Here is a 57671-nt window from a genome sequence, read left to right on the forward strand (position 1 = left end):
CCCCTCGGTTCTGCCCCCCCCAACTCTCACGACAATGCTGCATCCTGACGATTTCCCCGGATCAAGATCACATTACTCGCCACATCCCCGATCACCAGTAAAACATGTAAAAATCAACGGTGGAAACAGCATAGGTTGCGATTTCTGGTGTGTATCCCGCCATTTATATGCGGATGCGACCAAATTACACCATATATAACTCCACTCAATTAGAATGATTAAAAAATCAAGGTCTATTCTTTCGCCTGGAGGGTTTCAGCGCAAAAAGAACTGATGCCGCCGCTATCTGCCACGAATATATTCTGTGACGCATTCTGACCTTTTTTGATAATTATCAAATCGACAACCGTGTCCCGGAGAAACAGTAGAGTTAACCATTTACAAAATCCAAATTTTACAGCCATGCAAACGGTGTTAAGACTGTTGCGTGTTGGCTCTACCTAAACGCTTATCGTAACGCGGACGCATACAACCATCGCGAATGCGAAAAAGACTGTTTGACGTTGGCCGCTGGACTAAAAATACCCTAAATTTTACAGGGATGCGGCAATGGAGAGAGTACAAACCTGGATCTGCGACGGATGCGGAGAAAAGCGTTCGGATGTGCCGACAGATGTGTGGAAATCTTTGACTGTCTCGATAACCAGGCATAGCGGAAAATCCCTTTTCAACGGCACGGTTAATCTCTGTCCTACTTGCCAGAATAAGCTTCTCCATCAGATCAAATTGAACAAGCTGTTCGATTTCCCGCGACGTGACTCGATCGATTGATCCGTTTCGCGCCTCAGGCCTTTTGCGCACGATTCGCAGGCGGGCCCTGCGCGGCAGACGGTCATGTAAAGGTCGGAAGCGGAAACGTCGTGACGGCCTGCCTTTGGCCGCCTGCGACCGCGTCCCACGCGGATCGAGCGAACCGGTCTGAAGAGTTCCGCGCATATCTCGGGACGTGACCCGACCGGCCGCTTGCACATTCTTTCGCTGCTCCGGTTCGGGCAGGTCCAGGAAGATTTCGCATTTGGGGCGCGTTTCGTTTCGACGCGGCGATTTTCACGGTCTCTTACGAAAGAGAAGCCCAACTAGGGCGATTACCTGTCAACCCCAGGCAGCAGCGCTCGGAATTTTTTCTCCTCACATCTGACGATTCTGCAAAAGGACAGGTGCTTCTTGAAAGACGAGCAACTCTGACTTGTGCGCTCCTGTGGGTCCGATGCTGTTTGGTCAGGTGATTCACGTGCGGCGGAGTGGGAACAAGTAAGTCGCCACGTGTAGGTGCTCGACCTCGGCGCTGTTTCGAGGGGAATTTGCATGCGGAATTCAATTTCGCTGCGCGACGTCGTGCGCCATTCGCACAACATCGCGGAGATCGCATATGGTCAGGGGCGCGCACGTTTAACGCAATGGGCTGAAACTCGAACACATCGATTATTCGCGGCAGGAGCAAAAGGTGGAAGCCGAAGGGAGCGGCTTTCGAGCGAGCCTAGCGCGGCGCAACCAAGGAGGCTCCCGACTCTCGGTTTGTTGATGCTGGCGCTCATCGGCAGTGCCGCGCTTCCGTTCGATGCATCGGCAGATCCCGGAACACCTGGCGTTCCGCAGGCTCCCGTTGCGATCTATTCGGATAACTTCCAGAACCGGCCAGGCCCCACCCCGATCGTAAAGCTGAACGCCTACAGCAGCACTTCCGGCCAGACATATTCGGCAAGTCCGAACTGGCTCACGAACTGCAATGGCTGGATCGCGTCTGCCAATCAGTCGACGACCGCCGCCGGCCCGGCCGGCGCCACGGAATGCACGAATACAGCGACCTGGAATACGGTGCAGCGTCTTTCGTGGGCGCTCGGACTTCATGCAGGCCAGACGCAGGCTGCTGCACAGGGCAATTTTGCGGTTTCGGCGATGACCGCAGGCAATCCCGGTGCCGGCCTCGTCGAGTTCCAGACGGCGACGAATATTGCGTTCCCGACTAGCAATCGTTTTCTGACCTTCAGTGTGGATGTCGCGGCGGTCAATTGCCAGGTATCTCCACCGCAGCTGCAATTCTCACTCGTAAACGAGTCCGGTACCGCTACCCCGGCAGGCACCCAGATCAACGGTTGCTCCAGTGGGACGACACAAACGCCGCCAGCGCTCGGCGGCGCGTCTGCGACGACAATTACCACGGGGACTTACACGTCTAACGGCGCGGTGCTGATCAGCGGTGCCTCGTTCGGCATCCGCATGGTCAACAATAACGGCAGCGGAACCGGCAATGACCACGCCTTCGACAACATCAGGGTTCTCGATGCAACGCCGCAGCTCGACAAGTCATTTTCGCCGACCACCATTTCGAGTGGCGGCACATCCACGCTAACCTTCACGATTACCAATACGAGTGAGCGCGGGGCGAAGAACGGCTGGTCGTTCACTGATGCCCTTCCCGCCAACCTGACGGTGGCGTCAGGCGCCGCGACTACGACCTGCCCCGCAGGTGTGGTTAACGCGCCCGCTGGGGGAGGCACGATCACCGTTTCCGGCAACCTCACCTCCGGTATGGCGGCCTGCACAGCAACCATTCCGGTAACATCGGTAACTGCGGGCACATATACCAACGACGCATCCAATATAACGACTGCAATCGGGGTGACGCCGCCCGGCAGCGCGACGCTGACGGTCGAAGGCGACCCGAAGGTAAGCGTCAAGAAAGAACTGATCGGCGAAAGCATCACGGCCAACAACGTCGCCGAACCTGGCGAGGTGCTGACCTATCGGGTGACGGTCACCCATACCGGCGGCCCGGCTTTCGACAATTTCGAGTTCATCGAAAACATTCCGAACGGCGCGACCATGACGCGGGTGAGCGGCGCCAACGGGTTCAGCGGTCCGGTCGCGGGTTCATCGACCGTTCTGCTCACGGTGCCGCAGGTTCCGGTGGGCGGGCAGGCAGTCGTGGAGGTCGACCTGACGGTCGCCGCGCCCATTCCACTCGGTATTACGCAAATCCGCAATATGGTGAGCGGCGGCGACGTGCCGCCGGATTGTGCGCAGTGCTCGGTGACGACGCCGACGCCGCCCTATACGCCGGTTTCCCCGCCCACCGTTTCCTGCTCGACGTCAGGTGCCTATTTCAACACCGCCTATAACGGCGCAAGCGGCATGAAGACGAGCGGCACGGACGACTACTGGGAAGTGGCGTTGACGCGCACCGCTGTGACCGGCGCGCCGCCCGCCGGCCTGACTTGGGGCCGTGCGACGGTTGCCGCCAATCCACCAGCCAGTTACATCAAGTCGCCCTTCGGCAATGCGAACTGGATTTCCCACTCCGCCAATACTTTGCATCCGGTGCAAACGGGCAACTACGACATCTTCTATCGATACCAGTTTAATCTGGATTCGGCGGTCGATCCGTCGAGCCTCGACCTGCAGATGACCTTCTATGCGGACAATTCCGTTTATCAGGTCTGGGTGAATGGTCAGGCCCAGGGCATTCGATCAAACTACGGGACAGACCCGTATTTCTATGCCGGCTTTACTGCTGCGGGCGGAGCTGCCGGCTCCCTGCGTAACAACTGGCGGACCGGGTTCAACGAAGTCATCGTTCAAGTGAAGTCGGGACCGGGCGCCCAAGCCTTCATGGCGCAGATCAACACGCCCGCGATCTGCCAGCCGAAGATCACGCTGCGCAAGGAGGTGGTGAACGACAATGGCGGCACGGCGACGGTGGCGGACTTCACGCTACGCGCCATAGGCCAGGCTCCGCTCACCAATGTCGTCGAAGGCCCGATGGGCGACACGGCGATCACCAATGCATCGATCCCGGCCGGCACCTACACCCTCGGCGAAGATGCGGTGGCCGGCTATGTCGGTCGCCCCTACAGCTGCGCGGTCGATGGCGGCGCGGCGGTGGAAGGCAACGCGCTGACGCTGGCAAACGGCCAGAACGCGATCTGCACGATCGTCAACGACGACCAGAACCCCCAGCTGACGATCGACAAGACCGGCACGCTTAACGATGTCGATGGCGACGGGCTCATCGATCCGGGCGAGACGATCAGCTACTCCTTCCGGGTTGAGAACACCGGCAATGTGACGCTGACCGGCGTGACGGTCGACGATCCGCTGCTCACCAATGCCGGTATCTCCGTGTCCCCAGGTCCGCAGACGCTGGCGCCAGGCGGAACGGTTACCTTCACGGCGACCTATACGCCGACGCAGGCCGATATCGATGCCGGACAGGTCTCGAACACGGCGACCGGCACCGGCACGCCGCCCTCCGGTCCTCCGATCGACAGCCCGCCCGATACGGTCGTGGTGCCGCCTGACCAGACGCCCGGACTGACGATCGACAAGATCGGCACGCTGAATGACGCCGATGGCGACGGTCTCATCGATCTCGGCGAGACGATCAGCTACTCGTTCCGGGTCCAGAACACCGGCGCGGTGACGCTGACCGGCGTGACGGTCAATGACCCGCTGCTCGCCAATGCCGGGATCTCCGTGTCCCCAGGCCCACAGATTTTGGCGCCCGGCGGAACGGCGACGTTTACGGCAACCTATACGCCGACCCAGGCCGATATCGATGCTGGGCAGGTGTCGAACACGGCGACCGGCACCGGCACGCCACCATCAGGCCCGCCGATTGACAGCCCGCCCGACACGGTCGTCGTGCCGCCCGATCAGACGCCCGGACTGACGATCGACAAGACCGGTACGCTCAATGATTCCGATGGCGACGGGCTTATCGATCTCGGCGAGACGATCAGCTACTCGTTCCTGGTGCACAACACCGGCGCGGTGACGATGACCGGCGTGACGGTCAACGACCCGCTGCTTGCCAATGCAGGTATTGCAGTCACGCCCGGACCACAGACGCTCGGCCCCGGCGGCAGTGTCACCTTCACCGCGACCTATACGCCGACGCAGGCCGATATCGATGCGGGTCGTGTCGAGAACACGGCAACCGGTACCGGCACGCCACCGTCAGGCCCGCCGATCGACAGCCCGCCCGACACGGTCGTGGTGCCGCCCGATCAGACGCCTGGACTGACGATCGACAAGACCGGGACGCTGAACGATGGCGATGGCGATGGCCTTATCGATCTCGGCGAGACGATCAGCTACTCGTTCCTGGTGCGCAACACCGGCGCGGTGACAATGACCGGCGTGACGGTCAACGACCCGCTGCTTCAGAACGCTGGTGTGTCCGTGTCCCCTGGACCACAGACGCTGGCGCCTGGCGGAACCGCGACGTTCACGGCGACCTATACGCCGACGCAGGCCGATATCGACGCGGGTCGCGTCGAGAACACCGCGACCGGCACCGGCACTCCGCCGTCAGGTCCGCCGATCGACAGCCCGCCCGACACCGTGGTGGTGCCGCCTGACCAGGCGACGGCCCTTACCATCGACAAGACCGGCACGCTGAACGATGCCGATGGTGACGGGCTTATCGATCTCGGCGAGACGATCAGCTACTCGTTCCTGGTGCGCAACACCGGTTCGGTGACGCTGACCAACGTGACCGTGAACGATCCTCTACTTCAGAACGCCGGCGTCGCCTTGGATCAGGGGCCTCAGACGCTGGCGCCGGGTGCGAGCTTCACCTTTACCGCGACCTACACGCCGACGCAGGCCGATATCGATGCGGGTCGCGTCGAGAATACGGCGACCGGCACCGGCACGCCGCCGTCAGGCCCGCCGATTGACAGCCCGCCGGACACGGTCGTCGTGCCGCCGGATCAGGCGACAGGGATGACGATCGACAAGACCGGCACGCTCAACGATGCCGACGGCGACGGTCTCATCGATCTCGGCGAGACAATCAGCTACTCGTTCCTGGTGCGCAACACCGGCGCGGTGACCCTGAGCGGCGTGACGGTCAACGACCCGCTGCTCCAGAATGCCGGTATTGCGCTCGATCAGGGGCCGCAGACGCTGGCGCCGGGTGCGACCTTCACCTTCACGGCGACCTACACGCCGACCCAGGCCGATATCGATGCGGGTCAGGTGTCGAACACGGCGACCGGCACCGGCACGCCGCCGTCAGGCCCGCCGATCGACAGCCCGCCGGACACGGTCGTAGTGCCGCCTGACCAGACGCCTGGGCTGACGATCGACAAGACCGGCACGCTGAACGATTCCGATGGCGACGGGCTCATCGATCTCGGCGAGACGATCAGCTACTCGTTCCTGGTGCGCAACACCGGCGCGGTGACGATGACCGGCGTGACGGTCGACGATCCGCTGCTCACCAATGCCGGTATCTCCGTGTCCCCAGGTCCGCAGACGCTGGCGCCCGGCGGAACGGCGACGTTCACGGCGACCTATACGCCGACGCAGGCCGATATCGATGCGGGTCAGGTGTCGAACACGGCGACCGGCACCGGCACGCCGCCCTCCGGTCCGCCGATCGACAGCCCGCCCGATACGGTCGTGGTGCCGCCTGACCAGACGCCCGGACTGACGATCGACAAGATCGGCACGCTGAATGACGCCGATGGCGACGGGCTCATCGATCTCGGCGAGACGATCAGCTACTCGTTCCGAGTCCAGAACACCGGCGCGGTGACGCTGACCGGCGTGACGGTCAATGACCCGCTGCTCGCCAATGCCGGGATCTCCGTGTCCCCAGGCCCACAGATTTTGGCGCCCGGCGGAACGGCGACGTTTACGGCAACCTATACGCCGACCCAGGCCGATATCGATGCTGGGCAGGTGTCGAACACGGCGACCGGCACCGGCACGCCACCATCAGGCCCGCCGATTGACAGCCCGCCCGACACGGTCGTCGTGCCGCCCGATCAGACGCCCGGACTAACGATCGACAAGACCGGTACGCTCAATGATTCCGATGGCGACGGGCTTATCGATCTCGGCGAGACGATCAGCTACTCGTTCCTGGTGCGCAACACCGGCGCTGTGACGCTGACCGGCGTGACGGTCAACGATCCGCTGCTTCAGAATGCCGGGATTGCGGTCACGCCCGGACCACAGACGCTCGGCCCCGGCGGCAGTGTCACCTTCACCGCGACCTATACGCCGACCCAGGCCGATATCGATGCGGGTCGTGTCGAGAACACGGCAGCCGGTACCGGCACGCCACCCTCCGGCCCGCCAATCGACAGCCCGCCCGACACGGTCGTGGTGCCGCCCGATCAGACGCCTGGACTGACGATCGACAAGACCGGCACGCTTAACGATGCCGATGGCGATGGGCTCATCGATCTCGGCGAGACGATCAGCTACTCCTTCCTGGTACGCAACACCGGCGCTGTGACGCTGACCGGCGTAACGGTCAACGACCCGCTGCTTCAGAATGCCGGGATTGCGGTCACGCCCGGACCACAGACCCTCGGTCCTGGCGGCAGTGTCACCTTCACCGCGACGTATACGCCGACGCAGGCCGACATCGATGCCGGGCGGGTGTCGAACACGGCGACCGGCACCGGCACGCCACCGTCAGGCCCGCCGATCGACAGCCCGCCCGACACGGTCGTGGTGCCGCCGGATCAGGCGACAGGGATGACGATCGACAAGACCGGCACGCTGAACGACGCCGACGGTGACGGCTTGCTCGATCCGGGAGAAACGATCACCTACAGCTTCGTGGTCAGGAACACCGGCGCGCTGACGCTCACCAACGTCACCGTCAAAGATCCGCTGCTTCAAAACGCCGGGGTGGCGGTGACCCCTGGCCCGCAAACGCTGGCGCCCGGCGGCAGCGTCACCTTCACCGCGACCTATACGCCGACCCAGGCCGACATCGACGCGGGTCGTGTCGAGAACACGGCGACCGGTACGGGTACACCGCCGTCAGGCCCGCCCGTCGACAGCCCGCCGGATACCGTGACGGTTCCGCCTGATCAGGCGTCCGGATTGACGATCGACAAGACCGGCACGCTGAACGATGCCGACGGCGATGGTCTGCTCGATCCGGGAGAAACGATCACCTACAGCTTCGTGGTCAGGAACACCGGCGCGGTAACTCTCACCAACGTCACCGTCAACGATCCGCTGCTTCAAAACGCAGGGGTGTCGGTGACCCCCGGACCACAGACCCTCGGTCCCGGCGGGACAGCAACCTTCACGGCGATCTATCAGCCGACGCAGGCGGAGATCGATGCCGGCCAGGTGGAGAACACGGCGACCGGTACCGGCACGCCGCCCTCCGGTCCGCCGATCGACAGCCCGCCGGACACCGTGACGGTGCCCCCGCAGCCGGCCAGCCTCAGGCTCCTGAAAAGCGGGCAGTTCAAAGATGTCGACGGCAACGGACATGCAAGCCCAGGCGACACGCTGATCTACACCTTCACCGTTACCAATGACGGCGGGCAGACGGTCACGAATGTCTGGCCGGTGGATGCGGGGCCGACCTTCAATGGACGCCCCGCCGGCGGAACGCTCTCCAGATTCTCGCCGGAGCCGGTCACGCTCGCTCCAGGAGAGCAGGCGGCTTTCTCGGCCACCTACACTCTGACCGAGCAAGACATAGCCAACGGAGCAGGTGTTCCCGATGGTATCGACAATTCGGCGACCGCGGCAGGCCGGACAAATTCCGGCGATGTGTCCTCGGACGAATCGAAATCCATCATCTCCCTGCCGGCCGTGGAGCCGAGCGACATCACCGTTACCAAAGTCGCCGACCTGCGGTTCATCCGCCGCGGCGAGCAGGCGCCCTTCACCATCCGCGTTTCGAATAACACCAGCGCGCGGGTAACGGGGCTCACCGTCGTCGACACGATGCCGGCCGGATTCCGCTTCGTGGAGGGCACGGCAACGGTCGACGGCGTCAAGGTGACGCCGCAGGTCGCGGGCCGGCAGATACGCTTTCCGGATATCTCGGTCGACGGCAGATCCGTGGTCGAGATCAGACTGAGGCTGCTCGCCTTGAGCACCGCAGGACCAGGCAAGCATGTCAATCTCGCCCATGCGGAAGATCCGGCGGGTAACCGGATTTCCAGTCAGGCCCGCGCTGTCGTCGAAATCATCGTCGAGCCGGTCTTCGATTGCGGCGACATCATCGGCAAGGTCTTCGACGACAAAAACCGCAATGGCTATCAGGACCAGGGCGAACCGGGGCTGCCCGGCGTCCGGGTCGCCACTGTCAAGGGTTGGTTGATCACCACGGACGAGTATGGCCGCTTCCATGTGGCCTGCGCCGACCTGCCGGACGCGCGGATCGGAACGAACTTCATCATGAAGCTCGATACCCGGACGCTGCCGACGGGATATCGCGTGACGACGGAAAACCCGCGTGTCGTGCGGCTCACCGCCGGCAAGATGACGGAACTCGACTTCGGCGCCTCCATCGGGCGCGTGGTGCGCCTCGACCTCAGCGACGACGCCTTCCAGCCGAATGATGTGGAGCTCGATCAGCGCTGGGCTGAGGGTATCGAGCAGCTTATCGACGTGCTGGCGCAAGAGCAGTCGGTGTTGAGGCTGACCTACCTCGATCACGCCAACGATCCGGAGCTGCCGGAGGCTCGTGTCCAACACATCAAGGAGCTGATCGCGGAGAGATGGCGACAACGCAAACGATCCTACCCCCTGGAAATTGAAACACGTGTGGAGGCGGGACAATGAAGAGCGTTGTGACGAACACGAGGTTTGCCGCGGGCAAGTTGCGTCTGATGCTGCTGACAGGCACGGCGATCGCGGGGCTGATGGCAGCCCTGCCTGATGCGGCTGCTCAGGAAGCTGGCAAAGGCGGCAGGATTGCAGCCGACAGCACCGTCCGATCGCTGCCGGTCGGGGCCAACACCGAAATGGAAACACCGGCCGACAAGCCGGCCATTCCTTTCATGATCAGCGTCGATGGCGAGACGGTTGACAAGAGTGCCGACGCTGAGGCGACCAAGAGCTCAGGCGCCGGCAGTGAACGATCATCCTCCCCCAAGCCAGTTCGGGGCGAAAAGCTCCCCGGCGAGCCAAAGCTGGTCCGGCCGGTCGACCGACAGCGCCAGACGGATATCGATCTTTCCGCCGTCGACATTCAGGTCAAGTTCGATGGCTTGGAGGCGGGCACGTTGCTCAATGTCTCGACGGTGCCCATCAAGCGCACCTACAAGCCGGGCGAGGAGGTGCGCTTCCTGGCCACGTCCAACTATCCGGCCTTCATCGAACGAGCAGAGATCCGCATCTTTGATCGCAAGAGCAGGGACGGGCAAAAGCCCGTTGCCACCGTGCCGGTGGCCGTCAACGGCGAAGCCGGCTGGATCATGCCGGAGGCTGAGCAATCGGAATTCGCCTACGTGCTGCGCGTCTACGACGACAAGGGCCGCTTCGACGAGACGGTGCCGTTGACGATCGCCCGTACCAATCGCGACCTGAAACCGGACCCTCAACAGTCAAAGGCGGTGGCACCCGGCATGGGAGAGGACCGTACCGCAATCAGAAACATTCCCGTTGCCGGCGGAGCAGTGACCGTGCGCGGCGAGCATGTGCCGCCCGGTTACGCGGTTCAGGTCTTCAACGAAACCATCCCTGTCGATCCAAAACAGAGCTTCGTCGTGCAGCGCATCCTGCCGCCGGGCGATCATTCGGTCGGCGTGGCCGTCAAGGGAGCATCGAAAGCAGGCGGGCTGTCGTTCAAGCGCGACGTCAATATCCCGGACAATGACTGGTTTTACGTAGCACTCGCCGATCTTACCGTCGGCAAGCGTACCGGCGACGCCCATATCGAAGACGTCCGCCCCGGTGAATACGACAAGGTCTATTCCAAGGGCAGGCTCGCCTTTTATCTGAAGGGCAAGATCAAGGGCAAATATCTGCTGACGGCGGCTGGCGACACCGGCGAAGACGATATCAATGAACTTTTCCGCAATCTGGACGGTCAGGATCCGCGGCAGATCCTGCGCCGCCTCGACCCGGACGACTACTATCCGGTCTATGGCGACGACTCCACTTTCGTCGAGGATGCGCCGACCAAGGGTAAGTTCTATGTGCGCCTGGAGCGTGGCGACAGTCATGTGATGTGGGGCAATTACAAGACGCAGATTACTGGCACGGAGTTCCTGCCGTCGGACCGGGCGCTGTATGGTGCATCGGGCGTCTACCGCTCGCAGGAGACGACCTCCTTCGGTGAGCGCCGCACCGAGGCCGCGGCTTATGCCGCTCAGCCTGACACGCTGCCGCAGCGCGAGGAGTTCCTGGGTACCGGGGGCTCGGCCTATTTCCTGAAGCGGCAGGACATCGTCGAAGGGTCCGAGACGGTGCGCGTCGAAGTGCGTGATCCGGTGACGGGCAGGGTCATCGAGCGCCGTTCGCTCGTTTATGGCGACGATTACACCTTCGACTACATGCAGGGTGTCATCATCCTTCGTCGATCGGTCTCCTCCATGACCGGCACCAGCGATCCGGTACGCAACAGCGCGCTCGGCGGCGGCAAGATCTATCTCACGGTGCAGTACGAGTTCGAGCCGGTTGCCGGCGATATCGATGGTTATGTTTACGGCGGTCGCGCTCAGCAGTGGATTAACGACAAGGTGCGCGTCGGCGTCACAGGCACGAACGACAGCACGGAACTGGCCGAGCAGAAAGCCTATGGTGCCGATATCACGGTCAGGCACTCCGAAAACACATATCTCAAGGCTGAGGTCGCCCACTCGAAAGGGCGGGGTTTCGATTTATCTCAATCGTCTGACGGCGGGCTTACCTGGGGTTCCGACGAACCCTACTACTATGGAGATCCGAACGACGACGAGGGATCGGCTTATCGGATCGAGGGCCAGGCCGATCTCGAGGAGCTCGGAGCCGGAACAGAAGGCAAGATCGGCGGATATTACGAGAGGAAGGAGGCGGGGTTCTCGACTCCTTTTGACGATGTGTCAGTCAACCAGCGCATCTGGGGAGCACATGCCGATCTCGATCTCACCAAGCAGACTGCGCTGAAGCTGACCTATGACGACCTGAGCGACGATCGTGGCCAGGTGCGCCGCGATGGTTCGGGCAGCGTCAGTTACGCATTCGATCAGCATTGGAAACTGTCGCTCGGCCTCACCTATACCGATCTGATGTCGCCGCTTGCCATTCAGGCCGGAAAATCCGGATATGACGGTTCACGCCTGGATACGGGCGTGCGGCTTGATTACCGGATCGACGAAGACCGGCTCGTTTATGCCTTCGCGCAAGGGACCCTGGACCGCGCCGGCGACATCGATCGCAACGACCGGGCAGGTGTAGGTGCGCAATACCGGCTCACCGACACGATCGGATTGGAAGGCGAGGCCTCCTACGGTACCCACGGCGTGGGAGGGCTTGCAGGCGTCACCTATGACCCGAACGCCGACAGCCACTCCTATCTCGGCTATAAGCTCGATCCCGATCGTGCCTTTGATCTCTACAATACTCGTGAGTTGATCGGCGACGACAAAGGAACGGTCGTTTTCGGCACGCGCCGCAAGATGAGCGAGTTGCTGTCAGCCTATAGCGAGAGCAATTACGACATGTTCGGCGAGCGCAATTCGCTCACTCAGACCTACGGCGTCGTCTATACGCCCGACGCACTGTGGACCATTGACGGCGGCCTCGATGTCGGCCAGGTCCGTGACGATACCGTCAATCCCGTCACCAGCGCCCAGTATGAGGACTTCGATCGTTACGCACCGTCGCTCGCGCTCAGCTATAAGGATGAGGAGAGAGGCATCAATGGCCGCGTGCGCGGTGAGGTGCGCGTCGAGCGCTCCGACGAGCACACCCGCGATCAGAACACTTATCTGTTCGCCGGTGGCCTTTCCTGGAAGACCGACCCCGACTGGCGGCTGATCACCCACTTCGATACCGTGCTTTCCGACAGCCGAGGGTCGGAGACGTTCTTTGCCGACACCGATTACGTCGAGGCATCCGTCGGGTTTGCCTACAGACCGGTCGACAATGACCGCCTCAACGCGCTTTTCAAATATACCTGGCTCTACGACATGCCGGGCAATAATCAGCTGATCAGCGGCGCCACCGGCGATGAGTTCGCGCCGGCACAGCGCAGCCACATCCTTTCGATCGACGCGAATTACGATCTGATGCCGTGGCTGACGATCGGCGGCAAATACGGCGTTCGCCTCGGCGAAGTCCGCTACCGCACCAATGACGGCGGTTCGAGCTTCGAGGACGAGTGGCAGAAGTCATCCGCTCATCTCGGCATCATCCGCGCCGACCTGCACGTCATCAAGAGCTGGGATATCCTTCTGGAGGGCCGCGTCATGTACATGCCGGAGGCGGAAACGACCGACTACGGAACACTCGCTGCCGTCTACCGCCACGTCGGCGACAACTTTAAGGTCGGCGTCGGCTACAACTTTGGCAATTTCTCCGATGATCTGCGCGATCTGTCGCTCAACGACAGGGGTGTCTTCCTCAATGCCGTCGGAAAGTTCTGAGCCCAATCCCTTCCCGTTTGCGGCGGGAAGGGATTGCTTTGAGTTCTGTCTAAGGTCGTGATGGCGATGACGGATGAAAATGCCTGAACGTGCCGGGGCTCGAGCCACAAGCACGTCTTTCGCAACGGCAGACACCGCGCTCGGGCAATCTTCGCTCCACCGCTCACAGCATTGCGATCATGCTCGCTGCGTCGCCGGAATTCAGCTTTGCGTTCGCGGAGAGAAGCCTTATTTCGTTGACGAAACCAACCATGTGAAGGTCCGCGGACAATCCCCGCCTCTCGTTGACGTGGTCTCACAGGTGGACAAGATCGACGTCCTCGTTAACAATGCCCGCATCGTGATTTCGGCAGCGCGGACGAATCCTCAGTCTTTGCATCAACCACTGCCCAGAATAGCGTACCAGAGTTAGCACACAACGCCTGAACTACGGTTGTTCTTGCCTCGCGCCCCAGCTGCGGAAGGCCCGGTTCGATAAATTAAGGTTATGCCTCCACTCGTTGATTTCGTGGGAGCCGCGACTTGTTTCGTGATGGTCGCCGGTTCAAATCTTTTCAACTGTCGCCTGAAGGCAACTTGCCTCAGCTTCTGCTCTCATAGGCCGGGCATTGCCTCGCAGCAAACCGTAGCCTATATGTAGGCATGTTCCTACATGGAGGCTGCTATGAGCGTTACAAGTTTATCTAGCCGGGAGTTGAACCACGACGTGAGTAGGGCAAAGAAGGCTGCCAATAAAGGACCTGTAGTTATCACAGATCGCGGGAAGCCGTCCCATGTGTTGATGACCTATAGCGAGTTCGAGCGCCTGACCGGCAAGCCCCGCAATCTGGTCGAAGCTCTTTCAATGCCCGGTTTGTCAACCATCGATTTCGATCCACCTCGAGCCGAAATTGCACCTCGCGGAATCGATCTGTCTTGAAGTATCTGCTGGATACAAACGTCATCTCCGAGCTGCGGAAAGTCGGAGACGGTAAAGCTGATCCGAATGTGATGAAGTGGGTCGGTGCTCAAGGCTCCAGCGACTTATTCATATCCGCGATTACGATTCTGGAACTTGAGCGCGGGATATTAGGTATCCAACGTCGAGACGCTTCCCAAGGCTCTCGCCTGCGGGCATGGATGGATAGTCGTGTCCGCCCGGAGTTCGCGGAGCGAATTCTTCCAATTGATGACGCGATAGCAACGCGTTGTGCCCACTTACATATTCCAGATCGCCGCAACGAAGCCGATGCCTTGATAGCGGCGACCGCGCTGGTTCATGGTTTAACTGTGGTCACACGGAATGTCCGAGATTTCGATGGTACCGGAGTGATCGTCGTCGATCCATGGTGCGAATGATGGTGGACGCGTGGGCACTCGCGAACGGATGCCTTTTTCGGAAACTCCGGGGATCGCCTCAGCAACTTTGCCAGGATCGTAAGGGTCGAAGGTTAGTTTCCATTCAAGGCGGCCATTTGAAGATCGGCGTTCCACGCCAGCGAGAGCGCCTTATCGCGGCGATGTGCGATGTTGAGAATGAACCTAGTCGAGGTGCGCTTCGAACCCGGGAGAGCGATTTGACAAACTTTGCCAAGTTCGGCTAATCTTCTCGTCCTATGGAGACTCGAATGGCTACGATGAACGTATCTCTTCCGGACCCGATGAAAGATTGGGTCGAGGCGCAAGCAAAGACCGGGCGATATTCCAATGCCAGCGACTATGTGCGCGACCTGATCCGGAGGGACCAAGTTCGCAGTGATAAGATTGCCGCCATGCAACGCTTCGTTGATGACGGTCTTAAAAGTGGTGTTGGTAGCCGGTCGAAGGACGAACTTTTTGCCGCGGCAGTCGCGCGTGGGGAAACGACGCGCGGCAGCAGGTAATGCGCTTTAGCCTTTCAGTCGAAGCGGAAGAGGATATCATTACAATCGCCGAACAAGGTGTGCGCATGTTCGGTTCCGCACAGGCTAGGCGGTATCATGATGAACTGTTTGCGGTGCTTGATCTCATTGCCGCGAATGGCGCGTGAGCGAGAAGAGATTTCGCCGCCAGTTAGAATTCATCCGTTCAAAGCCCATCTCATTGTCTACCGGATCGAGGAAAACGGAGCAATTTTCGTGATCCGAATACGGCATGGGCATGAAGACTGGGCGGGCGATCCCGTTTAGGCGCTCGCCCAGTGAATGAACAAGCACAGTCGCATGATGGGCATTTAAGGCTGGGAGTGTGACGCGTGTCCACATCATCTGGCATTCCCTAAATCGCCATTATCCATGCTTTTATTTGCGGGATCTGCTGTTCGATCCCCATCAACTGCACGCACACGTCTAGTGACCGGTCTGGGGTTTTGCTCGAGCAGAGGTAGATAGGGCGGATCGACGTCTTCTTCGAAATAGCAGATCCCCTCCACGCGACATCGGATGTCGCGGCGCTGGCCACATACCCACATATGTGTTAATGTGGGCTTTCTCAGTTCAGGAGCACGTTAGATGAGCCGATTGACGATCGACATAACGGACCAACAACATCAAAGCCTAAAGGCGCTGGCCGCTTTGCAGGGCAAGACAATCAAGCAGTATGCACTTGAGCGCCTCTTTCCCGGTGACACAGATGGAGAACGAGCCTGGGAGGAGTTGAAGACGTTGATGAACACGCGCGTCAATGAGGGGCTCACCGGAAAACTGTCGACCAAAACCGTAGGTGAGATCCTCGACGAGGAGATTGCCGAGGGTCGTGCTTGACGGCCTACATTCTTACCGCGGAGGCGGAATCGGATCTACGTTCGGTAATCCGCTACACACGTGCGCAATGGAGTGCCGCCCAGGTGCGCCGCTACGTCTCGGCTTTGGAGCGAGGTATCGCAAACCTTGCCGAGGGCAAAGGTCCTTTCAAGGATATGAGCGCGCTTTATCCGGCTTTACGAATGGCGCGATGCCAACATCACTACGTCTTTTCTCTGCCTCGAGAGGATGCGCCCGCCCTCATCGTGGCGATTCTTCATGAACGAATGGATCTCATGAAGCGTTTGGTTGATCGTCTGAACGAATGATGTTTGGACGGAGGCGAGATTCCTGACCGCAAGACCGATAAATCATTGTTATCGCGCGGTCAAAAAGGGGGTCGCAAGTTCTGATCCCTTCAAGAGCTGCATTATTTCCGTTGTTAAAAGCTGGTGGGCTTGGGAATGCGATGGCCTCTCGCCTACCTCATACTGCTATCTAGCATGCCACCGACTTTTGGTTTGTTGTTTCAATTGGCCGCCACGTGAATTTCAATTGGTCAAGAGTTGACTTTCAATTGGTCATCGCCGTAGTTTCAAACGGTCACCAATGGAATGAAGCTATGGCGCTGTATCCAAGGCTCGTTGAGCAACGCGTTGCCGACGCCATGTCAGACACGCGAGTCGTTCTGATCGTAGGTCCCCGACAATCAGGCAAAACGACGTTGGCCAGGAAGATGGCCAACGAGGGGATGGAGTATTACACGCTGGACAATGGGACGACCCTGGAGGCAGCGCGACAGGATCCAGTTGGCTTTGTAAGGGGTGTTGACCGCGCCATTATCGATGAAATTCAGCGCGCTCCCGAGCTGTTGTTGGCGATCAAGGAGAGTGTGGACACCGACCAGCGCCCAGGGCGTTTCCTCCTGACCGGTTCAGCCAATCTTATGACGCTGCCACGCGTGGCAGACTCGCTCGCAGGGCGCATGGAGGTCGTTCGATTGCTGCCGCTTGCGCAAAGCGAGATCAGAAGGGCCGGCAGCAGCTTCCTGCGTGACGCCTTTCAAAACGAAGCAAAGGCCGGAGAACCAATCGTCGGAGACGACCTGATGGCTGCGGTTCTGGCCGGTGGATATCCCGAGGCTTTGGGCCGCAAAACCTTGAGCCGCAGACAGGACTGGTATGCGGATTACATTCAGGCGATCGTTCAACGCGACGTTCGCGATATCGCGCAAATCGAGCAGATTGCTCAAATGCCGCGACTGCTACGCATTCTGGCAGAGCATTCGGGCCAGCTCGTGAACTATTCCGGGATCGGGGCTGCCATCGGGATGAACCACATCACGACGCAAAAATATGTCGGAATCTTCGAGAGCCTGTTCCTCGCTCGAACCGTGCAACCTTGGTTTTCCAACAAACTGAAACGCCTGACCAAGACGCCGAAAATACATTTCCTCGATTCTGGTCTTCTCGCATCCCTTCGCGACCTGTCTCTTGAGCGCCTCCGCGACGACAGGGGCCAGTTCGGGGCGTTACTGGAGACTTTCGTTTTTGGGGAGATCCTCAAACTCGCCAGCGGTGGGCAAACCCGCTTCGAGTTTTCGCACTTTCGGGACAAGCAGCAGAACGAAGTCGATATCGTCATCGAAGATAGAAGAGGGCGGATCGTCGGTATTGAGATAAAAGCGGCAGCAACCGTCTCGAATTCCGATTTTTCGGGGTTGCGAATTTTGGCCGAAGCATCCGGAGAAAAGTTTGTTTCGGGTATCGTCTTGTACGACCATGACAGAGTGATCCCTTTCGGGGAACGTTTGTCCGCTGTTCCAATATCGGCATTGTGGCGTTAGCGCGTGAGAATTTCGCTCAGTCTCCAGACTCGAGCATTTTTGAAACTTCGAGGGTTTCGATAACAAATTGGCCTTAGGTTCGAATCCGTTCAACTGCAGAAAGGCTGGTGGCCTTGACGGACCTCAGATCGAACATTCTGCTCCCATCAAGGAGGCGACCGCTCCCCGACTGGATCATCAAGATCGTCAATGGCCGCCCGAACAGCCAGATCGACGAGCTGTTGGCCTGGCCCCGCGCCGGCAATCCAGAAACCAAGCGACTGGATAGCACCACTTTTCGGCTCCTCTGGATTTACCCGACAGTAGAAAAAGTCGCCGCGCGTAGATTGCGAACCAAGGAAAAATTACTTGAAATTGAAATCGCAACCTCTAGTTTAGATATTAATAACAAGTTAGTTCTTATTGCAACCCATTGTAACGAAAAACGCCGTGTAGCATATCTATCAAGGGCACGGTTCGCTTGGCAGTGCCTCTTCAAACTGCGGGTGACCAGCGTGAAATTTGGATCCCTTCCCCACCGCAAAATTTTGGTTTTGGTTTTCCTGTTTTTTGGAGTGATCTGGGCCGCATTCGGTATCCGTCTGAGCCTCAACTACGCCGGAGTTTGCACGGCTCGTCTAGAGATTTGGCGGTGGCGCCGCGTTCAAACCGATGAGCTCTTTGCCGTTCTTCATGAGCGAGGAACCGCAAATGCAGGGATTCGAACCGAATACACATTGGCAGACCCTCTCACGGTGCCGGGAGACGCCTATCTGCCCGCCTCTTTTCTCGATGCGATCAGCGGACGTGCGGGCGATCTGATCAAGTACCACCATCCGTGGCTAGATAACGATCAATATCTCATATCATCAGGCTATTTCTATGCGCCAAACTGTATCCAAAATTGGAAACCGCCTGAGTAAACTTTAACGAAGGAGAGATGGCATGTCCTCGCCAACATCAAAAGAAATAACCGATCTCTATCTCTACGGGACCGCTTCGGTGCCGGATTTAATCAATGAATCTATTATTCGCGAAAGTACATTGGCCTCACCAGTCTCGGTGTCCGTCGATTTTTGTCGACAGGCGTTGGCAAGGACGATCTTCATCCGGGGATGCCTGTGGAGGTATTTATCAGCACCGGCGACCGAACGTTTTTCGACTACCTGATCAAGCCGTTGATTGATTCCACGAACCATGCGTTTGTCGAGGATTAAGTTTGATAACATTTGAACGCTGCCGCATCGAGCCACTGCTTCGCCGGTCGCCAAGGCCCCTCGACCATGCGTCGGCAGTTCGAGTTGGTTTAACTGCAGCCGCATGTCGAATGACGGGGTCGGTGGTTCTATTCCCATCAAAAGCACGACTGTTATGATCAGTCGGACGCCAGCCGTCACGTTTCATACCTGCTTCGGCTTTCGTCCCGCTCGCATTGGTTTCGGCAGATCGTCGGTGAGAGGCTCGCAGAAAAATTCAGAGATATCCGCAGCCAGAGCGAGGGCTAGTCTATCCAGCAGATCGACCGAAGCGTTGTGCTTTCCCCTTTCCAGATCACTGATAACGGTTCGGTCCACCTGAGCATCGACAGCAAGATTCTCCTGGGTGATGTTCCGCAGGGAGCGAAGGTTTCGCAGATTCCAAGCTATGCGCGCGCGAGTGTCCATAGCCCATGGCCACCATCTTGCATTGCATTAATCCATGGGATATATCCGACATATTATTAGATCGCCGCAGCACCTGCGTCGCTATGGAACTGTCCGCAAGGGCAGGGTGGGTCGAACGTATGGAACTACGCCAGCTATCCTACTTCGTTGCGGTGGCAGAGGAGCTGCATTTCGGCAGAGCCGCAGCCAAGGTGAGCATTACCCAGCCTGGCCTGTCAGATGCGATCCTGGCACTGGAGAAGGAACTCGGCGTGCAGCTGTTCATCCGCTCGACCCGGCGGGTGGAACTGACAAGGGCAGGGGCGGTGTTCTATGAGCGGTCGGTGCGGATCCTGAGTGAAGTCGACCTGTCGAGGGAGATCGCCCGCTCGGTTGCCGGGAGGTCGGCGCGGAAGATTGCGATCGGTACCGTCTATCCGGCCACCATCGGCGTGCTGCCGTCCTTCCTGTCGCGCATTGGCCGCAAATATCCCGATATCCGCATGCATATCGAAAGCGGCACCACCGATGACATCATCCGCCATATCGAGGCAGGCCGCATCAATCTCGGCTTCATCAGGCCGGTGGAGAATATCGGCTCCTTGCGCTTCTTCTCGATTGCCCATGAGCGCTATCTGCTGGCGGTGGCCAAGGAGAGCCCGCTGTCTTGCAAGAGCGAGATCGATCTCGAGGATCTGCGCTCGGAGAAGATCATCTCCTTTTCCCGCCAGAACCTCTCCTACAGCGAGCGCTATTTCGCCGAAAAGTTCGAGGAGCACGATCTGACCGACAATGTCGCCTACACCTGTGACGACACCTTCTCACTGGTGTCGCTGGTCTCGGCCGGCCTTGGCATCGGCTTCGTGCCGGAATGGACGCAGGATCTGCCGAACCGCGGGTTTGAGCTTAAGAAGGTGAGGGGCGTCGATTTCAAGATCGGGCTCGGTGTCGCGTGGAACAGGGAGGATCCGACCGCCGGCCGTGACGACATCATCGATATCGCGCGATCGCTGGTGCGGCCGGGAAGGTGAGGGGAGGAGAGGGCAGGAGAGAGGGCCGGACGTCTGTCATCGGGCGCGCCACCAGGGGCGACGTCGACCGGGGGAAGCGGAACACTCGGTCGCGGGGCAGTCGGTCCCGCGTCGGCCACCCCGCCGCTCCTGCGGCTGCCCTTCTTCGCGCCCTCGTATGACGCGAATTCCCGCTTTCCCGTAGCTGTGGTGCGGTCGCTGAACGCTCCGATATGCTTCATTGTTTGTCAGTCGATCCTGTCGGATCGAGCGATGGGTATGCGTGCAAGCGGGGATGGAGCGTGGAGCGACCAGCGTTGGCCTCTTAAGAAGCGAGGAATCGAAGAACGATCCGCAGGATTACTCTCGCCTTGGAATCGAGCCAGCGCCTACCGATCTTCATCCTCGTCAGGAGGAATCGGCGCCTACATCGCGTCGATATGACAAACCTCATGGAGATGGAAGCACATGGGGCTTGGTGCGCTTGGCGTGGTCGGCATCGGTGGAATGCAATCGGCGTGACCTTCGCCGACTCGGCATGTTATTCTTGGGCGCTAGCAGTGGCATTGAGTGGGGGCATCTAACGCCCATGCAGGGCCTTCAGCCTGTCGTGATGTTCCTCGGCACGTCGCGATGCCTCGCGCGGGTTTTCTTCCCATCCCTGCTGAGGCATGATGCGCTCGCGAATCCAGGAGGCGAAGCCGCCGTTCCAGCGCCACAAGCCGATCTTGTCTGACGTTGTCGTGTCCAGTCGGATGCGACCGACGATGTCATCGCCATCGTAGCCGGTGAAATCTTGGCGGCCTTCTCCGGGCCACGTTTCCCGCCATTTATATTTGGGCTCGTATGTCATTTTGATGCTGGCGCCGACCCTCATTCTTCGGCCTAGACGCGCGGACTGAGCAGCCGGAAGACCGAAGCCCTCGCTGCTCATAAAATCGCTTGCCCGCTCCTCTCTGCATAAATCGCCTCGCTCTATGTTGGCATTGCAGGGCTTCCGCAAATTCTACTTTCGATTGCACGGCCTCGCCATCGGACCATGGTCCCGGGCGCCTCCGACTGAAGTCCGTGGCGGGAACGGTCAACGCAACCAGTCGTTGGTTTGACAGCAGGTCGCGTCGGCCGGTCTGGTCCAACAATCGATGGAGGAAATTTCCCATGTTCAAGGCAACCAGCATCGCGTTCGCGGCTGCCCTTCTCGCAAGCACGGCATTCGCCCAGTCATCCAGCACGGTCGGTACAGGAGGTTCATCAGCGGGCGGCGGAACTTCGAGCAGCACCGTTGGTACTGGTGGAAGCTCCGCCGGGGGCGATTGCACCGCAGGCGCGACCAACTGTCCGTCTGGCAGCGCGTCGACCGTTGGCACCGGTGGTTCTTCAGCAGGTGGCGGCACCTCCAGCAGCACGGTCGGAACAGGCGGTTCGGCGGCTGGTTCCGGTGATGCAGGCTCGGCCTCGTCTGTGGGTACCGGGGGGTCATCGGCAGGAGGCGGGAAGAGCAGTAGCACAGTGGGAACCGGCGCAAGCCAGGCAGGCTCTTCTCATGAGAACAACGGGAAAAAGGGCTGTGCGCCCGGACAGGTGAAGAAGAACGGCTCGACGCAGTCCTGTTAACCGTTACGGCCGGCGTTTCAAGACGTCGGCCATTTTCATCCGGAGATCAAACAATGTCCAACGCTACGAAAGCACTCATATATGGGGCGGCTCTTCTTCTTGCAGCGCAAGCGGGGGCAGAGGAGATTTAACTTGATGATGGATCGACCTGCACCGTGATCGAGGGGAAGTCTGCTTCTGGCGACATGTCCACCACAGTGACGGCAGGAAACGGCAAGGTTACATCATCGACGGCGACCGGAACCGGATCATCAACGGCGTCTTCGTCGTCGGCATCGAGCTCCTCGGCAGGCTCGGGAAGCATCGACAGTTCCTCGATGGCTAGCATCACGCGACCGGACGGAACCGTCATCACAAAGCGCTCCGATGGCACCTGCTCCATCACCAAGCCCAAGAAATAGGAGAGACCAATGAAGGAGATCAAACTTATCGGCGCGATAACCTTCGCGCTCTTGTCAGCACCAGCCATTGTCTCGGCACAGGAATGTACAGCTGCCGGCACCGTCGGCACGGGAGGAAGCGCCGCTGCGGGTGGCACGTCTGCAAGCTCTGTCGGAACTGCAGGTACCTGTAAGACCGATGACGGAACGACCTCGTCTATCGGCTCTGCTGGAAGCGCTGCGACGGTCGACGGCAAGGCAACGAGCAAGACGCATATCAACGACAACGGCGAAAACTTGAAGGCTCAGACCAAGGCCCAGGCGGTCGACCAGGGCACGTTCAGCAAATCGAGGACGAAGACGAGCACCGACGGGGATTCACTGCAGAGCTCGACGCGCACGATGTCGCATGTACCTGGACAGAAGCCCGTCAAGAGCACCACCGAACAGAAAATCATTCTTCCCCAGCAGTAACTTCGGAGGAAATTGTCGCGAAAAACCTTCATTTGAACCGTCGACGCGGTCGTGGCGGCGGTCAGACTTTTCCGGAATCTGGAACCAGGCCGGAATTTTCCTTCTATGCTACAGTCTATGCTTGGAATGTGCGGCCGGGAATTGAAGCCTTTACCCACTAAGGCCGGGCGTGCGGTCCACCTATGTTAGCTAGGAATTACCTGGTAACCCGTTTCAAGAAAGAGGCCTCGCAACAGTAGTGCGGCTCGGCGGAGCAAGATCTGCAGATCAGCCCTCGAAATGTCCAACTGGCTGGCGATTTAGCTAGAGCAACCTCGTCTTTCTGGACCTGAAATCCGTCTCGAGTCCGCCGGTCTCACGTGCGGAAGCCCATTATCGCGCTCTCTCCAGAGGTGACATTGAACTGCGCCAGCTATGCTATTTCGTTGCGGTGGCCAAGGAGCTGCATTCGGCAGGGCCGCAGCCAAGGTGAGTATCACCCAGTCTGGCCTGTCAGATGCGATCCTGGCATTGGAGAAGGAACTCGGTGTGCAGCTCTTCATCCGCTCCACCCGGCGGGTGGAACTGACAAGGGCAGGGGCGGCGTTCTATGAGCGGTCGGTCAGGATCCTGAGTGAGGTCTCTATCAAGGGAGATCGCCCGCTCAGTTGGTGGGAGGTCGGCGCGCAGGATTGCGATCGGCACCGTCTCGCCAAGCAATCTTATGAGTTTACGCCGTAGAAGGAGACCCTTCCTGGTTGGGAATCCACTACATCGCGCTGTCACGCGACTAATCCGGCGATGCGCGGAACAAGCCACAGCATCGCGGCGGCACCGATCATGTAGGCGCCCACCTGACGCGCTCGTGCAGGTGGGACGTTCACCAGCGTGCTTGCCACTTTGAGCAAGAGCGAAGCCGCAGCGATGAAGATCAATTGTCCGGCCTCGACGCCGAGGTTGAACGTCAGCAGGCTCAGTGGCAGGTCGGACTGCGGCAGTCCGATTTCCTTCAGCGCACCGGCAAAGCCGAAACCATGCAGCAACCCGAATGCGAAGGCCACGACCCACGGGAGACTTTCGGAAAGCCGTTTTTCACCCGGCTTCATTCGGGTGAGTTCGCTCGCAACGAAAGCAATGCTGAGAGCAATTGTCGCCTCGACCGGCTTTTGCGGCAGACTGAAATAGCCGAGCGAGGCTCCAGCCAAGGTGATGCTATGGGCAATCGTGAAGGCGGTGATGGTCTTGATCAGCATTCCGCGCTCTCTAATGAGCAGAAAAAGGGCGAGAACGAAGAGCAAGTGATCGACGCCCGAGAGAATGTGGTCGACACCGAGCAGGAAGTAAGTTCGAGCCACATCAAGGCTGCTTTTTGCGCCCGCGATAGTGAAAGAGGGCGCGTCCGGCATGACGCGAATGACCTCGGTGTCTCCGCTTTGATATTCAATGCGAACGAGGGCTTCCGTCATCGTCGATCTGAGCCCCTCAATGGTGATCTGGCCGCCTTTCAGTCCGCCTGCACAGGCAACGGTCCAGCGCTCCAGATAAGCGCCGCCATCGATCGATCTCACTCGTTCGGCTTTTTCGATGCAAGGCTTCGGCAATGTTGCATCGAGACTGAGGCGCATGTTGCCCTGCGCCGGCACTTTCCAGATGACCGCAAACTCGTCGCGTGTCGTCTCGCGCAGGTCGAGATAAGCAGGCCTGATTTCGTGAGCCATGCCTGAGGTGGCCAGGAATAGCGGGACAAGCACCGCCAGCAATGCGCCAGACCGCATCATCGGTCGGCTTCCGCGCTGACAGGGAATTCGATACTCACCATATAATGCTTGAGCAGCTCGGCAAATCGCTCGTCTTCCAGATCCTTCCGCTTGGCATTTGTCCATTCGCGCGCGACGGCGTCCCGCACTTCACCGAGCGCCGGCACTCGGCCGGGCATGCGCTTGGACACCCGGATCAGATGGAGCCCGAAACTGCTGGCGATCGGCCCCGTCCATTGATCCAGGGGGGCCTTGTCGAGTTTCTCGGTGAATTCGGCGCCGAAGGTTTCCCCGATCGCGGTCTTGCTCGAAAGCGGCAGGTCGGGCGGAAGCAGCGTGGGGTCACCCAAGAAGCCGCGATCGGCGGCGGGATTGGCCTGCAGCGCTTCGAGGACGGAAGCCGCGTCCCGAGCGGTCCTTTCTCCGTGCCGTTGAGGGTTGAAAAACACTTGCTGGAAGGCAAACATCGGATCAATTTCGAAGGTGGCTGCATTGGTCTGCAGATAGGCGCCGAGTTCTGAATCGGTCGGAGTGAGAACCTCCGCGGCAGCGGCATCGAGGAATTCCATTTTCTGACGCAGGCGGCGACGAACGACCGTGTCGTCCCTGTCGAGACCGAGCGCCAGCGCTTCGCGCACCAGCACTTCTTCCTTCACATAGTCGTCGATCAGGGCCTTTAATTCGTCCGAGGTCGGCGGGCGCTGCCAGGTCTTGGTGAATAGAGTGGCCATCTGCTCGATCTTCGGCGCCGTTACAATGATGCCGTCTGGTCTGCTTTCTCCATAGCCGCCCAAGAGCCTGTAAACGAGGAAGATCGCCAAGGCGAGCAGCAGGAAATGAACCAGCGGCTCCCTCAGCACGCGGTGAAAGAAAATCGTGCCCATACGGTGGCCGGACGACGGGCCGGCCGATTCAGCCGCCTGCATCGCCATCACGGTGTGTACCAGATCGGCGAGGTGTAGGCGCGCTCGGTCACAGTCATCCGCGTTCCCTCGAGCGGCTTCGTTCCATATCTTCTGGCGTCATAGGCAGTCCACCGAGGCGTCGGTATTTCGATGACGCGCCCGTAGTAGAAGGCCCTTTGCTTTGGATCGAAGCTGGGATCCTTCCAAACTGCGATCAGTTCCGGAGCGCCGATCGTGTTGGTCCACGTCGCGTTCTCAACGTTCACGGTGCTGCCGACCGACGGCAGCTTGCCATCGGCGCCTGGCTTCCGGTCCCCACTCCAGGCGACGTCGTACACTTGCTCGTGCGTCTCGCCCTTATCGTCCAGCCAGCCCTTGACGATCTGGTAGCGGTCCAGATTGGCCCCGATCGGGTCCCGCAGCGCTGCGACGAGGAACGACGGCGTCTTTCCCTCCGGCGCTGCCTTGAGGTCGCCGCCCATGGGAACGCCTTTGGCGTAGCCGATCGCGCCGGGGTTACGGCTCTCGGCATCGGCGGGTTCGAAATCCCAGCCGCCGAAGAAGCGTACGGCCATGCGCGATCCCGTCGTGGCATAGGTCTCCTTGCGTTGCATGGCGTCCCATATCGACTCGCGCGTGTTTTCGACCGCCCAGACAGCCGCATATCCTGACGCGCCGACCTCCCAGTCCATTACCGTGATGCCGGTCTTGTCGTCCTTGACGAAAGTTGCCGTCAGGCGCTCGGCGCTCGGCTCCTGCGGCGTGGTCTTGCCGAAGAAATTATCCTCCTCCATGGCCGAAAGGCCTGTATGTGCATCCGAGCTGCCGACCAATCCGAACTTGTAAGGGTTCGTTCCGAGCTCGGCTTCGAGTTTGAGGCCGTTCTTCAATGCAGACCGTGCATATTCGAACTCGAGCATAGCAGGCGTCTTGCGTTCGCTGGCATCGAGATTGCCGAAATCCCAGATCTCGAAATCAGCAAACTCGTCGTTCGGCGACAGGAACGGGTGTGCCTCTCCGGTCCCCTTCGTCTGAGTCGTTTCGTAGAGGCGTTCCCACCTGGAGCGCTGCTCGACATAGGTCTTGTCGACCGGCTTGCCGGTAAAGGATTCGATCAGCGGGAACATGCGCCCGTTGGAGAGATTGCCGTTGTGCGCAATCGCTAGCACGTTGCCGCCGGTCTTGTCCTCATAGGCTTGCATCCAGTGCCATAGGTCGCGCGGATTGTCGCTGCCCAATGGTTTCAGCGTGGTATAGGGTACGACCTGAGCGGCCTTGTCGGCATTGTCGCGGAAGATGACGTTGCGATGGAGGTTGTTCCCTGCCGTATTCGACGTCCACTCATAGCCGATGAAGGCCGTGAACCGCCCCGGATCGTTATATTCCTCGGCAGCCGCTATCGTGTCCTGCCACGCATTCTTGTAGGCGCGCGTGTCCGGCCCGTAGATCATGCTCTGGGGAAGCGTTCCCTTGCCGAAGCTGAAAATGATTTGAAGCGCGGCTGTCGCGCCCTGGCCCGACTTGATCATATCGTACCAGGTTTTGGCCTGCGGATCGGCAATCACTTCCGGCTTGCCTGCGAACAGATCTGGGAACATGCCCATATTGTCGGAGTGATCGGCTACCACCAGAAAATCGAGCGGCCGTGACAGCTTGGCAGGCTGGCCGCTCGATGCCATGACCTCTTCGCCACGGGCAAAGCGGTAAGCGTCGCGTGGCGTCAACCTCGCGCCGAACGCGCCGGCGTCGAAGGAGGCTCCGGTATGCAAATGCGTGTCGCCAAAAAGCGGGCGGGTCGGAAAATTTCGTCCCGCATAGGGCGAGTAGAAAGGTTTATTGGCGAATACCCTTCCAGCCGCCCCGCTGTCCAGAGTGCCGATATCGGTGGCCTGCTGAGCCACGGTCGGCAAAGCAGAGCCCAGGCTTAAGAGCCCGGCAATTAATAGTTTCCCAGTTGTCGCTTTCATGGCTTTCCCCCTCCACTATGCGAACATTACACCATCGCGGCGGCTCGTTTCTTGATCAGCATCAATGACCGGAGCCCCTGTCCCGGCTGAAATTCACCTTGAATGTCTTCCGACGGCCGGTCCGACTGGGCTCTCTTTACGGGCGTTCAGTCGTTCTATGAAACTTGCTGGTGCGACTCTTGCGCCTCGGGTAATATCAATGGCGAAGGGCCGAGGAGAAACAAGAAGAGCAGATTTGCTTCGACAATTACGATCAATCCGGATGAAACCGGTGATCATTGCAAGAGTTGAGGGAAAGTCCTGTAAGTACTGGAGGGGGAAGATGAAACGAAGAACTGCGATTGCCGTGACGTTCGTTTGGGGACTTCTATTCGGCGGTGGAGCAATGGCCGCGGACTTCAATTCGCCGATGACGCCTGCAACTCATCAAACTGAAACTGAATCGGGATGGACGTTCACATTCGCGCCCTACTTCTGGGCGGCAGGACTATCCGGCGATGTCGCGCAATTTGGATTGCCGACAGTCGATGTCGATATGAGCTTCAGCGATATTTTTGAGCATCTCGACTTCGGCGCCATGGCAATTGGGGAGGCCCGCTACGACCGCTACAGCATTTTCGGCGACATCATATACACCAAAATTTCCGGTTCCGCCGGTACGCCCAGAGGGATCGTTGCCTCCGAGGTAGAGGTTTCAACGGAGACATTCGCCGGCCTGCTCGGCGTGGGTTACTCGATCATCGATGACAACACATCGCGACTTGATGTCGTCGGAGCGGCAAGGGTCTGGTCTGTCGACACCGATATTTCGTTCAGCGGTGGCGTTCTGGATGGCGTGACGCGAAGCGATGGCGCGACATGGGTGGACGCGATGGCCGGCTTTCGTGGAAACTACTCCATAACGCCCGAAATCTACCTGACCGGATGGGGTTTGATTGGCGCCGGCCAGGCCGACCTCGATTGGGACGTGGCCGCTGCGATCGGCTACCGTTTCAATGATACCGTATCGGCTGTCGTCGGCTACCGGGCCCTGGGCGTCGATTTCAGCGATGACGGCTTCGTATTCGATGTCGTGCAACAGGGCCCGATCCTGGGATTGGTTATGCATTTTTGACTTCTTCAGAAGCCGATTGAAACACCCTGTCTAACGATGAGAGTCACCTCTGGCACCGGTGCACGGGAGTGGCTCGGCAATCCTCACTTCAACGCGGTATCCGTCTCCAAACTGGTCCATGCCTCGCGCGGCGACGTTATGTCGACGATTGCCCAGACACGTTGTTCTTCGACACCGAGAGCGGAGACTTTGACCGGGCTCGGGATTGCTCGCAGACTTCAACGCTGCGCGTGCTTGCTCCAGAACGTGAGTAGCGGCGTGCGAGCGGCCTTCGGCCGCGTTAGCCGGCCTTTGTGCAGACAGGTATAAAAACTGATCTCGATCCAATTGTGCGGTCGGCGCCACATTCCGTTCAACAAGCTGTTTGGTGCGCTCGAGATTTACGCTCGCTTGGAACATCAGAACCTTGGCGTTCTCGTAAAGTGATCCAGCCTCTGTGCCGATCCACTGGCGATTACAGCGGTCGCCGTTGGATGAACGCTGTGCCCCTCAAAACGAGCTGACCGGAAGGCTGGCAGAGGGCAAGGTGCAATTACAGGCGATGAACCGTGGGACATAACCCCGACGCGAGTGAAGCTACTGTCCCCATTGCGCACAAGCGCGTAAACTTGATTTAGCTCCTCGTTTCGCGGATCTCATCAAGGCCAGCGGCCATATGCTTCGCGTGAACGCCGGATATGACCGCTCCGTTCCAATGTTCAAATTGGCTGATGAGCTCTTGCCACGCGAGCCGTTCCCCATATGGGGGCAAGGTCAGCCTGATTGCCACACAAATCTTCATGCTCTCCATGGTCGGATGTTCGCGGCGGCGAAGATCTTGGCGCGACTGGCAACACAATCTAGCAACCATTAGCTCGCCACGAGAGAAGGGTACCTTCGTCCCAAGGCGATTACAGGAAGCATTGAAGCAACGCCGCAAGCCTCATGCTATAGGTATGGACAACAACATGATCGGCGTCATTGTAGGTCTGGGTGCGGTTGTAGTGCAGAGAATAGGTGCCCAGGCACCTGCCGTCCGAGCCGATCAGCGGGCTGGAGACGATAGAGCGGATTCCCTCCTGGCGGGCGTAGTCCTTAAAGGAAGTGAGGTCTTCGTCCTCCTCGACATCGTGGACGAAGACCGGCTTCTGCAGTGCTAGGGCCTGCAGGCTGACTGTGCCATCACCTTCCACCACGTCTGCAAACCGATCGACGAAGTCAGCGTTGAAATTTGTCTGCGCAAAGAGTGACAGGCAATACTTCCGTTCGTTCCAGATCCGCAAGCTTCCGCGATCGGCGTGATTGGCGCTGACCGCGTGGTCGAGGGTTAGCTCCGCGTCCTCACCGAGATAGAGGGGTACTTCGATCTGGGGGCAGGTGATGTGCCAAAGGTGCTCTAGCCTTGCGAGCTCCAGGCGGGCATCTTCGATCAGTTCGCGCAGGTGCGCTCTACGGATCACATCTCCTTCATCCGCAAGTTGTGCTTGGTACCGCAAAAGGTTTTGCCGAAGAATAAAGCGGCGCATGTTATTCTACCGGAGCTGAGTGAGTATTGGCATCAGCGTGCCTCAAAAGTCCGAGGGACCATGACATGCGCGAGATGAAACTAGTAATTTTACGATGACTCTGTGCTCGGACACTGTCAACTAGAGACGAGCTTGGCAATGAGACAGCGATAGTTGGGGATGTCAGGCAGTAACTGGACATTGCTTCACCCGATGGTAACAGAAACGTCGATTGGGTCATTTGCCTAGATCCAAACACGCCTGGTTGTCGACATGAGCAGCGCAGCCTAGAGCAAACGCTTAATTCGTCCCACATATTCTGCGGTGGCTTTACTGACGAACACACCCGCACCTGCAGGCGTCATCAGTTGCTCTTCACCCTCCCAGCCTCCATTGACAGACCTCATCCAGTCATGATCTCGTACTGAGACGATCCGCAAGTACCATCTGCGGGCTTTTCTCGTTGCGAGTTCGACGTCGGCTCGTTGCGGCGCGGCTTTTCCATGCGCTCCAGCGCTGCTAGAGCACCTCAGTCGAAAGAAGGCGAGTTCGGCGATTGAAGATTGGCTGCCGAAGCCAATCCCGCTGAGGCCGACGCAATGCCTGTCGCAATGGCGTTACACGTCACGACTCTCGCGCTGCTGAAGCCGACGAACCATGGAGAAACGATCAACCAAACTCCGATCATGCCCTATACCATTCCAGGCGGCTCCTCGGCTCAATGAGTGATACTAAGGAGAGTGCCAAGACGACCCGGCATGTAGTGCGATGACCATTCGACGCTCGCGGCCACCATGAACGGCCCTTCCGTCGATATCAGCGACGGCGTCGCCAAAATATACAGACCGACGATCTGGGCTACGCACTACGGCCAGCGAAACCCATTCATTTTATTATCCTTCCCCTGAAAGCAGCTGTAGCCGAATTGAGGACGGCAGCGAAACGGACGGAGGCAGGGGACCGGGATGTTGATGATCCCGGTGATAGTCGCTCAATGACTAATCCGGTGGTCTCCCCCTCGCGCCACCGCACCCAAACCCCGTTCAGCAACGGCACGGTGACCTAAACGGTAAACATGACCACCGACATCGCTGCACGCCCTATGCTCGCTTCGGAAGGCTAACGGCGCATTGCTCTGGATCAATGCAAGGCAAACCAGAAATCCATGAACATTCGGCGTCGATCGCTACCACCGTCCTTGCGGTCGCAGTTGTGGAAACAAGAGGTGTCAGAGGAGATGCGCAGTTGACGCCTTGCGGCCATGGCGGCATTCCTCGCTTTTTGCGTTGCACGATCGGGCTTACCAGCCCCCTTCGGCTCCTCGTCGTCTCGCGTTGAGTTGTCCGCTTCAGAGTGGGCGGAGCGACATTGTCCGCGGTGCGAGGACCGTGCTACGATTCCGCAAACTTCTCCTGTGGTCGCTCGCAGCTTTCCTCGGATTCTGCCACCAGTCGTAAAATGCAAGGCGTAGGATCCGTCGTAAGCATGGTTCCATCAGAACGACGATGTTCTGCCGAAACTCAGTCGCGCTCTTCACCTCGATGCTGGGACTGCTCAATGCGATCTTACAAGGCTCGGATACTTGCGGGAGGCTTTCCGATCGCCTGCTGCACGACTGCGGCCCTGCTTGCGTTTGATGACTACGAAAGCCCGCTCCATCTTATCGGGAAGCCTTGCCCGGATCGATCCCCCGTCGAGCAGGGATTTGCTTTACTATTCGACTTCTCGTCCGAAGATGAGCGCGAGGCGGCCAATCTTCGCTCGTAATGACCGAGATCACCGTTGCGGTTACCCGCGACCTCGTGTTCGGTTGCTCATGTTTATCTCTCTTTTGATGCTCATCAAGGTAAGACTCAGATGATATGTTAGACTGTTATTATGCATCCGATTTTGTGGCGTTCAGCCAAGGCCTGTTTCAAAAACGCCGAGTTTCATAAGGTCATCGCTCATGTCGTTGAAATTGATCAGTGGAATGATGAAGTCATCCGGTGAGGAAGCGCTGCTTTTGATGGAGGCTGCAGGCACGGAACAAATCGTCCTTGTCAGTAAAGAGGCGCTCATGGCAGTTGCGGAGCCCCCGCGCTGCGACGAGAGTCGTCTGCAGGAAAATATCGACGTCTTCAGCAAAATCGCTGACGCCAAATTTGCTGCCGGAAGCGCGGAGCCGGATGGTCGCATCAGGATCACGGCGGCCGATATCGGAGCCTGGCTTAATTCGTGAAAAGCGGCAACCTGATCGCCAGAAGCACGGCTGAGCCGGCAAAAACCAAAATCACCAGCCGCTGTTGCCGCCGCGTGGCCGGTGCTCGCCGATGGCTTTCCCATTCGCGCTTCAGGGAAGTGGTTTAGCTACGAGACGTCATTCGACATCACGCCGTCACCCTTCCATCAAGTTGGCTTCAGTCTCCCCAAACTGGTCAAGCGCGTCTTCAAGGTAATCCGGCAGTAGCGGCATGCCTAGCAGATAGGAGGCCGTGCGCTTGTCATGGGCGCCAGCGGCCTGTTGGCGAAGTTCATCCCATCGGCGGCATCTCCATCGCCACCCCGAGCCAGGCAAGAGCTACGAGGTCGATCTGTTCATCCTCGTTTAGTGCCTGCCCAGATCGCATTGCGCAATTCTCGTTCTACCGAGTCGTCGATATGCTCTTCAAGGACTTCGATCATCTTGTCGTCCGTTGGATTGGAGCCCGGATCTGGCTCGGTCGTGACGTCCTGACGTCGAACTCTCTTGCCTTGAGAATGAGGTAGCGCGCACTTTCTCAGGCGAAATGCCTGGCTTTCATTCTTTGCCAACGCCAGTCATCGGTAGCCTTCTTGTGGGCTTGAGGGGTTGGGATATTTTGATCCTGATGGGGCATCACGTTTTGCGCTGGATCAAATCTTGGACCTTCATGAGGTGGTCTGATGTCCGTGCATGATGAAGGTCCGGCGGCCCCAGGAGGTACTGCTCACGCCCAATGGGACGGCCGAAGGTTAGCACGCCTCCCCTGGTCCTCGAATGGCAAAAGAGCCGGCAAACTCATCATGTCGGAGAATGGAGTGGTTTCTGATTGCGTGGCGCCAGGCTCGACGTCAACTACCCCGCCTGCAATCTTGCCCAGCATGCTGGGCAGAAGATGGGGTGGTCAGAAATCGTCTATCAGCTTCCTGACGGCGGCGAGGATTACCATGACAGCAACGCGAATACTCGGGGCTTCGACTGATTGATTTTTCGCTCGAGCTGAACTCCCGCCATGACTGTATGGCGGGAGGAAGTGCGGCGCTTATTAGGCATGATGGCCGCTGACAGCCCGCAGCAATTCTTCAGCAAGCGGCCGACTGCCGCAATGCGTAATGTCGCCGATAGCAAGCATACCAACGATCTTATCGTCTGCATTCATGACAGGCAGGCGCCGGATCTTGTGCTTTTCCATCATCCGCACTGCTTCCTCAATCCGATCCGACATGTGGCAGAATGTGGCGCCTGGCGACATGACCTCTCGCGCCGTAACCTCGGAAGCATCATGACCGTCGGCAAGGACCCGCACGGTGAGATCGCGGTCCGTGATCATCCCGATCATGCGACCGTTCTCTGTGACTGGAACAGCTCCGATATCCTGCTTTTTCATCAATTTGGCGACCTCGCTGACACGCGTGGTCGGCAAAACAGATTGAACCTGCTTATGCATCGCTTCTGATACATGCATGATATGTCCTCCTGGCCAAACAGAATGTAGCTGTCAAAGTTTCCAGGAACGGGTCAGCAACCGCATTGATCAGGGTCAATGCAGTTGCACGGATTCGGTCCGCTTCCACAACGTCAAACTAGGTCGACCACACGAGTGCAGTCTCTTTCCATCCCACGAACTTGACGGAGATCAATGCAACAAAGCCGTCGTCGTGTTGTCCTGCTTGGGTGACGATCTCCGCAGGATCACAAGGATGAGCATGTGGCCTGCGGACTTGAACCTGGGGAGGCGGCTCGATGCCGCTGATGTCCTTACCGCCGTCACTCGACCGAGTGCCGCAGTCGATGCGGTGGGGGCGGGACCAGATGTCGCCGGCGGCATTCTTCCAGCGCCGCCTTCGTCCTGCAGGCGACAGGGCAATAATAAGGTCGGCGTTAGAAAGGAGCGGACGGTGTTCTTCAATGACCGAATCGACGCGGGCAGGAAGCTCGCTCAAGCTCTTGAAAAATACAAGAATGACCATGTCGTCGTGCTTGCGCTTCCGCGTGGAGGCGTTCCGGTAGCTGTCGAGATAGCGAGACACCTTAATGCCCCGCTTGACCTGCTTCTGGTACGAAAAATCGGCCTTCCGATGTATCCGGAGCTCGCGATGGGAGCGATCGTCGATGGATCGGAGGCAATCGTCGTCCGCAACGAGCACGTTCTGCGCCTCGCAGATGTGCCGGAATCCTCGTTCGAGAACGCGCAGCGCCGTGAATGGGAGGAGATTGAACGTCGTCGTCGTCGGTATCTTGGCGCCAGCCCCCGTCAGGAAGTATTCGGGCGCATCGTGATAATCGTCGATGACGGCATTGCTACAGGTGCGACAATGACGGCGGCCATTCGCGCGTTGAGGCAACGCAAACCGAGTAAGATCGTCGTGGCAGTGCCTGTAGCGCCCCTTGAAGAGCTCGCGCAATTGAACCAGGTGGCTGATGAGATTGTCTGCCTGTACACGCCTGCTTTCTTTGAGGCTATAGGTGCCCATTATCGGGATTTTCGGCAGCTGAGCGACGATGATGTCGTCGCGCTGATCAAGTCCGTCCCGGCTATGCCATGATTCCCGTTCTGCGTCACGCCTCGGCCCGAGCAGCCTGTCCTTCCCAGACGCTCGCGTCATGAGCATTCGGTGCGGTCGCTTCTGATAGAAGGCTGCCCAGGGCCGCGGTGTCGGATTGCCGATAGCCGAGGGTGGTCGTTGCACCGCGTTCATGAGGTCATCGCAAGAACGCCGCTCTGTCAGGTACGTGCCGCAGCATTCCTTGCTGCAGGGGAACAGGTGACGTCAGACTTCATTTTTGCGTCTTTACCGGAGGCAATAGCCATGACCATCGAGGAACTGAATGCAGAAGACTGCTTCAATGTGCTTCAACAGGCAAGGACCGGGGTGCTGGCATGCAGTCACCATGACAGGCCCTACGCAGTGCCTATTCAAATCGCATGTGACGAACGAAGGATCTATGCATTTTCGTTGGAGGGCAAGAAAGTCGAAATCATGCGTGCCAATCCCCAAGTTTGTCTGCTCGTGCAGGAAAAGAAGGGACCGAGAGACTGGTACTCTGTCGTCGCCTGCGGGCGGTTTGAAGAACTTCGCGATGAGGACGGCGTCGCCGGGGAGATGCATCGCGCCTGGAGTCTGCTGCAGAGGAAGAGCGAGTGGTGGGAACCCGGCGCCATCCGGCCCGAGGGCTGTGGAGAACGCCCATATAAGCCTGTCTTCTTCGGGATTTGGGTCGAAGAAATCTCAGGCAGACATGGCAAGCAGATCGAATGACCTCGCAGGTTCAGGTGTCGCCGCTCATCCACCCGCTTGACGCAGATCAATGTCTTAAAGCAACTTTCTGGTCTTAGTTTCTCTCATGGCTGGCGCCCACTTAGACCATTATCGGGCGTAACGAGATACACCATTAGCGCGCAGCCTCAAGCCGCTACCAGGCTGCTTCGGCAGAAGGCGCGGCTTCGCGCGACACCGGCAAACGGCGAGAACGCATCTCACATGTCATCACGCGATCCTCGCCTTTGCTTTTTCGCGTCCACTCATGAAAGGAGAAAGTCATGGACGATCTGACGCTGAGACAGAACATCCTCGATGAACTGGAATTCGAACCGAGTATTGATGCTGCCAATATTGGCGTAGCCGTTGATGACGGCGTCGTGACATTGACCGGCCACGTCAGTTCCTATCTTGAAAAGGAAACCGCAGAAGGGGTCGTGAGGCGGGTAAAAGGGGTACGCGCCATTGCGGAGGAGATTGGCGTGCGGATTGCCGGTACCTACGAAACCGAAGACGAGGACATCGCCCGCCGTGCCGCCAATACGATCGATTGGAAGGTTTCCATTCCAAGGCAGGCAGTCCAGGTCAAGGTCGAGAATGGATGGCTTACGTTGACGGGCGAGGTCGAGTGGCAATACCAGAAGGCTGCGGCTTACGATGCCATTCGCGATCTTGCCGGGGTTGTCGGCATTTCCAATAAAATCAAGATAACTCCCCGCCTTCGAGCAGGTGACGTGAAGAAGCGCATCGAAGATGCCTTCAAACGCGATGCCGTACTTCAATCTCAAGCCATCCAGGTAGAGGTTTCGGGAAGCAGCGTCACACTCAAGGGCAAGGTTCATAGCTGGTCGACGCGACGTGCCGCCGAGCATGCCGCATGGTCGGCGCCAGGCGTCCGCAATCTCAACGATCAGATTGCAGTCGGGTAGTACCGCGATCGCGGCCCTCTATTCCGCCGTCGAGCTGCCGGAGACCTTTCTCCACCACGCTTGCGGGGCGAGTTCCTGATGTCCTGCCGCCCTCCCGGCGGCGGGACTTGTCAGGCGATTACGCATTGAAGTTGCTGTGATCCAGCCACGGTTCCAGCCGCGCATGTGATCGGTCGCTAACCGCGACTGCGATCGTCAATCGTCGACCGTTGCAACGGTAGGTCCGGCTGGCCCCGGATCATTGGTTTCAGCAGCAAAATGCTGAAGACCGTGGCGATCATCAGTAACACTACGATCAGGACAAGATGGTCGACGATCAACCAGCGCAGCCAGCGCCCCGCTTGCTCGGAATTTGTCATTGGACGTTCTCCAGAGGCAGGAATGCAGGTCCTGGTGAATGTATCGATCGCTCGTCCGTCCCTGCCTCGCGAAGAAAAGATTATCGCGACTCGCGTGACGCAGCATTGCGCGAAGTCAAAAGCGAGCCGGTCCTTAAAGCAAACCAATTGTTGATGTTGGTCAACGCGGCTGCCCGAGCTCTATGCCTATCATCGCCAACAAGCCGAAAGCATTTGCGTTTGGTTTTATTTGGGAGATGGAAGATGGTGCATAAACAGGTTCTTTTTCATTCCGAAGCCAGAGGGAAGGTTCTTCAGGGGGCGAGCAAGCTCGCAGATGCGGTTCGCATCACTCTTGGGCCGCGATCGAAGTCGGTTCTGATCGAGAAGAAGTGGGGCGCGCCCATCGTGTGTAATGACGGCGTGACGATCGCCAAGGAATTCGATCTCAAGGACGCTGAGGAAAATCTGGGCGCCCGCATGCTGCGAGCCGCCGCGGAAAAGACAGGCGAGGTTGTCGGCGACGGAACGAGCACGTCGACACTATTGGCACATGCGATCTTGGCGGACGGCCATCGTAACGTCGTAGCTGGCGCAAGCGCCATCGATATCAAACGCGGCCTTGATCGCGCCGTTCTACGTGCTGTCGAGGCGTTGCGATCGATATCGAAACCAGTGACTTCCGATAAGGAAAGGCAGCAGGTCGCCTCTATTTCCGCCCATAATGATGAGGCGATCGGCAAGCTGGTCGCCGAGGCCATGGCAAAGGTCGGCAAGGAAGGCGTCATCACCGTCGAGGAGTCCAAGACGATGGAGACACGTCTCGACGTGGTCGAGGGGACACAGTTCGATCGCGGTTATATCTCAGCCTATTTTGCAACCGATGCCGAGAAGATGGAGTGCGTCCTGGAGGACGCAAGGGTGCTGATCTTTGACCGAAAGATCTCCGCATTGGGCGATCTTGTCGCATTACTTGAGCAGATTGCCAAATCAGGCAAGCCATTGCTCGTGATCGCCGAGGACGTGGAAGGTGAAGCGCTTGCAACCCTCATCGTCAATCAACTGCGCGGCACATTCCGCAACTGCGCCGTCAAGGCTCCGGGCTTCGGCGACCGTCGCAAAGCCATGCTGCAGGATTTGGCGATCCTGACCGGGGCGCAGCTCATTTCCGAGGATCTCGGTTTCAAGCTCGACAAAGTGACGGTGGACCAACTTGGCACAGCGTCGCGTATCGTCGTCGATAAGGACACGACGACAATTGTCGGTGGCGGCGGGTCCCAACAGGCGATCAAAGGGCGGGCTGAGCAAATCCGCAAGGAAATCGAGACGACGACAAGCGACTACGATAAGGAAAAGCTGCAGGAGCGGCTTGCCAAATTGTCGGGTGGTGTAGCGGTCATCCGCGTCGGTGCACTTGCCGAAGCCGAGGTGAAGGCCAAGAAGGAAGCTCTCGACGATGCGATCAATGCCACAAAAGCCGCGGTCGATGAAGGCATCGTTCCTGGCGGGGGGCTGGCATTGCTTCGCTGCGTAAGGGCGGTCGTCGGAGAGGAAGACCTCTGCGAAGGCGACGAGCGCACCGGTGTACAAATCCTCAAACGCGCCCTCGAAGTACCGGCCAGGCAGATCGCCGAGAATTCGGCGGTCGACGGCGGCGTCGTCGTCGCCAAGATGCTGGAATCGGACGGCGCGATTGGTTTCGATGCGGCCCGCAATCGTTACGTCGATCTTCTTGAGGAGGGGATCATCGATCCGACCAAAGTGGTGCGGGTCGCATTGGAAAATGCGGTTTCAGTTGCCAGCATACTGCTCCTGTCGGAGGCGACGATGACCGAAATTCCGGAGCCCGTCCAGCAACCGGCTTCCCCGCGTATGGAGATCTAGAACGGGTAAGCAACGCGCCCTGTCAGCTGATTTCAGGAAATTGCCAGGGCAGCACCGCGCAGCGCGAGATTTGTCGCCGTGACGAGATAAACCGGGACGTTGCGGGTAAAGCCGTCGGGACCGCCGGCGGCCGAAAAGGATTCGACGAAAGCCTCGCTCCTCAGGATTTCGCGCAATTCGATTGCCAGGCTCCCGCTGAGATAGATCCCGCCTTCTGCGCCATATGCCGCGGCAAGATCACCGGCAAAGCGTGCGAGCCAATTTGCGAAATGCCGAAGCGCATCATGCGCGATTGGATCTGGCTCTGCAGACAAGGCAGCCCGAGCAATATCGAATGCGCTCCAACTCGGGGCATCAAGACCGGAACGAAGTCGTAATGCATCGTAAAGAGCCGTCAGTCCCGTCGATGTGAGCACTCTCTTCAGCGCAATCCTGCCAGTGCCATGCCGCATCGCCTGGGCGAGCAAGAGTTCCTCGTCGCTATCGGCGCCGAACGACATCTCGCCGGCGCGGCCGCGCAAAACAGTCCATCCCTGCTGGTTTGGAGCGACCATGGCGGCTTCGAGATCCCGGTCGAGCAATACGACACCCTTCGGGCCGCTTTGCGGGGATGGGCCGGTAAGCTTTTCGAACTCATGCAAAGGCAGCGTAGGCACGCAGGAGCTGACCGCATCGATGTCGCGCATCAGCCTGACGATGGGAATGGCGAAGGCGTTCTGCAATTCTTTTGCGGAAAACGTCCACGAGAGATGGGAAGTGCGCGCCTGGTTGTCAGCGACGTCACCGGCCACGGCCAGACTGATCTTGCCTGGCTGCCCGGGCAGCGATTTGAAATAAGCATCGAGCGCAAGCTCTATCGAGTCGAAATCGCTCGTTTTGAAATTGACGTAGTGATCGATCACCAATTCATCGATATCGGCCACGGCAAAGCGCAAGTGGCCTGCACCGATCTCGCCAACGACGGCGTGACGGTCTGACAACATCTGCATGGCTCCACCTCATATGTTTGCTCATTGTTATTAATCTGGCGCATCTGGCGAGACCCGACCTTGATCCTCATCAAAGCCGCACAAAAGGATCTCCAATAGAGTTGATGCGACTGGATTTCGACACTCGTATTGCAAGGAGCGTCTCATGAACGGCACGACGGAGCAGATCGTTTGGTTCGAAAACGTGCGGCGCGACAACGTCGCTGAAGTCGGAGGCAAGAACGCGTCGCTCGGAGAGTTGATCCAGAACCTGACGCCGAAGGGGATTGCGGTTCCACCGGGTTTTGCCACGACCTCCGCTGCCTACTGGCACTATCTTGACTCCAACGATATCAAAGGTCGCATCGCCTCCTTAATCGCCGAGTGGCAGGCAGGCAAGGCAGGTCTGGCCGAGACCGGCACTGCGATCCGTACACTTTTTCTGCACGCAGATTGGCCCGATGAGCTGTCGGACGCCGTCCGAAAGGCCTATGCCGAGCTTTCAGCGCGCGTCGGAAGCGGCAACCTCGCAGTGGCGGTGCGTTCCAGCGCAACGGCGGAAGACCTTGCGGATGCGAGTTTTGCCGGACAGCAGGAGACGTTCCTCAACGTCAGGGACGAGAAGGCTCTTTTGAATGCCTGCCGCCAATGTTACGCCTCGCTTTTCACCGACAGAGCGATCGCTTATCGGCAGGCAAAAGGCTTTGATCACCTGAAGGTCGCCTTGTCGATCGGCGTCCAGCAGATGGTCCGCTCCGACCTTGGCAGTTCCGGTGTGATGTTTTCCATTGATACGGAGACAGGCTTTGACAAAGTCGTAGTGATCAATGCCGCCTGGGGGCTTGGCGAGAATGTCGTCAAGGGCACTGTGGATCCAGACGAGTATCAGGTTTTCAAGCCGCTGCTGAAGAACACGTCGTTGCGCCCCATCATCGCGCGCAAACGCGGTGGCAAGGAAAAGAAGATGGTCTACGGGTCGACATGCGAACCGACCCGCAACGTGCCGACGTCCAAGTTCGAACGCGCATCCTTCGTACTTGATGACGACGCCGTCGTCACTCTGGCGCGTTGGGCTGTACTCATCGAAGATCATTACGGCTGCCCGATGGACATCGAGTGGGCCAGAGACGGCGAGACCGGCAAATTTTTCATTGTCCAGGCCCGTCCGGAAACGGTGCAGTCTGCCCGCAAATTGAGCGAACTCAAAAACTATGTCGTCAAACGCAAGGGCAACATGCTTCTTGCCGGGCTGGCAATCGGCGACGCCGTCTTGTCCGGCCGCGTCTGTCTGATCGAGACAACCAAGGACATCGACACGTTCGTCGACGGATCTATATTGGTAACGGCAACGACGGACCCAGACTGGATGCCCGTTATGAAGCGGGCAGCGGCAATCGTTACCGACCACGGCGGGCGCACGTCGCACGCGGCAATCGTCAGTCGCGAACTCGGCCTGCCGGCGGTCGTCGGAACCGGTAACGCGACGCAAATACTCCATACAGGCGGGGAAATAACCGTTTCCTGCGCAGAAGGCGACGAGGGTTTCATCTATGATGGCTCCGCAGACTATGAGGTCGAAACGGTCGACGTCACAGAGCTGCCGACGACCCGCACCGAGATCATGTTGAACCTCGCCAATCCCGCGGCCGCTTTTCGATGGTGGCGGCTTCCTTGTGACGGTATCGGGCTTGCCCGCATGGAATTCGTCATCGGCAATGCCATCCGCATCCACCCGATGGCGTTAGCCCATCTCGACAGCCTGAAGGATGCAGACGCCAAACATCAGATCGAGGAACTGACGGCAGGCTACGACGTCAAGGCAGACTTTTTCGTTGATCATCTCGCCTGCGGCCTGGCGCGCCTTGCTGCTGTTGTCTATCCGAAGCCTGCGATCGTCCGGCTCAGCGACTTCAAGACGAATGAATATGCCAAGCTCGTCGGCGGTCGGGAATTCGAGCCGAGCGAGGAAAATCCGATGCTCGGCTTCAGAGGTGCCTCCCGCTATTACTCACCGCGCTACCGTGACGGCTTTGCCCTGGAATGCCGCGCCATCGGCAAGTTAAGAGGCGAACTCGGCTTTGATAATGTCATCGTCATGGTACCGTTTTGCCGCTCGGTGGAAGAGGCTCAAAAGGTCCTGAAGGTGATGGCAGAGAATGGCCTTGCGCGCGGTCAAGACGGGCTGAAGGTCTATGTGATGTGCGAAATTCCCTCCAACGTTATACTGGCAAAGGAATTCGCTGACCATTTCGATGGATTTTCCATCGGCTCGAATGATCTCACGCAACTCACCCTCGGCGTCGATCGCGATGCGGGCGAACTTTCCGACCTTTTTGACGAACAGGACCCGGCCGTGAAGTGGATGATCTCGCATGTCATCGCCGAAGCGGGCAGGTCCGGCGCCAAGATCGGCATTTGCGGTCAGGCGCCAAGCGATCATCCTGACTTCGCAAGCTTTCTGGTCGACTGCGGCATCGACAGCATCTCCGTCAGCCCTGATAGTTTCGTGACGGTCAAGAGGAAGGTTGCGGAGGCGGAACAACGGAAGGATGAAGCGGGGATGTCGCAGCACACTGCTTGATTTGGAGAGAAGCGAGGCACGCCACCATGCCTTACATCGACAACAGCGACTTGCCTGCCTCGGTGCTCGCTTCTTTGCCGGATCACGCTCAGGACATCTATCGTCAGGCTTTTAACCATGCCTTCGACGCCCATAAAGACGATCCTCGCCAGGAGGAGGTGTCCCATAGGATCGCCTGGGCTGCGGTGAAACGGTCCTATGTCAAGATTGGCGGCCATTGGGTTGCCCGTTGACGGCAATTTCAAATGCCGGGCATCTGAGACTATGTCGCCTCATAAGGCGGGTTTGCGACAGCGATACGGGTAATGCGGCCTCTCGCCAACCAGACGGTCACTGGCGAGAAAGGGTTCGACGCCAGTTACGATCAACTGCGGATATAAAGGATAGGCCGGTCATCGACCTCGCTCTTGAAGTTCGTCGACGGCATTTCTGACTTTCCGCAAAATGACACCGCGCGCTTTCTCGTCAGCGGCTTTGTCCAATCTCTCTTCGAGGTCCAGGATCAGGGACTGATAATCGTTGTGCCAGTCCTTGCGACCGGTCTGGAACGCTTCCAGCCGGGGTGGCGCCTCAGGAGCGCGGGTTTCCACTGCGCCCTCGGTAGAAAGCTCGTAGGTTGCGTCCAGGGTCGGCTTGACGATGGAAAGATCAGGCCGCGCCGCCAGGAGACGGGTTTCCAGCCCCGCCACGGCCGGCAGCTCGCCATGCACGAGAAACAGGGTCCGTCTTACAGGTAGGCGCGCAGCGACCCAGGCTGTCAGTTCCGTTGCGTCGGCGTGTCCGCTATAGACGTCGAGCGTGCGGATATTTGCTCTAACGATGATTTCGTCGCCCTGGATGCGCACGGTAGACGCCCCATCCTGCAGAAGGCGTCCGAGCGTACCGGTTGCCTGATAGCCAACCAGCAATACAGTTGCCTCCTCCCGCCAAAGCCAGTTCTTCAGACGATGCCGGATACGGCCGGCTTCACACATGCCACTGGCAGCGATGACGATGTGAAATCCGTGGATGTGATCGATCGCCTTCGATTGTTCGACGCTCTCAGTGAAGCGGACGTTCCTGGACTTCAACGCGCCTAGTAGAAGATCACCGTTTTCAAGCTCGCTGGCATGTCTGCTGAAGACCTGCGTTGCGCGCAGTGCAAGAGGAGAATCGATAATGATAGGACAGTTTGGAATCTCGCCCTTATCCATGAGGTGAGACAGGTCGGCCAGAAGCTCCTGCGTGCGCTCCACCGCGAACGAGGGTATGAGAAGTGCGCCGTCTCGATGGCGCGTGGCACGCTGGACCTCCTCACGTAGCATCTTGCGGCGCCCTTCATCCGAGGGATCATGACGATCGACGTCGCCATAGGTGCTTTCGCAGACGATATAGTCGAAGGCGGACGGCGCTTCTGGATCGAACTGGAACAGCTTATGGCGTGGGCCGATGTCTCCTGAAAATAAAAGGCGCTGGCGATCGGAGTGAGAGCCGATTTCAATTTCAATCGAGGCGGAGCCGAGAAGATGTCCGGCATTCCAGAAACGGAAGCGAAATTCCGGAGACAGTTCCTTCCAAATTTTGAACGGGTGCGCCTGGAACTGCACGAGCGAGGACATGGCGTCAGCAGCGGTGTAGATCGGACTTACGGGTTTTCGCCCTCGTCGTTCATTTCGTCGATTGAGCTGCTCGACTTCCATCTCCTGGATATGCCCGGAATCCGGGAGCATGACGGCGCAAAGGTCCAGTGTGGCTGGCGTACAGTAGATCGGGCCGGAGAACCCGTCTTTCACCAGTTTCGGCAGGAGCCCGCTATGATCTATATGCGCATGGGTTAGAATGACGGCATCAAGCTCGGCCGACTGGAACGGAAAGGGGCGATAGTTCAGCTCTTTTTCCGTCTTGGATCCCTGAAACATGCCGCAATCGACGAGAATGCGGCTTTCGCCGACTTCAAGGAGAAAGCATGAACCGGTCACCGAGCCGGCGGCTCCGTGGAACGTCAGCCTGGGCTTGTCTTTCAGAGACATCTTCCGCTTCCCACTAACCTCGCGGTACCCTGCACCGGCCGCTTGATCCTCGGACCCGTTCCGCCAGCTCTTTACGATTCACGATAGACGAGAACGGGAAGCTTCGAATTGGCGAGCACCTTCATCGTCACGCTTCCGATCATGAAAGCCTTGAAGCCCTCCCGACCATGGGAAGCCATTGCGATCAGGTCGCAGTCATTGCTTGCAGCAACTTCAACGATGGCCTTTGCAGGGTCGCTGCTTTTCATTCGCAGCGCCGAGCAGGTGGTACCGATCGCAGCGGCGACCTCCTCCGCGTCCCGAAGAACCTTGTCGGCCACGAGGTCTGCATGACGATCGAATTCCGCGCGGGTGTTTTCCAATTGCTCGGCATTGATCGAAAGCACTTTGAAGGGTTCGACCACAGTTAGCACCGTGACTTTGGCGCCCATGCCGCGGGCGAACTCCATCGCCTTTTTCACGGCCGCATTCGATAAAGCCGATCCATCTGTCGGAACGAGAAAATGCTTGTACACGAGAACCTCCCTGGCCATCATTTTTTAATGATACAGCGCTCGTCGCGGGCAACATTGACGCAGGTCAACCCGTACGCGCCAGCATCCCCTCTCGAGAAATCCGGCCGCATTCATCTCGATCGACTGCTTATGACGAACCTGTCGCCGGCATCAAGTCCAGTCCGGTTTGACCAAGATCAAGGTTCGAAGCGGACAGCGGCTCCATCCTTCGCAGGTCCTAACGGAGGAGCGGCAATGACGTTCGCCAACATCCTGAACATCGTTAAAGAGGATGTCACCGAGACAGAGCTGGACGTAGCTGTGATGCTTGCTCGCTCCGAAAAGGGTCATCTTTCCCTTTTGCTTGTCGAGGCCGCCGAGCCGCCGCCCGTGGGGGTGAACCTGGAGTTCGTTTCCGCACCATGGCAGGCGGAAAACCAGGAGAATCGATCCCGCCTTTTAGACCGCGTCCAAGATCTCGAGGCCACACTTACCCGGAAGGGGATCTCCAATGACGTGGAATGCGCCTACACGGAGATCGTCCGTATCGATAATGTCGTTGGCGAGCAGGCACAGTTAAGCGATGTCGCGGTCATCGGAAACGACATTCTTGCTGATCCCGTGATCCGGGATGCCGTGCTCGATGGCTTATTGTTCCACGCTCATGTTCCTGTCATCGTCAATCCGACTGCTGCGGACAAATGGGAGGAGAATACTGTCCTGATTGCATGGACGGATGCGCCGGCAGCCTCCGCCGCGGTCAAGGCGAGCGTGCCGCTCTTGAAGCGGGCACGATCGGTAAGGGCGGTTATGGTCGATTCCTCAGGCAGTGAGCGAGAAGTCACCGCCAAGCTGCAATCCTACCTGTCTCATCACGGAATAGATATCGTCGTGGATTTCGTGGGTCGCAATGGACTTACCGTGGCCGAAGCGCTGGATGCCCACGCAGATCAGATGCAGTCCGACCTCCTCGTCATGGGCGCCTACGGCCATTCGCGCCTGCGCGAGCGCATCTTTGGCGGCGTGACCCGCTCTATGCTGGAGCGGCGGAAACGTCCGATCTTCATATCTGCATGATCAGGCTTTCATGTCACGACTGGGCGCTGTTCGTCTTCCCGGCCTCGAACGACCCGATGTCCCGCCAACGGGCCGTGGCTTGCTGTCGTGATCGCATCGTCCCTCCTGCTCACCGTCACGATGGTAATGGATGATCACCCAGTCTTTCGTTCTGCCCAATTCATGCGCCAGGCGGCTGTTGGAAAAGAGAGCCGTGAAATGATAACCATGCCTGCGGATGTGCAGAACGGGAAGCCATGCCACTTTCATCGGATTGAAACGTCGCGGGGTGACTGTTGGGAGCTTTCCTGCTCCGGCCATGCTGCGATAGATGCGGTCGATCTCAAGAAGCAGCGACACGGCGGGAGGCGGGCGTTCGGCTATCGCGACGGCCGGCCGTCGCCCCAGCCGCTCCGCCAGAACCGCAGCGATCAGATCCTTTCGGCGTTTGCCAATGCCTGCAACCGTAAGCCCGCCGATGTGCAGCGCGTGCTCCAGATCCTTGAGGGTTTCAATTCCGGCCTGGTCGACCAGGCGTCTGGCAAGCGCTGGTCCGATTCCTGGTATGGTGCGGAATATGGCTTCGGGTGCGGAGTCTCCGCGCAGCCTGTCGAGTTGACTCCAGCGCCCACTCGTCAATATTTCCGTCAACGCGCTCGCAATCCCCGGTCCAACGGCTGGAAGCTCGATCAATCCTTCACGGCCCTTGCGCGAAAAGATCTCGTCGACGGGGCGTTCGAGCGCTCCGATCACGTCGGCAGCCCGATCGTAGGCACGAGAGCGAAAACCGCTTTCGCCTTGCTGGCGAAGAAGACCGGAATATTCGCGCAGCCTCCCGGCGACTTGTCGATTGACGTCCAACGACAGGCTGGCCGAAGCCGACACGCTGCCTGTCGACGCCTTGAGGGCAGGGGCTCCCGAAACGTCCATGTCGGTATCTCCAACGTGTATCGTGGCCGGGGTCACTCGGCGCCAGCCTCATAAGCTCGGGCGGCTGCTTCGGCAAAAAAGTGGGCCACAGGGATGACCGCGATCCGCCGGTCCGACCGATAGGGCTCGGCGAGAGCGATGGTGTCGCTGACGACGATTCCGTCTATGAATGCGGCGCTAAGGTCGGCTGCGGCGGGTTTCGAAAAGACGGCGTGTGTGGCGCAGAGATGGATTTCCCTAGCTCCGCGCTCGGCGCAGGCTTTTGCTGCACGAAGCATCGTCGTGCCCGAGCTGATCAGGTCATCCAGAATGATGACGAACCTGTCGTCGACATCACCGGCAAAGAGGTCTCCGCTTACTATCCCTTGGCTGCGCTGCTTTTCCATGAATGCGAGGCCCACCGGGCGACGCAGCCTGGTTTCCAGTCTTTCCCGAAACATCTCGGCGCGTTTTGCTCCACCGAGATCGGGAGAAACGACTGTGACACCCTGGTTTAGGATGCGTTCAGCAAAGTGGCCGGCGAAGGCTTCGTAGGCCACAAGGTTAATTGCTCGACAGCGAAAGGCATTCTGGAAGGCCGCCAGATTATGCGTCTCCATTGTGATTAGGCAGTCGGTGCCCGCCGTCTCGAAGAACCGGGCCACATAGGCGGCGGTTAGGGGATCCTGCGCTTTCGTTTGCCGATCCTTGCGCATGTATGGGAGGTAAGGAGCAATGGCGGTCACGCGTGCCGCACCGTTGATCTTGAGCGTTGCGATGAAGAATAGCAGCTTTAGAAGCCTGTCGTGCACGCTCTCGCTTGCGTCGCGCTCCAGGCCCGACACCACGAAGACATCGCGGCCGCAAACATCCGCCAAGGGGCGGCATTTCTTCTCGCCGTCCTCAAAGGACCGCTCTTCAAGTGGAGAGATGGGAAGCTCGAGCTCTGCTGCCAGGCGCTCGCCGAAAACCCTGCTGCCCTCAAGAGCAAAGAGAAGGGGGTGGGGGCGGCGCCAGTGCGGCACGAAACGTCGTGCTTGCGTTTCGACCTCCCGCATGTTTGCCGCAGCCAGGAACGCGTCTATCGTCCTTCCATCGCTAGACAATGGGGCAACGTAAAGCTCCGCATCGACGAACGTGTTTGGCGCAGGTCGCGTCGTAAAACATCCGATGATAGGCTCTCCGGTCTGCTCGACGAAGCGAATCAGGCTTCGAAGACGCACGGCCCCTCGTTTGTCCGCTGCTTTCTCTAGATCTCCTTCGCCCGGACATGAGCCGATAAGATCCTTTGCCGCTGCCAGTCCCGAGACCAACCGATAGCGATTGTCCGGTTCCGCGCGCAAGACGAGGCCACCATCAGCGGCTTCGGACGACGGCGACAGGAAAGGCTCCGGATCTGGCGCTATTTTCTGACCTCGTCGGTCGAGCCAGGCCTGATGAAGCAGATTGACGTGTTCGTCGGTGGACGTAAGAGCACTGTCAAGACGGCGGAACAGACGCGTCAGACGCTTATCGACTTTCGCGAACATGGTCATGGCACCCTCCTCTAAATACCAGAGAGAATAAGCTGGCCCCGCGCCGCTGCCATGATCGAAGTCAAAACAGGAAGGCGGATTGACCGACATCAACCGGAGAAGACGCTCTTTCGATTAAGATTGTTCGATACTTGCTTGAGGAGTTTTCTTTGGCGACCCTGAACGAGATTGTCAGCTTTTTGAGCGAACCGTCCACCTACGGCAAGCCGGACTTTCCGGTCACCGTTCGCGAAACCCATATGTCCTTCGTCTTCTTGCATGATGACAGGGTTTACAAGCTGAAGAAGCCGGTAACGGGTCCTTTTATGAACTTTTCGACGCTCGCCGCACGTGAGGCCAACTGTCGTGAGGAGGTGCGCCTCAACCGGCGCCTGGCGCCGGACACGTATCTCTCGGTGCTGCCCGTAACATTGCAGGCGGATGGATCGCTCTGTCTCGATGGAAGCGGCAAGGTGGTCGAGTGGCTGGTGGAAATGCGTCGCCTTCCAGACAAGCTGATGCTTGACCGGCTTCTTGAGACCGGGGCCGTGACGCCGGGGCATATGAAAAGGCTCGTGGATCGGCTAGCCGACTTCTATCGAACGGGTGCTCGGCCACCGATCGATCCTCGCGACCATCTTCGCACGCTCGAGTGCCAGAAGGACATCACCAGGGAGACGTTGAGACATGAGGGTTTCGACGTCGATCATCGAGCAATTGCGCATGCGCTGAATGACCTCGATTGCGCCTTTTATGCTGTACAGAATGCGATCGTCCAACGGATCGAGAGTGGACATTATGTGGAGGGACATGGCGACCTGCGCCCCGAGCACATATGTTTCTGCGACCCGCTCGTGATTTTTGATTGCCTGGAGTTCAATCCTCGACTTCGCTTCATCGATCCCTTCGATGAGGTTGCTTTTCTTGCGATGGAATGCGCCTTTTCAGGCGCGGGAGATACAGGCGAGACTATACGAGGTCTTCTGCAACATGCGCTCGCCGATCAAATTCCCGACAGTCTGTGGTTCTTCTACGTGGCCTTTCGAGCAACGCTGCGGGCACGCATGAGCTATTCTCATCTGATTGACGGCAGCGCAAAGGAAACGAGCGTATGGGAGCAGAAGACGGACAGGTATGTTAGCTTGGCGCAGGCCGCTTTGTATTCAGGTTTCAGCGTGGGTTCGAAAATGGCGCGTTGAATTTGGAGCGCCGTCGTCTAGCGATCGTCGGGGCCGCGTGCCGGCCAGATCGTTTTTGACGCATAATGCTTGCCAGAAGGCTTCTCGAGCGGGCGAAGCGGCTCTCCGGAGTTTACTGCTGACTGTCTGGGGCGCGGGTGTTTATTTTGGCATCGAGAACTGCTTGCAAGAACGCCTCGCGCGCGGTGTCGCTGGAAATTTGATTTCGCACGGCAGCCGAACAGATTTCCCGCGCGAATGAGTGCTTTCGACGCGATCCGACCCAATCGTTTGCGAGAAACTCGAGTGCTTCGGCCGGATTGTGAATGATCTGCGGCCCTCGCGCCTCGACCTGCACATATACCGGCTCATGCCAGGGTTCGACGAGCTCGTTAGGGACTGACATCTTCTTCTCCTCCTCTGTGTGCTCAACATCCTTAAAACTGATAATCCCTCTTCAAGCCTGTGTGACCGCGGCTTGTCGTTTCTCGTGATGGGCAATTATCGCTCTATAACGGACAGCCAAAGAGGTCGCAGGACCTCGGGTAATTCGTCGATCAACTTTTCCGACAGACCCGGGTCGATCTCCTGCCACAGGAGATCGAATACAGCCCCGCTGGTCGCTTTGGGGTCGCGTGGAAACTGTGGCGGAAGGTGGTTTGCTACCTGCTGTGTGAAGTCGTCGATACTTCGCATGCGCTTCTTCTCAGCGCCGATGTGCCAATTTTCGAAATAGATCCCGCGCACCAGCATCGGCAGTTGTGCCGACAGATGAACCGCCTGCTCTACCGTCAGTTGGTCGCGCAACGCGTGGAGGACGGCTCTCAAAGCGTTGTATGCTTCGTGCCGGTCGCTGAAACGGTGTTGATCCACAAGCTTTTTCAGCCATAGATTAGTGAGCTGGACCGTATGGTCCAATGCTGCGACTTGCGTGTCACTCATTTCCATCTCCTTCGATAACCAAATTTGCGGAAACCTGCGATCCCTTCCGGACTGGGCTCTCCAGCTCGCCACCCGAAAGACCGATTGCCAGAGCTTCTCGGTTCAAGGGTAGAAGCCAGGCGGCGGGACAGGCATGTCAGGCAGCACAACCACCTGCACATTGTCGATGACTTGGATCACGCCCAGTGTATTTTCTGCCGCCACGCGCGCCGCAGTTTTCTCCCTTAAGTCGAGGACCTTCCCCTCGAGTGTGACAATGGCTTCCTTCACGTGCACCGTAATGTTGTCGCCCCACCGCTGATGATCGAGCTCGCCCTCCAGGGCGCGGCGGATATCCGCATCGATCCTCTCGACCGAACTTGCAGCCATCTCCTTGATCATCGAGCGCATGATGTCGGATCGCGTCAGGACGCCGACGACCTTGTCGTCCGCAACGACGGGCAGGCGCTTGATGTTGCGCTCGGCCATGAGAAGAGCTGCGGCGCCGACCGCCTCCTCGGCCCCGATGGTGACGGCCGGAGAGGACATGACCTCTCCGACCTTTCGCCCGAACGCCTTGGAATAGTCTTCCGCCAGGGCGCCGCGTGTGGAAAACAACCGCCGCCAGAAGCTTTTTGCCGGATCCGTGTGCAGTTCACCACGCAGCAAGAAGTCGCTTTCGCTGATGACGCCGACCAGCTGTCCGGCCTCATCCGTCACGGGCAGACCGCTGATGCCATGGTCAAGCATCAAGTTTGCCGCCTCCCAGATCCGCGCCTCCGCGCCGATCGTCAGGGGATTTGGCGTCATGATGGTCTGCACTGTCGACATTTTTGCCTCCTGTACAAAGACAGACTAAAATGATGAGCGACAAGTTCATTGACCTTGATCAACGAGCGCCAAACACGTCTGGCGCTCGCTTGCTGAGATCCGCAAGCCAAACGGCCCTGCAAGGCAAGCTCCGGTTAGGGATTCCAGTCCGGAGCGATCGAAGTCAGCCTCTGTCTTGCCTTCCAAACAAAGAAGGGTCTCCATTCGCAGGTTTGCGATAAAGGTGAAAGAAGCGGGTCTGCGCCATCGCTGATCCTGCTTCAAGGACTGTCTGATCTGGCGGCGGCTAGAAGTTTAGCCAAGGCCGCTGAAGCGGTGCGCACTTTGAGCGGATCGGCTCGGCTGGTCACGATGATGGGAACACGAGCACCAAGCACCAGGCCGGCGGCATCGGCCCCGGCGAAATAGATGAGCTGCTTGGCCAGCATATTGCCGGCCTCCAGATCCGGTACGAGGAGGATGTCTGCCTGACCGGCCACCGGAGAAACGATAGATTTTGCCCGGGCGGCTTCGGCGCTGATCGCATTGTCGAAAGCGAGGGGGCCATCGACGACCGCACCATTGATCTGGCCGCGTGCCGCCATCACAGTCAGTGCAGCGGCGTCAAGCGTCGCCTGCATCTTGCTATTGACCGTTTCGACCGCAGCAAGCACGGCAACACGGGGTTTTCCGATGCCGAGCGAGCGCAGGAGATCGACGGCATTTTGACAGATGTCGCGCTTCTGGTCGAGATCCGGCTGAATGTTGATCGCCGCGTCGGTCACGACGAGGAGTCTGTCATAAAGCGGAATATCCATCACATAGACGTGGCTCATCCGCCGTTCCGTTCTCAGTCGCGCCAATGCCATGACTGCCGACAGAAGCTCATCCGTATGCAGACTGCCCTTCATCAAGGCTGCGACCTCACCCTCGCAAGCCAGCGCTGCACCTCGTTCGGCGGCGGCATGGCTGTGTTCGACCGGGACGATTTCTATGTCGTCGAGCAGTAGGCCTGCTGCATCCGCGATTGCCCGGATCTTGCGTTCAGGGCCGACCAGAACCGGCGCTAGAAGCCCCTGCGCCTTTAGCTCCACTGCAGATCGCAACGTGTCGGCAGAACATGGGTGGACCACGGCCGTACGCATCGGCGCAACGGCGCTCGCCAGGTGGATGTAGCCTTCGTAGCGGCCGTTATGTCTTAGCGTCGTTTCCACGATGACCTCCTGGATACCGATCCGGCCTTTTCTAAACCGCTGGCGGTCACTGTGCCTTGATGCAGCGCAATCTGGGCTGCTTTGCACTCCAGGAGAGGTGAGTATATTGCGCGCAGATCGAATGCGCGTCAGTTCAACAGGCACCCGATTGGACGCCGCCCACGTGCCTTGTTGAGGGGGCCGTCCTTTCGGCGATGCTCCACTTTCTTGCGACGAAGGATAATCGAGATTGCGCTTGGTCAATGTCGCGATGTCGGATCGCCTCTTATTCTCGGCGAAGCTGCAAGGAAAGTTGCTGGGAGGACCAGTCATGCCGGCGCATGCAAGTCATTGTCCGAATAATAGTCGCTATGCGCCTAAGTTTTATGGAAAAGTCCTTCTCAGACTTCTACAGGTCGCCGTATTTCTCGCCTGGGGATGCGGCACTACAGCATTCGCCCAGGGCCAGCCTTCCTTGGCGCCGATGCTCGAGCGCGTGCTTGCAAGCGTGGTATCCATCAATGTCCAAGCGTCCGCCGGTGCCGACAGCGCGTTAGAGGAGGACGGGACGTCCGATCCAACGCAGACGACCGGCTCGGGCGTCATTATCGACGCCGGGCAAGGCTTTGTTCTGACGAACTATCATGTCGTTGCAAATGCCACGAAGATTACCATCCGGCTTTTTACCGCCGACACCTATGATGGCGAAGTTGTCGGCAGCGATCCTCAAACGGATCTCGCCGTCGTAAGGATCAGGGCCTCGGGTTTGACGGCAATGACACTCGGCGATTCCGGCACGCTGCATGTCGGTGACTATGTCGTGGCGATCGGTAACCCATTTGGCCTGGGAGAGACCGCCACCCTTGGCATCGTCGGCGCTCTCGGGCGCGGGGGATTCGGTCTTGAAGGCTATGAGGATTTCATTCAAACCGACGCCTCGATGAACCCGGGAAACTCGGGTGGGGCTTTGGTCAACCTCGACGGCGAACTGGTTGGTATCAACACGGCGATCATGGGGCCATCCGATACGAATGTCGGCGTCGGCTTCTCCATCCCGGTCAACATTGCCCGCGGTGTCGTCAAACAACTGGTTACCTATGGGGAAGTTCGCCGTGGGCAGCTCGGCGTTGCCGTTCAGGACAATGATCGTGACTTCGAACAGGCGCTTGCCATCAGGACGTCAACCGGGGCTCTCGTCGGCGAGGTTGTCCCGGGTTCGCCCGCGAGCCGGGCAGGTGTCCGGGTCGCCGACGTCATCGTCGGGATCGACGGTGCTCCCGTTCATACAGCGCGCGAGTTGCGGACGAAGGTCGCCTCCTATCCACCCGGCGCCACGGTGACCGTTTCCGTCTTTCGGCCAGAGGGGAAATTCGATCTGCGCGCCACGCTTGCCGCCGAAAGCGAACCCCCTCCAGCTCCGCTTCCCTTGACCATGGAAGGCGACGGCCTTCTTTCCCTCGTCACTCTGCAGGTTCTCGATCAAGCTTCGGATGCTTATGGCAAGGTTGAAGGGGCGTTGGTGAAATCAATGAGCGATCGCAGCCGGGCCTCAATTGCCGGCCTCGAAGCCGGAGACGTCATCGTCAGCGTCGACCGCAAGCCGGCAAAATCACCGCAAGCCGTCGTGGAACTCACCCGGCGCGCGAAGGATCTTCTACTGCTTGGTATTTACAGGGACGGGCACACGCGCTTCATCGTGATCAGATAAACCGCCCAAATCATCCCGGGATTTGTCAGGTCGAGACTAAAGGTCAAAAGCCGTTGCCTTTTGTCGGCGGAATGAAAAGGTCGGGATAACCTGCCTTCGGAGGCTTCTTCTCGGTCTGGCTATCAGCGTTTGCTTGCTTTTGTCCAACCGTTTTCGTCGCACCCGCATAGCCAATTAGAACGGCCGCCGCGATCATAACCCCTGCTGCAAAAACCCTCAGCATTGTTCCGCTCCTTTTCATATTCGAAAGATAGTTTCACAAAGTATCGGCGCATTTCATTGCGGCGGATCAAAGTGGCGTGTGAATGCGCGGATATATTCGCAGGTGCAACGCCACGCTGGCTCGGCTCTCGAACAGGAATCTCGATTGACCGAGATCAATGATCGTTGGGCTTCCGCGTCAACCTTGTTTTGGAGGATTGTCGATGTTTAAAACCGCCTTTCCACTTTCTGCACAAATGGAGACCCCCCTCGCGGCAAATCCTCTTGTCGTACAGGCGAAACTTTTCGTTCTGTCATGCAGGATCGGCTTGCGCTGTCAGGCCGAGCTGCTGGGCTTCCTGCAGCATCGAACGAAACTGTTCGACACCTGCCTGCGCGACTTGGTCGAGAGTATCGAGTTGAACGATTCATTCGATGTGCTGACGGACTATTTCCAGAGCGCTTTTGCGGACTATCCGCGCGCGTTTGCGAAAGTGGCTGCTGTCGCTTCAAGCATGGAAGCGGAAGGCGCTCGCTTGGCTCGAAAGCTCGCCGATGATGTCGCCGATGACCTTGGAGCAAAAACGGTATCCTGACGCTCTTCTATGAGCGGCACTGGGTGCCTGTTCAGCGCTCGCTTCAGTCACGAGGTATCGTCTCATGCGCACCGTTTTCTGGCTCGGGCGGAGCGTTTTATTCGCCGGTCATGTCGGCGAGCAACCGTCCTGACCGCGTTGCGCTATTGGTCCTGCCGATCTTGATCAGGGTCAACGATGCCGGCTCTGCCTATGGCACTATATGGTGCCGACCATTCCAAGGAGGGTGTTATGAATGATCTTTCACTTCGTCAGCATATTCTGGATGAACTGGAGTTTGATCCCAGGGTCAACGCGGCTGAAATCGGCGTCATCGTCGAGAAGGGCATCGTTACGCTGACAGGCCACGTTGCAAACTATGCCGAGAGGGAAGCCGCCGAACAGGTCGTCAGCCGGGTCAAGGGCGTCAGGGGGATCGCGCAGGAAATCGAGGTGCGGATATTCGGCGCGGCCGCGACTGACGACGATGACATCGCCGCCAGAGCCGTCAAGATGCTCGATTGGGACGTGTGTGTGCCGAAGGACGCCGTACAGGTTAGGGTTTTCAAAGGCTGGATCACGCTCACCGGTAAAGTTGAGTGGCAGTATCAAAAGGACGCGGCCTACGCCTCCGTGAAGAGCCTTGCCGGTGTTGTCGGCGTCTCCAATCTCATCGAAATCAAGCCGCAACTGAGCGCTATGGACATAAAGAAACGCATCGAGGATGCCTTCGAACGCGACGCGGAAATCGAATCCAACCATATCAGCGTCGATGTCCAGGGTCGAAAGGTCATCCTGTCGGGTAAGGTCGCCACCTGGTCCCAACGCCGCGCGGCCGAGCGGGCCGCTTGGTCGGCCCCCGGTATCAGCACGCTGGAAGACCGCCTGACGATCGTATGATCGGCCTCGGAATTCCACGCCAAGCGCTGCCACGTCGACGTCGGCGCCCGCTCAGCTGTCCATCAGCGTTCCCCAGCTCCGATAGAAGATGTAAGCGGCGACTGCGAAGATAAGCACGGCGAACAGGCGGTTGAGGATGTTCTTGTAGCCGCTTAGTCGTGTGGCGAGCAGCATGCCGAGCAAACCGCCGGTGATGCCGCCCCCGATGAACTCCGCGGCAAGCCACCAGTCCACCAGTCCTGAACTAGCATAATTCAACGCTGTCGCTAGTCCGAACGCAGCGACGGAGAGCAGAGATGTCCCGATAGCGTTGATCATCGGCATGCCTGTCGTCAGCATCAGGCCGGGAACGATCAGGAAACCGCCGCCGATTCCGAAGAAACCGGATGCCGCGCCGGCGGCGAGTGCTACGGCCGCAGTGTCGAGACACATCTTGAGGTCGACCGGCCTGCACCCCGCCGCCACCGCCTTTTGGGGCTTAAGCATCAACGCGCCGACGACGACCATCAGGATTCCAAACACAAAGATCAGATGGCCTCCGTCGATCGCCTTGCCGAGACTGGATCCGGCGAGCGCTCCGAGAACGCCAACTGCCGAGAAGACGGCTGCACAGCGCCACCAGACATGCCCCTTGATCGCGTGGCTCGCAAAGTTCGCGAACGCGTTCGCCGAGACCGCAAGCGCGCCTGTCCCAATTGCGATATGAGGCTGGCTCACGCCAACGACGTAGAGGAGCAGTGGAGTGGCCAGAATGGAGCCGCCGCCGCCGAGCAGGCCGAGCATGAACCCGACGATCCCGCCGGAGCCGACTGCCGCGAGGATGGTAGTGCTCACGCCCGTCTGCTCCATACTCTGTCGTGTAGGGCCATCCCGACCAGCATGGCGATGACGAACAGGACGGTTTGCGGAATACCGAGCGACAGGGAGGTGACGGCTGGGCCGGGGCAGAAACCGCCGATCCCCCAGCCGAGGCCAAATAAGGCCGAGCCAACGACCAGCGGCGCGTCGATCCGCCTGCTCGTCGGGACATGGAAGCTGTCGTCGAAGGCAGGATGCCGTATCCGGTTCATAACCTGCACGCCGACGAGAGCGGTGGCGACGGCGCCGCCGAGAACGAAGGCGAGGCTCGGATCCCATGCGCCGAAGACGTCGAGGAAGCCCTGGACGCGAGCCGGGTTCAGCATGCCGGAGAGCGACAGGCCCAATCCGAAGACGGTGCCGGAGACGAGAGCTGCTGCGAACTGGTAGATGTGCCTATTCATATTCCAAGGCTCCGCAGAACTGCAACGGCGACCACGCCGGTCGTCAGGAAGGTGGCGACGGCCACCACGGAACGCGGCGACAAGCGGGCGAGACCAAGCACGCCGTGCCCGCTGGTGCAGCCGGAGCCCATCCGCGAGCCGAAGCCGACGAGCAGCCCCGCGAGGATGATGAGCGGCCAGCCTGTCGTGATGTCGACCACTGGCCAATCACCGAAGACGAGCAGGTAGGCAATCGGCCCGAACAGCAGCCCAAGCACGAAGGCGAGATTGGTGGTCATTCCGACGCCCTGAGCGAGATGTCCGACAATCCCGCTGATCCCAGCGATCCGACCGTTGAGAAGCAGAAGCATGGTAGCGGATGCGCCGATCAGGATGCCGCCGGCCAGGGACGGGAGATAGGTGTTCATTCTTCTTCCTTCACGCAGAAGATGTCATAGAGGGCGGCGACCAGCCGGGCAGCCTTTGCCTCGGTCAGGCGGTAAAAGATCTGCTTTCCTTCCCGCCGCGTTTCGACGATGCCGGACGCGCGCAACACGGTAAGGTGTTGCGACAGATGCGGCTGG

Annotated in this window: 52 protein-coding genes and 4 pseudogenes (1 of these 56 running past the window's edge); 29 read left to right on the forward strand and 27 right to left on the reverse strand. The window is 58.8% G+C overall.

What is annotated here, in order from left to right:
* The first annotated feature begins 1521 nt into the window (after positions 1 to 1521).
* From JNB85_RS07620 to JNB85_RS07665, 10 genes and pseudogenes are all read left to right on the forward strand, one after another.
* Positions 1522 to 9558 (forward strand): DUF7507 domain-containing protein, encoded by an 8037-nt coding sequence (locus JNB85_RS07620; RefSeq protein WP_220333753.1) that lies wholly within the window; start codon positions 1522 to 1524, stop codon positions 9556 to 9558.
* Positions 9555 to 13346 (forward strand): TonB-dependent receptor, encoded by a 3792-nt coding sequence (locus JNB85_RS07625; RefSeq protein ID WP_220333754.1) that lies wholly within the window; start codon positions 9555 to 9557, stop codon positions 13344 to 13346. The genes JNB85_RS07620 and JNB85_RS07625 overlap by 4 nt, the downstream gene beginning before the upstream one ends.
* A 664-nt stretch (positions 13347 to 14010) precedes the next feature.
* A complete protein-coding gene (locus JNB85_RS07630) occupies positions 14011 to 14265 on the forward strand; it encodes a type II toxin-antitoxin system Phd/YefM family antitoxin (RefSeq protein ID WP_220333755.1) in 255 nt (84 codons plus the stop codon).
* Positions 14262 to 14684 (forward strand): type II toxin-antitoxin system VapC family toxin, encoded by a 423-nt coding sequence (locus JNB85_RS07635; protein WP_220333756.1) that lies wholly within the window; start codon positions 14262 to 14264, stop codon positions 14682 to 14684. The genes JNB85_RS07630 and JNB85_RS07635 overlap by 4 nt, the downstream gene beginning before the upstream one ends.
* 269 nt (positions 14685 to 14953) lie before the next feature.
* Complete coding sequence (locus JNB85_RS07640; protein WP_220333757.1) at positions 14954 to 15208, forward strand: type II toxin-antitoxin system ParD family antitoxin; 255 nt, start codon at positions 14954 to 14956, stop codon at positions 15206 to 15208.
* Positions 15208 to 15493 (forward strand): annotated as a pseudogene (locus tag JNB85_RS07645) (type II toxin-antitoxin system RelE/ParE family toxin). Before JNB85_RS07640 ends, JNB85_RS07645 begins: the two are co-directional and overlap by 1 nt.
* Positions 15494 to 15814: 321 nt before the next feature.
* On the forward strand, positions 15815 to 16066 hold the full coding sequence (locus tag JNB85_RS07650) for an antitoxin (RefSeq protein WP_220333758.1): 252 nt from the start codon (positions 15815 to 15817) through the stop codon (positions 16064 to 16066).
* Entirely contained in the window at positions 16063 to 16374 is a 312-nt protein-coding gene (locus tag JNB85_RS07655) for a type II toxin-antitoxin system RelE/ParE family toxin (protein WP_220333759.1), read from the forward strand. Before JNB85_RS07650 ends, JNB85_RS07655 begins: the two co-directional genes overlap by 4 nt.
* Positions 16375 to 16667: 293 nt before the next feature.
* Entirely contained in the window at positions 16668 to 17891 is a 1224-nt protein-coding gene (locus tag JNB85_RS07660) for an ATP-binding protein (protein ID WP_220333760.1), read from the forward strand.
* A gap of 113 nt (positions 17892 to 18004) precedes the next feature.
* The gene (locus tag JNB85_RS07665; RefSeq protein WP_220333761.1) at positions 18005 to 18793 is read left to right on the forward strand and encodes a hypothetical protein; all 789 of its coding nucleotides are present in this window, start codon (positions 18005 to 18007) and stop codon (positions 18791 to 18793) included.
* A 63-nt stretch (positions 18794 to 18856) separates the two neighbouring features.
* Here JNB85_RS07665 and JNB85_RS07670 read toward each other — a convergent pair whose 3' ends face one another.
* Positions 18857 to 19267 (reverse strand): hypothetical protein, encoded by a 411-nt coding sequence (locus JNB85_RS07670; protein ID WP_220333762.1) that lies wholly within the window; start codon positions 19265 to 19267, stop codon positions 18857 to 18859.
* Positions 19268 to 19270: 3 nt separating this feature from the next.
* Complete coding sequence (locus JNB85_RS07675) at positions 19271 to 19534, reverse strand: helix-turn-helix transcriptional regulator (protein ID WP_220333763.1); 264 nt, start codon at positions 19532 to 19534, stop codon at positions 19271 to 19273.
* A 119-nt stretch (positions 19535 to 19653) separates the two neighbouring features.
* On the opposite strand from JNB85_RS07675, the gene JNB85_RS07680 reads away from it, so the two are divergent.
* Both JNB85_RS07680 and JNB85_RS31210 read left to right on the forward strand, forming a co-directional pair.
* Positions 19654 to 20544: a LysR family transcriptional regulator gene (locus JNB85_RS07680; protein WP_220333764.1), complete on the forward strand. Its 891-nt coding sequence runs from the start codon at positions 19654 to 19656 to the stop codon at positions 20542 to 20544.
* Between the two features lie 435 nt (positions 20545 to 20979).
* Positions 20980 to 21107: pseudogene (locus JNB85_RS31210) on the forward strand (DUF1515 family protein); the annotation flags it as partial.
* Here JNB85_RS31210 and JNB85_RS07690 read toward each other — a convergent pair.
* Positions 21104 to 21376, reverse strand: coding sequence for a hypothetical protein (locus JNB85_RS07690; RefSeq protein WP_223216444.1), 273 nt, complete (start codon positions 21374 to 21376; stop codon positions 21104 to 21106). The pseudogene JNB85_RS31210 and the gene JNB85_RS07690 overlap by 4 nt on opposite strands.
* A gap of 305 nt (positions 21377 to 21681) precedes the next feature.
* Here JNB85_RS07690 and JNB85_RS30590 point away from each other — a divergent pair, with 305 nt between their 5' ends.
* The 4 genes and pseudogenes from JNB85_RS30590 (at position 21682) to JNB85_RS07705 (ending at position 23711) form a co-directional block, all read left to right on the forward strand.
* Complete coding sequence (locus tag JNB85_RS30590; protein ID WP_223216445.1) at positions 21682 to 22137, forward strand: hypothetical protein; 456 nt, start codon at positions 21682 to 21684, stop codon at positions 22135 to 22137.
* Positions 22138 to 22190: 53 nt separating this feature from the next.
* Positions 22191 to 22538: pseudogene (locus tag JNB85_RS30595) on the forward strand (hypothetical protein).
* A gap of 9 nt (positions 22539 to 22547) precedes the next feature.
* Complete coding sequence (locus JNB85_RS07700) at positions 22548 to 22991, forward strand: hypothetical protein (RefSeq protein WP_220333767.1); 444 nt, start codon at positions 22548 to 22550, stop codon at positions 22989 to 22991.
* Positions 22992 to 23459: 468 nt separating this feature from the next.
* Positions 23460 to 23711 (forward strand): LysR family transcriptional regulator, encoded by a 252-nt coding sequence (locus JNB85_RS07705; protein ID WP_220334375.1) that lies wholly within the window; start codon positions 23460 to 23462, stop codon positions 23709 to 23711.
* A 41-nt stretch (positions 23712 to 23752) separates the two neighbouring features.
* Here the strand turns inward: JNB85_RS07705 and JNB85_RS07710 are convergent, their stop codons facing one another.
* The 3 genes from JNB85_RS07710 to JNB85_RS07720 are packed head-to-tail and all read right to left on the reverse strand — an operon-like array spanning position 23753 to position 27599.
* The gene (locus JNB85_RS07710; RefSeq protein ID WP_220333768.1) at positions 23753 to 24748 is read right to left on the reverse strand and encodes a HupE/UreJ family protein; all 996 of its coding nucleotides are present in this window, start codon (positions 24746 to 24748) and stop codon (positions 23753 to 23755) included.
* Positions 24745 to 25653 (reverse strand): peptidyl-prolyl cis-trans isomerase, encoded by a 909-nt coding sequence (locus JNB85_RS07715; protein WP_223216446.1) that lies wholly within the window; start codon positions 25651 to 25653, stop codon positions 24745 to 24747. The genes JNB85_RS07710 and JNB85_RS07715 overlap by 4 nt, the downstream gene beginning before the upstream one ends.
* A 5-nt stretch (positions 25654 to 25658) precedes the next feature.
* Complete coding sequence (locus JNB85_RS07720) at positions 25659 to 27599, reverse strand: DUF3604 domain-containing protein (RefSeq protein WP_220333769.1); 1941 nt, start codon at positions 27597 to 27599, stop codon at positions 25659 to 25661.
* A gap of 385 nt (positions 27600 to 27984) precedes the next feature.
* Between JNB85_RS07720 and JNB85_RS07725 the strand changes: the two genes are divergently transcribed.
* Complete coding sequence (locus JNB85_RS07725) at positions 27985 to 28713, forward strand: hypothetical protein (RefSeq protein ID WP_223216447.1); 729 nt, start codon at positions 27985 to 27987, stop codon at positions 28711 to 28713.
* Positions 28714 to 29603: 890 nt separating this feature from the next.
* Here the strand turns inward: JNB85_RS07725 and JNB85_RS07730 are convergent.
* The 4 genes and pseudogenes from JNB85_RS07730 to JNB85_RS31075 form a co-directional block, all read right to left on the reverse strand.
* Complete coding sequence (locus JNB85_RS07730; RefSeq protein WP_220333770.1) at positions 29604 to 30218, reverse strand: GAF domain-containing protein; 615 nt, start codon at positions 30216 to 30218, stop codon at positions 29604 to 29606.
* A gap of 508 nt (positions 30219 to 30726) precedes the next feature.
* On the reverse strand, positions 30727 to 30885 hold the full coding sequence (locus tag JNB85_RS31215) for an SPW repeat protein (RefSeq protein ID WP_223216448.1): 159 nt from the start codon (positions 30883 to 30885) through the stop codon (positions 30727 to 30729).
* A gap of 1211 nt (positions 30886 to 32096) precedes the next feature.
* On the reverse strand, positions 32097 to 32522 hold the full coding sequence (locus tag JNB85_RS31070) for a hypothetical protein (protein ID WP_220333772.1): 426 nt from the start codon (positions 32520 to 32522) through the stop codon (positions 32097 to 32099).
* Positions 32523 to 32574: 52 nt separating this feature from the next.
* Positions 32575 to 32967, reverse strand: a pseudogene (locus tag JNB85_RS31075) (DUF3775 domain-containing protein).
* A 280-nt stretch (positions 32968 to 33247) separates the two neighbouring features.
* Between JNB85_RS31075 and JNB85_RS07750 the strand changes: the two are divergent.
* Complete coding sequence (locus JNB85_RS07750; RefSeq protein WP_220333773.1) at positions 33248 to 33400, forward strand: hypothetical protein; 153 nt, start codon at positions 33248 to 33250, stop codon at positions 33398 to 33400.
* Between the two features lie 63 nt (positions 33401 to 33463).
* Here the strand turns inward: JNB85_RS07750 and JNB85_RS07755 are convergent, their stop codons facing one another.
* Both JNB85_RS07755 and JNB85_RS31080 read right to left on the reverse strand, forming a co-directional pair.
* A complete protein-coding gene (locus tag JNB85_RS07755; RefSeq protein WP_220333774.1) occupies positions 33464 to 33883 on the reverse strand; it encodes a CBS domain-containing protein in 420 nt (139 codons plus the stop codon).
* Positions 33884 to 34001: 118 nt separating this feature from the next.
* Complete coding sequence (locus JNB85_RS31080) at positions 34002 to 34448, reverse strand: hypothetical protein (protein WP_338050324.1); 447 nt, start codon at positions 34446 to 34448, stop codon at positions 34002 to 34004.
* Here JNB85_RS31080 and JNB85_RS07760 point away from each other — a divergent pair.
* The 3 genes from JNB85_RS07760 (at position 34395) to JNB85_RS07770 (ending at position 36607) form a co-directional block, all read left to right on the forward strand.
* Positions 34395 to 34964, forward strand: coding sequence for a phosphoribosyltransferase (locus JNB85_RS07760; protein ID WP_338050320.1), 570 nt, complete (start codon positions 34395 to 34397; stop codon positions 34962 to 34964). The genes JNB85_RS31080 and JNB85_RS07760 overlap by 54 nt on opposite strands.
* 264 nt (positions 34965 to 35228) lie before the next feature.
* A complete protein-coding gene (locus tag JNB85_RS07765) occupies positions 35229 to 35678 on the forward strand; it encodes a pyridoxamine 5'-phosphate oxidase family protein (RefSeq protein ID WP_220333776.1) in 450 nt (149 codons plus the stop codon).
* Between the two features lie 281 nt (positions 35679 to 35959).
* Complete coding sequence (locus JNB85_RS07770; protein ID WP_220333777.1) at positions 35960 to 36607, forward strand: BON domain-containing protein; 648 nt, start codon at positions 35960 to 35962, stop codon at positions 36605 to 36607.
* Between the two features lie 176 nt (positions 36608 to 36783).
* On the opposite strand, the gene JNB85_RS07775 is transcribed toward JNB85_RS07770, so the two are convergent.
* Positions 36784 to 36966, reverse strand: a complete 183-nt coding sequence (locus JNB85_RS07775) for a hypothetical protein (protein WP_220333778.1) — start codon at positions 36964 to 36966, stop codon at positions 36784 to 36786.
* 243 nt (positions 36967 to 37209) lie between these two features.
* Here JNB85_RS07775 and groL point away from each other — a divergent pair, with 243 nt between their 5' ends.
* Positions 37210 to 38829, forward strand: coding sequence for a chaperonin GroEL (gene groL, locus JNB85_RS07780; protein WP_220333779.1), 1620 nt, complete (start codon positions 37210 to 37212; stop codon positions 38827 to 38829).
* 32 nt (positions 38830 to 38861) lie between these two features.
* Here the strand turns inward: groL and JNB85_RS07785 are convergent, their stop codons facing one another.
* Complete coding sequence (locus JNB85_RS07785; RefSeq protein WP_220333780.1) at positions 38862 to 39818, reverse strand: glucokinase; 957 nt, start codon at positions 39816 to 39818, stop codon at positions 38862 to 38864.
* A gap of 145 nt (positions 39819 to 39963) precedes the next feature.
* Here JNB85_RS07785 and ppsA point away from each other — a divergent pair, with 145 nt between their 5' ends.
* Together ppsA and JNB85_RS07795 are read left to right on the forward strand one after the other, a co-directional pair.
* Positions 39964 to 42378, forward strand: a complete 2415-nt coding sequence (ppsA, locus tag JNB85_RS07790; protein WP_220333781.1) for a phosphoenolpyruvate synthase — start codon at positions 39964 to 39966, stop codon at positions 42376 to 42378.
* Between the two features lie 26 nt (positions 42379 to 42404).
* A complete protein-coding gene (locus tag JNB85_RS07795; protein WP_220333782.1) occupies positions 42405 to 42611 on the forward strand; it encodes a ChaB family protein in 207 nt (68 codons plus the stop codon).
* Positions 42612 to 42770: 159 nt separating this feature from the next.
* Here JNB85_RS07795 and JNB85_RS07800 read toward each other — a convergent pair whose 3' ends face one another.
* Both JNB85_RS07800 and JNB85_RS07805 read right to left on the reverse strand, forming a co-directional pair.
* Positions 42771 to 44387 carry an MBL fold metallo-hydrolase gene (locus JNB85_RS07800; protein WP_420852259.1) on the reverse strand — a complete coding sequence of 539 codons (1617 nt, stop codon included), beginning with the start codon at positions 44385 to 44387 and terminating at the stop codon, positions 42771 to 42773.
* A gap of 71 nt (positions 44388 to 44458) precedes the next feature.
* Positions 44459 to 44902 carry a universal stress protein gene (locus JNB85_RS07805; RefSeq protein ID WP_220333783.1) on the reverse strand — a complete coding sequence of 148 codons (444 nt, stop codon included), beginning with the start codon at positions 44900 to 44902 and terminating at the stop codon, positions 44459 to 44461.
* Between JNB85_RS07805 and JNB85_RS31085 the strand changes: the two genes are divergently transcribed.
* A complete protein-coding gene (locus tag JNB85_RS31085; RefSeq protein WP_338050310.1) occupies positions 44891 to 45958 on the forward strand; it encodes a universal stress protein in 1068 nt (355 codons plus the stop codon). The genes JNB85_RS07805 and JNB85_RS31085 overlap by 12 nt on opposite strands.
* Here JNB85_RS31085 and JNB85_RS07815 read toward each other — a convergent pair whose 3' ends face one another.
* Together JNB85_RS07815 and JNB85_RS07820 are read right to left on the reverse strand one after the other, a co-directional pair.
* Positions 45959 to 46867 (reverse strand): helix-hairpin-helix domain-containing protein, encoded by a 909-nt coding sequence (locus JNB85_RS07815; protein WP_220333784.1) that lies wholly within the window; start codon positions 46865 to 46867, stop codon positions 45959 to 45961.
* A gap of 32 nt (positions 46868 to 46899) precedes the next feature.
* On the reverse strand, positions 46900 to 48381 hold the full coding sequence (locus tag JNB85_RS07820; RefSeq protein WP_223216450.1) for a ribose-phosphate diphosphokinase: 1482 nt from the start codon (positions 48379 to 48381) through the stop codon (positions 46900 to 46902).
* Positions 48382 to 48530: 149 nt separating this feature from the next.
* Between JNB85_RS07820 and JNB85_RS07825 the strand changes: the two genes are divergently transcribed.
* Entirely contained in the window at positions 48531 to 49559 is a 1029-nt protein-coding gene (locus tag JNB85_RS07825; protein ID WP_220333785.1) for a hypothetical protein, read from the forward strand.
* A gap of 112 nt (positions 49560 to 49671) precedes the next feature.
* Here the strand turns inward: JNB85_RS07825 and JNB85_RS07830 are convergent, their stop codons facing one another.
* From JNB85_RS07830 to JNB85_RS07845, 4 genes are all read right to left on the reverse strand, one after another.
* Positions 49672 to 49944 (reverse strand): DUF982 domain-containing protein, encoded by a 273-nt coding sequence (locus JNB85_RS07830; protein ID WP_216759563.1) that lies wholly within the window; start codon positions 49942 to 49944, stop codon positions 49672 to 49674.
* A 95-nt stretch (positions 49945 to 50039) separates the two neighbouring features.
* Positions 50040 to 50480: a DUF2267 domain-containing protein gene (locus JNB85_RS07835; RefSeq protein WP_220333786.1), complete on the reverse strand. Its 441-nt coding sequence runs from the start codon at positions 50478 to 50480 to the stop codon at positions 50040 to 50042.
* Between the two features lie 102 nt (positions 50481 to 50582).
* Positions 50583 to 51290: a CBS domain-containing protein gene (locus JNB85_RS07840; RefSeq protein WP_220333787.1), complete on the reverse strand. Its 708-nt coding sequence runs from the start codon at positions 51288 to 51290 to the stop codon at positions 50583 to 50585.
* Between the two features lie 260 nt (positions 51291 to 51550).
* Positions 51551 to 52627 (reverse strand): bifunctional enoyl-CoA hydratase/phosphate acetyltransferase, encoded by a 1077-nt coding sequence (locus JNB85_RS07845; protein WP_420852260.1) that lies wholly within the window; start codon positions 52625 to 52627, stop codon positions 51551 to 51553.
* 319 nt (positions 52628 to 52946) lie between these two features.
* Between JNB85_RS07845 and JNB85_RS07850 the strand changes: the two genes are divergently transcribed.
* Positions 52947 to 54170, forward strand: a complete 1224-nt coding sequence (locus JNB85_RS07850; protein WP_223216473.1) for a trypsin-like peptidase domain-containing protein — start codon at positions 52947 to 52949, stop codon at positions 54168 to 54170.
* 43 nt (positions 54171 to 54213) lie between these two features.
* Here the strand turns inward: JNB85_RS07850 and JNB85_RS07855 are convergent, their stop codons facing one another.
* The gene (locus JNB85_RS07855; RefSeq protein ID WP_220333790.1) at positions 54214 to 54393 is read right to left on the reverse strand and encodes a hypothetical protein; all 180 of its coding nucleotides are present in this window, start codon (positions 54391 to 54393) and stop codon (positions 54214 to 54216) included.
* A gap of 202 nt (positions 54394 to 54595) precedes the next feature.
* Between JNB85_RS07855 and JNB85_RS07860 the strand changes: the two genes are divergently transcribed.
* Positions 54596 to 54967 carry a hypothetical protein gene (locus JNB85_RS07860; protein ID WP_220333791.1) on the forward strand — a complete coding sequence of 124 codons (372 nt, stop codon included), beginning with the start codon at positions 54596 to 54598 and terminating at the stop codon, positions 54965 to 54967.
* 231 nt (positions 54968 to 55198) lie between these two features.
* Positions 55199 to 55846 carry a BON domain-containing protein gene (locus JNB85_RS07865; protein WP_220333792.1) on the forward strand — a complete coding sequence of 216 codons (648 nt, stop codon included), beginning with the start codon at positions 55199 to 55201 and terminating at the stop codon, positions 55844 to 55846.
* A gap of 51 nt (positions 55847 to 55897) precedes the next feature.
* Here the strand turns inward: JNB85_RS07865 and JNB85_RS07870 are convergent, their stop codons facing one another.
* The 4 genes in view from JNB85_RS07870 to bigR are tightly spaced (each overlapping or abutting the next) and all read right to left on the reverse strand, a layout consistent with a single transcriptional unit that may run on beyond the window.
* Complete coding sequence (locus tag JNB85_RS07870) at positions 55898 to 56695, reverse strand: sulfite exporter TauE/SafE family protein (RefSeq protein WP_220333793.1); 798 nt, start codon at positions 56693 to 56695, stop codon at positions 55898 to 55900.
* Positions 56677 to 57108 carry a YeeE/YedE family protein gene (locus JNB85_RS07875; protein WP_220333794.1) on the reverse strand — a complete coding sequence of 144 codons (432 nt, stop codon included), beginning with the start codon at positions 57106 to 57108 and terminating at the stop codon, positions 56677 to 56679. The genes JNB85_RS07870 and JNB85_RS07875 overlap by 19 nt, the downstream gene beginning before the upstream one ends.
* A complete protein-coding gene (locus JNB85_RS07880; RefSeq protein WP_220333795.1) occupies positions 57105 to 57515 on the reverse strand; it encodes a YeeE/YedE family protein in 411 nt (136 codons plus the stop codon). The genes JNB85_RS07875 and JNB85_RS07880 overlap by 4 nt, the downstream gene beginning before the upstream one ends.
* Positions 57512 to 57671, reverse strand: partial view of a sulfite-sensing transcriptional repressor BigR gene (gene bigR / locus JNB85_RS07885; RefSeq protein ID WP_220333796.1) — the 3' portion only. 188 nt of this gene lie beyond the right edge of the window; only the last 160 of its 348 coding nucleotides appear in the window; its start codon lies off the right edge, out of view; it ends in the stop codon at positions 57512 to 57514. The genes JNB85_RS07880 and bigR overlap by 4 nt, the downstream gene beginning before the upstream one ends.

The organism is Rhizobium mesosinicum, assembly GCF_019511345.1.
In the GTDB taxonomy this organism is placed as follows: Bacteria; Pseudomonadota; Alphaproteobacteria; order Rhizobiales; family Rhizobiaceae; genus Rhizobium; species Rhizobium mesosinicum.

Bases quoted from the DNA above. Each gene is read 5' to 3' on its own strand.
- JNB85_RS07620 (WP_220333753.1), top strand. From the start codon at position 1,522: ATGCTGGCGCTCATCGGCAGTGCCGCGCTTCCGTTCGATGCATCGGCA.
- JNB85_RS07625 (WP_220333754.1), top strand. From the start codon at position 9,555: ATGAAGAGCGTTGTGACGAACACGAGGTTTGCCGCGGGCAAGTTGCGT.
- JNB85_RS07630 (WP_220333755.1), top strand. From the start codon at position 14,011: ATGAGCGTTACAAGTTTATCTAGCCGGGAGTTGAACCACGACGTGAGT.
- JNB85_RS07640 (WP_220333757.1), top strand. From the start codon at position 14,954: ATGGCTACGATGAACGTATCTCTTCCGGACCCGATGAAAGATTGGGTC.
- JNB85_RS07650 (WP_220333758.1), top strand. From the start codon at position 15,815: ATGAGCCGATTGACGATCGACATAACGGACCAACAACATCAAAGCCTA.
- JNB85_RS07660 (WP_220333760.1), top strand. From the start codon at position 16,668: ATGGCGCTGTATCCAAGGCTCGTTGAGCAACGCGTTGCCGACGCCATG.
- JNB85_RS07675 (WP_220333763.1), bottom strand. From the start codon at position 19,534: ATGGACACTCGCGCGCGCATAGCTTGGAATCTGCGAAACCTTCGCTCC.
- JNB85_RS07680 (WP_220333764.1), top strand. From the start codon at position 19,654: ATGGAACTACGCCAGCTATCCTACTTCGTTGCGGTGGCAGAGGAGCTG.
- JNB85_RS07690 (WP_223216444.1), bottom strand. From the start codon at position 21,376: ATGACATACGAGCCCAAATATAAATGGCGGGAAACGTGGCCCGGAGAA.
- JNB85_RS30590 (WP_223216445.1), top strand. From the start codon at position 21,682: ATGTTCAAGGCAACCAGCATCGCGTTCGCGGCTGCCCTTCTCGCAAGC.
- JNB85_RS07700 (WP_220333767.1), top strand. From the start codon at position 22,548: ATGAAGGAGATCAAACTTATCGGCGCGATAACCTTCGCGCTCTTGTCA.
- JNB85_RS07710 (WP_220333768.1), bottom strand. From the start codon at position 24,748: ATGATGCGGTCTGGCGCATTGCTGGCGGTGCTTGTCCCGCTATTCCTG.
- JNB85_RS07715 (WP_223216446.1), bottom strand. From the start codon at position 25,653: ATGCAGGCGGCTGAATCGGCCGGCCCGTCGTCCGGCCACCGTATGGGC.
- JNB85_RS07720 (WP_220333769.1), bottom strand. From the start codon at position 27,599: ATGAAAGCGACAACTGGGAAACTATTAATTGCCGGGCTCTTAAGCCTG.
- JNB85_RS07725 (WP_223216447.1), top strand. From the start codon at position 27,985: ATGGCCGCGGACTTCAATTCGCCGATGACGCCTGCAACTCATCAAACT.
- JNB85_RS07730 (WP_220333770.1), bottom strand. From the start codon at position 30,218: ATGCGCCGCTTTATTCTTCGGCAAAACCTTTTGCGGTACCAAGCACAA.
- JNB85_RS31215 (WP_223216448.1), bottom strand. From the start codon at position 30,885: ATGATCGGAGTTTGGTTGATCGTTTCTCCATGGTTCGTCGGCTTCAGC.
- JNB85_RS31070 (WP_220333772.1), bottom strand. From the start codon at position 32,522: ATGGGAAAGCCATCGGCGAGCACCGGCCACGCGGCGGCAACAGCGGCT.
- JNB85_RS07755 (WP_220333774.1), bottom strand. From the start codon at position 33,883: ATGCATGTATCAGAAGCGATGCATAAGCAGGTTCAATCTGTTTTGCCG.
- JNB85_RS07765 (WP_220333776.1), top strand. From the start codon at position 35,229: ATGACCATCGAGGAACTGAATGCAGAAGACTGCTTCAATGTGCTTCAA.
- JNB85_RS07770 (WP_220333777.1), top strand. From the start codon at position 35,960: ATGGACGATCTGACGCTGAGACAGAACATCCTCGATGAACTGGAATTC.
- JNB85_RS07775 (WP_220333778.1), bottom strand. From the start codon at position 36,966: ATGACAAATTCCGAGCAAGCGGGGCGCTGGCTGCGCTGGTTGATCGTC.
- groL (WP_220333779.1), top strand. From the start codon at position 37,210: ATGGTGCATAAACAGGTTCTTTTTCATTCCGAAGCCAGAGGGAAGGTT.
- JNB85_RS07785 (WP_220333780.1), bottom strand. From the start codon at position 39,818: ATGCAGATGTTGTCAGACCGTCACGCCGTCGTTGGCGAGATCGGTGCA.
- ppsA (WP_220333781.1), top strand. From the start codon at position 39,964: ATGAACGGCACGACGGAGCAGATCGTTTGGTTCGAAAACGTGCGGCGC.
- JNB85_RS07795 (WP_220333782.1), top strand. From the start codon at position 42,405: ATGCCTTACATCGACAACAGCGACTTGCCTGCCTCGGTGCTCGCTTCT.
- JNB85_RS07800 (WP_420852259.1), bottom strand. From the start codon at position 44,387: ATGTCTCTGAAAGACAAGCCCAGGCTGACGTTCCACGGAGCCGCCGGC.
- JNB85_RS31085 (WP_338050310.1), top strand. From the start codon at position 44,891: ATGCTTGTACACGAGAACCTCCCTGGCCATCATTTTTTAATGATACAG.
- JNB85_RS07815 (WP_220333784.1), bottom strand. From the start codon at position 46,867: ATGGACGTTTCGGGAGCCCCTGCCCTCAAGGCGTCGACAGGCAGCGTG.
- JNB85_RS07820 (WP_223216450.1), bottom strand. From the start codon at position 48,381: ATGACCATGTTCGCGAAAGTCGATAAGCGTCTGACGCGTCTGTTCCGC.
- JNB85_RS07830 (WP_216759563.1), bottom strand. From the start codon at position 49,944: ATGTCAGTCCCTAACGAGCTCGTCGAACCCTGGCATGAGCCGGTATAT.
- JNB85_RS07835 (WP_220333786.1), bottom strand. From the start codon at position 50,480: ATGAGTGACACGCAAGTCGCAGCATTGGACCATACGGTCCAGCTCACT.
- JNB85_RS07840 (WP_220333787.1), bottom strand. From the start codon at position 51,290: ATGTCGACAGTGCAGACCATCATGACGCCAAATCCCCTGACGATCGGC.
- JNB85_RS07850 (WP_223216473.1), top strand. From the start codon at position 52,947: ATGCTCGAGCGCGTGCTTGCAAGCGTGGTATCCATCAATGTCCAAGCG.
- JNB85_RS07855 (WP_220333790.1), bottom strand. From the start codon at position 54,393: ATGCTGAGGGTTTTTGCAGCAGGGGTTATGATCGCGGCGGCCGTTCTA.
- JNB85_RS07860 (WP_220333791.1), top strand. From the start codon at position 54,596: ATGTTTAAAACCGCCTTTCCACTTTCTGCACAAATGGAGACCCCCCTC.
- JNB85_RS07865 (WP_220333792.1), top strand. From the start codon at position 55,199: ATGAATGATCTTTCACTTCGTCAGCATATTCTGGATGAACTGGAGTTT.
- JNB85_RS07870 (WP_220333793.1), bottom strand. From the start codon at position 56,695: ATGGAGCAGACGGGCGTGAGCACTACCATCCTCGCGGCAGTCGGCTCC.
- JNB85_RS07875 (WP_220333794.1), bottom strand. From the start codon at position 57,108: ATGAATAGGCACATCTACCAGTTCGCAGCAGCTCTCGTCTCCGGCACC.
- JNB85_RS07880 (WP_220333795.1), bottom strand. From the start codon at position 57,515: ATGAACACCTATCTCCCGTCCCTGGCCGGCGGCATCCTGATCGGCGCA.